This is a genomic window from Paenibacillus sp. Y301 (assembly GCF_059445505.1).
In genome coordinates, this window is the sequence record NZ_JCAIUL010000011.1 from 1 (window position 1) to 57,671 (window position 57,671).

49 protein-coding genes and 2 pseudogenes are annotated in these 57,671 nt (G+C 40.1%); 37 read left to right on the forward strand and 14 right to left on the reverse strand.

The genetic code is table 11. The features are described 5' to 3' along the window. Positions 1 to 227: 227 nt before the first annotated feature. The 3 genes from AC1D69_RS17965 (at position 228) to AC1D69_RS17975 (ending at position 2,828) form a co-directional block, all read left to right on the forward strand. Complete coding sequence (locus AC1D69_RS17965; RefSeq protein ID WP_495457525.1) at positions 228 to 767, forward strand: hypothetical protein; 540 nt, start codon at positions 228 to 230, stop codon at positions 765 to 767. 329 nt (positions 768 to 1,096) lie between these two features. Next, positions 1,097 to 2,167, forward strand: a complete 1,071-nt coding sequence (locus tag AC1D69_RS17970; protein ID WP_495457526.1) for a restriction endonuclease — start codon at positions 1,097 to 1,099, stop codon at positions 2,165 to 2,167. A 109-nt stretch (positions 2,168 to 2,276) separates the two neighbouring features. After that, positions 2,277 to 2,828 carry a hypothetical protein gene (locus tag AC1D69_RS17975; RefSeq protein WP_495457527.1) on the forward strand — a complete coding sequence of 184 codons (552 nt, stop codon included), beginning with the start codon at positions 2,277 to 2,279 and terminating at the stop codon, positions 2,826 to 2,828. Positions 2,829 to 2,958: 130 nt separating this feature from the next. Here AC1D69_RS17975 and AC1D69_RS17980 read toward each other — a convergent pair whose 3' ends face one another. After that, positions 2,959 to 3,375 carry a DUF3888 domain-containing protein gene (locus AC1D69_RS17980; RefSeq protein ID WP_495457528.1) on the reverse strand — a complete coding sequence of 139 codons (417 nt, stop codon included), beginning with the start codon at positions 3,373 to 3,375 and terminating at the stop codon, positions 2,959 to 2,961. A 517-nt stretch (positions 3,376 to 3,892) separates the two neighbouring features. On the opposite strand from AC1D69_RS17980, the gene AC1D69_RS17985 reads away from it, so the two are divergent. From AC1D69_RS17985 to AC1D69_RS18010, 6 genes are all read left to right on the forward strand, one after another. Continuing rightward, entirely contained in the window at positions 3,893 to 6,220 is a 2,328-nt protein-coding gene (locus AC1D69_RS17985) for a cache domain-containing protein (RefSeq protein ID WP_495457529.1), read from the forward strand. A 261-nt stretch (positions 6,221 to 6,481) separates the two neighbouring features. Next, the gene (locus tag AC1D69_RS17990) at positions 6,482 to 7,402 is read left to right on the forward strand and encodes an ABC transporter permease (protein WP_495457530.1); all 921 of its coding nucleotides are present in this window, start codon (positions 6,482 to 6,484) and stop codon (positions 7,400 to 7,402) included. 3 nt (positions 7,403 to 7,405) lie between these two features. After that, positions 7,406 to 8,296 (forward strand): carbohydrate ABC transporter permease, encoded by an 891-nt coding sequence (locus AC1D69_RS17995; RefSeq protein ID WP_495457531.1) that lies wholly within the window; start codon positions 7,406 to 7,408, stop codon positions 8,294 to 8,296. A gap of 63 nt (positions 8,297 to 8,359) precedes the next feature. Next, a complete protein-coding gene (locus tag AC1D69_RS18000) occupies positions 8,360 to 9,964 on the forward strand; it encodes an extracellular solute-binding protein (protein WP_495457532.1) in 1,605 nt (534 codons plus the stop codon). 85 nt (positions 9,965 to 10,049) lie between these two features. Further along, positions 10,050 to 13,355, forward strand: a complete 3,306-nt coding sequence (locus tag AC1D69_RS18005) for a sugar-binding protein (protein ID WP_495457533.1) — start codon at positions 10,050 to 10,052, stop codon at positions 13,353 to 13,355. A 26-nt stretch (positions 13,356 to 13,381) separates the two neighbouring features. Continuing rightward, positions 13,382 to 15,109, forward strand: coding sequence for a DUF8769 domain-containing protein (locus tag AC1D69_RS18010; protein WP_495457534.1), 1,728 nt, complete (start codon positions 13,382 to 13,384; stop codon positions 15,107 to 15,109). Between the two features lie 57 nt (positions 15,110 to 15,166). Here the strand turns inward: AC1D69_RS18010 and AC1D69_RS18015 are convergent, their stop codons facing one another. Continuing rightward, a complete protein-coding gene (locus AC1D69_RS18015; RefSeq protein ID WP_495457535.1) occupies positions 15,167 to 16,216 on the reverse strand; it encodes a glycoside hydrolase family 88/105 protein in 1,050 nt (349 codons plus the stop codon). A 166-nt stretch (positions 16,217 to 16,382) separates the two neighbouring features. On the opposite strand from AC1D69_RS18015, the gene AC1D69_RS18020 reads away from it, so the two are divergent. Both AC1D69_RS18020 and AC1D69_RS18025 read left to right on the forward strand, forming a co-directional pair. Further along, on the forward strand, positions 16,383 to 17,300 hold the full coding sequence (locus AC1D69_RS18020) for a helix-turn-helix domain-containing protein (RefSeq protein WP_495457536.1): 918 nt from the start codon (positions 16,383 to 16,385) through the stop codon (positions 17,298 to 17,300). 637 nt (positions 17,301 to 17,937) lie between these two features. Beyond that, on the forward strand, positions 17,938 to 18,114 hold the full coding sequence (locus AC1D69_RS18025) for a hypothetical protein (RefSeq protein WP_495457537.1): 177 nt from the start codon (positions 17,938 to 17,940) through the stop codon (positions 18,112 to 18,114). Positions 18,115 to 18,349: 235 nt separating this feature from the next. Here AC1D69_RS18025 and AC1D69_RS18030 read toward each other — a convergent pair whose 3' ends face one another. Further along, complete coding sequence (locus tag AC1D69_RS18030) at positions 18,350 to 18,526, reverse strand: hypothetical protein (protein WP_495457538.1); 177 nt, start codon at positions 18,524 to 18,526, stop codon at positions 18,350 to 18,352. A gap of 179 nt (positions 18,527 to 18,705) precedes the next feature. Here AC1D69_RS18030 and AC1D69_RS18035 point away from each other — a divergent pair, with 179 nt between their 5' ends. Continuing rightward, a complete protein-coding gene (locus tag AC1D69_RS18035) occupies positions 18,706 to 19,743 on the forward strand; it encodes an NADH:flavin oxidoreductase/NADH oxidase (RefSeq protein WP_495457539.1) in 1,038 nt (345 codons plus the stop codon). Between the two features lie 86 nt (positions 19,744 to 19,829). After that, positions 19,830 to 20,264 carry a MarR family winged helix-turn-helix transcriptional regulator gene (locus AC1D69_RS18040; protein WP_495457540.1) on the forward strand — a complete coding sequence of 145 codons (435 nt, stop codon included), beginning with the start codon at positions 19,830 to 19,832 and terminating at the stop codon, positions 20,262 to 20,264. A 471-nt stretch (positions 20,265 to 20,735) separates the two neighbouring features. Here the strand turns inward: AC1D69_RS18040 and AC1D69_RS18045 are convergent, their stop codons facing one another. After that, the gene (locus tag AC1D69_RS18045; protein ID WP_495457541.1) at positions 20,736 to 21,314 is read right to left on the reverse strand and encodes an LURP-one-related family protein; all 579 of its coding nucleotides are present in this window, start codon (positions 21,312 to 21,314) and stop codon (positions 20,736 to 20,738) included. 200 nt (positions 21,315 to 21,514) lie between these two features. Between AC1D69_RS18045 and AC1D69_RS18050 the strand changes: the two genes are divergently transcribed. The 8 genes from AC1D69_RS18050 to murB all read left to right on the forward strand — a co-directional run bounded on the left by AC1D69_RS18050 (position 21,515) and on the right by murB (position 32,635). Further along, entirely contained in the window at positions 21,515 to 22,234 is a 720-nt protein-coding gene (locus AC1D69_RS18050) for a response regulator transcription factor (RefSeq protein WP_495457542.1), read from the forward strand. Between the two features lie 14 nt (positions 22,235 to 22,248). After that, on the forward strand, positions 22,249 to 23,706 hold the full coding sequence (locus AC1D69_RS18055) for a sensor histidine kinase (RefSeq protein WP_495457543.1): 1,458 nt from the start codon (positions 22,249 to 22,251) through the stop codon (positions 23,704 to 23,706). A gap of 115 nt (positions 23,707 to 23,821) precedes the next feature. Then, positions 23,822 to 24,580, forward strand: a complete 759-nt coding sequence (locus tag AC1D69_RS18060) for an ABC transporter ATP-binding protein (protein ID WP_495457544.1) — start codon at positions 23,822 to 23,824, stop codon at positions 24,578 to 24,580. 4 nt (positions 24,581 to 24,584) lie between these two features. After that, complete coding sequence (locus AC1D69_RS18065; protein WP_495457545.1) at positions 24,585 to 26,999, forward strand: ABC transporter permease; 2,415 nt, start codon at positions 24,585 to 24,587, stop codon at positions 26,997 to 26,999. 145 nt (positions 27,000 to 27,144) lie between these two features. Then, entirely contained in the window at positions 27,145 to 27,600 is a 456-nt protein-coding gene (locus AC1D69_RS18070) for an acyl-CoA thioesterase (RefSeq protein ID WP_495457546.1), read from the forward strand. Positions 27,601 to 27,889: 289 nt separating this feature from the next. Continuing rightward, complete coding sequence (locus AC1D69_RS18075; protein ID WP_495457547.1) at positions 27,890 to 29,731, forward strand: assimilatory sulfite reductase (NADPH) flavoprotein subunit; 1,842 nt, start codon at positions 27,890 to 27,892, stop codon at positions 29,729 to 29,731. A gap of 34 nt (positions 29,732 to 29,765) precedes the next feature. Continuing rightward, positions 29,766 to 31,490 (forward strand): assimilatory sulfite reductase (NADPH) hemoprotein subunit, encoded by a 1,725-nt coding sequence (gene cysI / locus AC1D69_RS18080; protein ID WP_495457548.1) that lies wholly within the window; start codon positions 29,766 to 29,768, stop codon positions 31,488 to 31,490. Positions 31,491 to 31,723: 233 nt separating this feature from the next. Next, positions 31,724 to 32,635 carry a UDP-N-acetylmuramate dehydrogenase gene (murB, locus tag AC1D69_RS18085; protein ID WP_495457549.1) on the forward strand — a complete coding sequence of 304 codons (912 nt, stop codon included), beginning with the start codon at positions 31,724 to 31,726 and terminating at the stop codon, positions 32,633 to 32,635. Positions 32,636 to 32,822: 187 nt separating this feature from the next. Here murB and AC1D69_RS18090 read toward each other — a convergent pair. Together AC1D69_RS18090 and ymzB are read right to left on the reverse strand one after the other, a co-directional pair. Continuing rightward, positions 32,823 to 32,984 (reverse strand): annotated as a pseudogene (locus AC1D69_RS18090) (transposase family protein); the annotation flags it as partial. 339 nt (positions 32,985 to 33,323) lie between these two features. Further along, entirely contained in the window at positions 33,324 to 33,659 is a 336-nt protein-coding gene (gene ymzB, locus AC1D69_RS18095) for a protein YmzB (RefSeq protein WP_495457550.1), read from the reverse strand. Between the two features lie 291 nt (positions 33,660 to 33,950). Here ymzB and AC1D69_RS18100 point away from each other — a divergent pair, with 291 nt between their 5' ends. The 3 genes from AC1D69_RS18100 (at position 33,951) to AC1D69_RS18110 (ending at position 36,095) form a co-directional block, all read left to right on the forward strand. Then, positions 33,951 to 34,799: an ABC transporter ATP-binding protein gene (locus AC1D69_RS18100; RefSeq protein WP_495457551.1), complete on the forward strand. Its 849-nt coding sequence runs from the start codon at positions 33,951 to 33,953 to the stop codon at positions 34,797 to 34,799. A gap of 5 nt (positions 34,800 to 34,804) precedes the next feature. Then, positions 34,805 to 35,476, forward strand: coding sequence for an ABC transporter permease (locus AC1D69_RS18105; RefSeq protein ID WP_495457663.1), 672 nt, complete (start codon positions 34,805 to 34,807; stop codon positions 35,474 to 35,476). 115 nt (positions 35,477 to 35,591) lie between these two features. Next, the gene (locus AC1D69_RS18110) at positions 35,592 to 36,095 is read left to right on the forward strand and encodes an 8-oxo-dGTP diphosphatase (protein ID WP_495457552.1); all 504 of its coding nucleotides are present in this window, start codon (positions 35,592 to 35,594) and stop codon (positions 36,093 to 36,095) included. A gap of 39 nt (positions 36,096 to 36,134) precedes the next feature. Here the strand turns inward: AC1D69_RS18110 and AC1D69_RS18115 are convergent. Both AC1D69_RS18115 and AC1D69_RS18120 read right to left on the reverse strand, forming a co-directional pair. Beyond that, positions 36,135 to 37,050 (reverse strand): annotated as a pseudogene (locus AC1D69_RS18115) (class I SAM-dependent methyltransferase). A 132-nt stretch (positions 37,051 to 37,182) separates the two neighbouring features. Then, on the reverse strand, positions 37,183 to 37,881 hold the full coding sequence (locus AC1D69_RS18120; protein WP_495457553.1) for a DsbA family oxidoreductase: 699 nt from the start codon (positions 37,879 to 37,881) through the stop codon (positions 37,183 to 37,185). A 156-nt stretch (positions 37,882 to 38,037) separates the two neighbouring features. Here AC1D69_RS18120 and AC1D69_RS18125 point away from each other — a divergent pair, with 156 nt between their 5' ends. After that, on the forward strand, positions 38,038 to 39,351 hold the full coding sequence (locus AC1D69_RS18125; RefSeq protein ID WP_495457554.1) for a voltage-gated chloride channel family protein: 1,314 nt from the start codon (positions 38,038 to 38,040) through the stop codon (positions 39,349 to 39,351). Between the two features lie 20 nt (positions 39,352 to 39,371). On the opposite strand, the gene AC1D69_RS18130 is transcribed toward AC1D69_RS18125, so the two are convergent. The 3 genes from AC1D69_RS18130 to AC1D69_RS18140 are packed head-to-tail and all read right to left on the reverse strand — an operon-like array spanning position 39,372 to position 43,089. After that, entirely contained in the window at positions 39,372 to 40,517 is a 1,146-nt protein-coding gene (locus tag AC1D69_RS18130) for a Ger(x)C family spore germination protein (protein WP_495457555.1), read from the reverse strand. Continuing rightward, positions 40,514 to 41,998 carry a spore germination protein gene (locus AC1D69_RS18135; protein ID WP_495457556.1) on the reverse strand — a complete coding sequence of 495 codons (1,485 nt, stop codon included), beginning with the start codon at positions 41,996 to 41,998 and terminating at the stop codon, positions 40,514 to 40,516. The genes AC1D69_RS18130 and AC1D69_RS18135 overlap by 4 nt, the downstream gene beginning before the upstream one ends. Further along, entirely contained in the window at positions 41,995 to 43,089 is a 1,095-nt protein-coding gene (locus tag AC1D69_RS18140; protein ID WP_495457557.1) for an endospore germination permease, read from the reverse strand. Before AC1D69_RS18140 ends, AC1D69_RS18135 begins: the two co-directional genes overlap by 4 nt. Positions 43,090 to 43,252: 163 nt before the next feature. Between AC1D69_RS18140 and AC1D69_RS18145 the strand changes: the two genes are divergently transcribed. Next, positions 43,253 to 44,041, forward strand: coding sequence for an exodeoxyribonuclease III (locus AC1D69_RS18145; RefSeq protein ID WP_495457558.1), 789 nt, complete (start codon positions 43,253 to 43,255; stop codon positions 44,039 to 44,041). A 21-nt stretch (positions 44,042 to 44,062) separates the two neighbouring features. After that, positions 44,063 to 45,301 carry an aminopeptidase gene (locus AC1D69_RS18150; protein WP_495457559.1) on the forward strand — a complete coding sequence of 413 codons (1,239 nt, stop codon included), beginning with the start codon at positions 44,063 to 44,065 and terminating at the stop codon, positions 45,299 to 45,301. 196 nt (positions 45,302 to 45,497) lie between these two features. Here AC1D69_RS18150 and AC1D69_RS18155 read toward each other — a convergent pair whose 3' ends face one another. After that, positions 45,498 to 46,163, reverse strand: coding sequence for an S-layer homology domain-containing protein (locus tag AC1D69_RS18155; protein ID WP_495457560.1), 666 nt, complete (start codon positions 46,161 to 46,163; stop codon positions 45,498 to 45,500). Positions 46,164 to 46,360: 197 nt separating this feature from the next. Between AC1D69_RS18155 and AC1D69_RS18160 the strand changes: the two genes are divergently transcribed. Continuing rightward, positions 46,361 to 46,693 carry an antibiotic biosynthesis monooxygenase gene (locus AC1D69_RS18160; protein WP_495457561.1) on the forward strand — a complete coding sequence of 111 codons (333 nt, stop codon included), beginning with the start codon at positions 46,361 to 46,363 and terminating at the stop codon, positions 46,691 to 46,693. Between the two features lie 116 nt (positions 46,694 to 46,809). Here the strand turns inward: AC1D69_RS18160 and AC1D69_RS18165 are convergent, their stop codons facing one another. Beyond that, positions 46,810 to 47,307: a DUF2062 domain-containing protein gene (locus AC1D69_RS18165; protein WP_495457562.1), complete on the reverse strand. Its 498-nt coding sequence runs from the start codon at positions 47,305 to 47,307 to the stop codon at positions 46,810 to 46,812. Positions 47,308 to 47,391: 84 nt separating this feature from the next. Further along, positions 47,392 to 48,225, reverse strand: coding sequence for a YihY/virulence factor BrkB family protein (locus AC1D69_RS18170; protein WP_495457563.1), 834 nt, complete (start codon positions 48,223 to 48,225; stop codon positions 47,392 to 47,394). A 427-nt stretch (positions 48,226 to 48,652) separates the two neighbouring features. On the opposite strand from AC1D69_RS18170, the gene AC1D69_RS18175 reads away from it, so the two are divergent. The 9 genes from AC1D69_RS18175 (at position 48,653) to AC1D69_RS18215 (ending at position 57,521) form a co-directional block, all read left to right on the forward strand. Next, entirely contained in the window at positions 48,653 to 49,516 is an 864-nt protein-coding gene (locus tag AC1D69_RS18175; protein WP_495457564.1) for an alpha/beta fold hydrolase, read from the forward strand. A gap of 35 nt (positions 49,517 to 49,551) precedes the next feature. Then, positions 49,552 to 50,325 (forward strand): DUF1684 domain-containing protein, encoded by a 774-nt coding sequence (locus AC1D69_RS18180; RefSeq protein WP_495457565.1) that lies wholly within the window; start codon positions 49,552 to 49,554, stop codon positions 50,323 to 50,325. A 38-nt stretch (positions 50,326 to 50,363) separates the two neighbouring features. Beyond that, the gene (locus AC1D69_RS18185; RefSeq protein WP_495457566.1) at positions 50,364 to 51,980 is read left to right on the forward strand and encodes an ABC transporter substrate-binding protein; all 1,617 of its coding nucleotides are present in this window, start codon (positions 50,364 to 50,366) and stop codon (positions 51,978 to 51,980) included. A 47-nt stretch (positions 51,981 to 52,027) separates the two neighbouring features. Further along, positions 52,028 to 53,029, forward strand: a complete 1,002-nt coding sequence (locus tag AC1D69_RS18190; protein WP_495457567.1) for an ABC transporter ATP-binding protein — start codon at positions 52,028 to 52,030, stop codon at positions 53,027 to 53,029. Beyond that, complete coding sequence (locus AC1D69_RS18195) at positions 53,022 to 54,011, forward strand: ABC transporter ATP-binding protein (RefSeq protein ID WP_495457568.1); 990 nt, start codon at positions 53,022 to 53,024, stop codon at positions 54,009 to 54,011. The genes AC1D69_RS18190 and AC1D69_RS18195 overlap by 8 nt, the downstream gene beginning before the upstream one ends. Positions 54,012 to 54,035: 24 nt before the next feature. Next, positions 54,036 to 54,989: an ABC transporter permease gene (locus AC1D69_RS18200; protein WP_495457569.1), complete on the forward strand. Its 954-nt coding sequence runs from the start codon at positions 54,036 to 54,038 to the stop codon at positions 54,987 to 54,989. Between the two features lie 14 nt (positions 54,990 to 55,003). After that, positions 55,004 to 55,924 carry an oligopeptide ABC transporter permease gene (gene opp4C, locus AC1D69_RS18205; RefSeq protein WP_495457570.1) on the forward strand — a complete coding sequence of 307 codons (921 nt, stop codon included), beginning with the start codon at positions 55,004 to 55,006 and terminating at the stop codon, positions 55,922 to 55,924. Positions 55,925 to 55,984: 60 nt separating this feature from the next. After that, on the forward strand, positions 55,985 to 56,641 hold the full coding sequence (locus AC1D69_RS18210) for an HD domain-containing protein (RefSeq protein ID WP_495457571.1): 657 nt from the start codon (positions 55,985 to 55,987) through the stop codon (positions 56,639 to 56,641). Between the two features lie 202 nt (positions 56,642 to 56,843). Beyond that, a complete protein-coding gene (locus AC1D69_RS18215; RefSeq protein WP_495457572.1) occupies positions 56,844 to 57,521 on the forward strand; it encodes a class I SAM-dependent methyltransferase in 678 nt (225 codons plus the stop codon). The last annotated feature ends 150 nt before the right edge of the window (positions 57,522 to 57,671 follow it).

Here is a 57,671-nt window from a genome sequence, read left to right on the forward strand (position 1 = left end):
GATTAGTACAACGGTGTCTAATGAGCTTACTCTCCGAACAGCAACTGTATTCCAAGGCGACGAAATCCTGCGAATGAGTGAGTATATATGAGATAAACCCTTAAAACCGAGGGACGGGCAGGTTAGTGTAACCTGCTTGTAACTTTTTCTTCATTAAAACGTTTAATACATTACTACCAGATTTGGAGTAGCTTTGTCACGAGTGATCAACCCATAAGCAGTCATAGATGTGTGACTGCTCTTTATTGGAAGTTGTCGATATTTCAGAAGAGATTGGAGAGAATATGAGGAAAATAGACTGGATTAAAGTAATTCTAGTAGTATCGCTATTCGGGAATGTTGCATTATTTATGGATCATAAACAAGCTATCAGAAAACAAGAAATTAAATATGAATTATTGAATGCTTACATTTACCGAGATCTAGCTCAACTTGAAGCAACTATACAGTATCAACTAGATAATAATTGGGAAAATGAAACTCTTGTTACCCAGAAACTAGATGATGCCATCGATTCAATTATTTTACACATTGCAATGGAAAGAGATAATGATAAGGAAGATATCCTTAGGAAATTGAACGATTACATGAATAAGTTCAAGGTTGGTGACGGAACTTTAGATGTTAGCCTAAACGATAAGCAACGTGCCGATTACATCTATTTAGGCGAGAAGCTGCGTTCTAACGGGTGGACGTTTGACGTAGGATATGATACTAGCTGGGATTTTTTTGCATCAAAAGTAAAGGAATTCATAGCGGAGCCATAGAAGTCATAAGTCTGCAAATGGATGTGCATGGATGCGGATTAACTAGTACAAAAAGACCCACATGGACCTATACAAATATTTTCAAACGTAACTTCATTCAACTAACGGGACACGTTAGTTGAATTAAACAAGGAGCAGTTTGCCACGGCAGCTGCTCCTTGTTTTCGTTAAGCTAAAGGGCAGGACTGTTCAGTCAACTCGCGAATAGCTTTAGATGCTGTAATTCTGATAATGAATAATTAAACGAGGCTTTGAATTTTGGAATTTACGTATAAATGGTTCTATGACTAAAATAAATTGACGAGTCTTGCGACAAGGGGAGAACAAAGATGAAAGAACTCCATTCACTATCGGGGCAGGAATTTGAGGTTTTGGTTTGTGATATATTTAATAAACTCGGATTTCGTACTCAGATTACGAAAACGTCTGGAGACGGTGGAGTTGATATCTTTGCGCAGTATGAAGGAATCATTTTTAAGGGTACATACCTTATTCAGTGTAAACGATGGTCTAATACCATTGGAGAGCCTCAATTACGAGATTTATACGGAACAACGATCGCTGAGAATGCATTAAAAGGGATATTAGTGACGACAAGTTCCTTCTCAAGGCAAGCAATAGAATTTGCCAAAGGTAAGAATTTAGAGCTCATCGATGGTGATATGCTTCATTTATTAATTGATCAAATATCGATGTCTCATGGTCCGATTGGCCCTATTCAAACGGCCGCACAAATTGGATTTCAGAATCACCCATTATTCGATAAAGAACATTATGTGTTGTTAGATCAAAAAATCAAAAGAGATCCAAAAAACGAGGGTTTGCATAAGCTTCTCTTTAAGCTTTTGGGTGAAATGATTCTTAAAATGGGGAATGATGCAATTACAAATGGATTAGTAGATGAGTATATAAGCAGAAGCGCATCCTTTCAGGGGTCATTTTATAGAGGTAAAAAGGATACTGATAAAATGGCAAGGTACCAGTTAGAGTATGATCGAGCATTTTTGCATTTTATTAAGGGCGAACTTGTCGCTGCTTACGAGTTATTAATGAGCGACAATCATGCCATATATGATTTTAATCCAAGAGTCAGTATTCTAAAATATGTAATTGCACATTTACTCGATTTCCCATCTGTTCGTCAAAAACATGCGAATCTAATTAGTAGATATATCGATTTTGTTGATGGGGAAGAAATGACAAATGCGCTCAACATAACCCTCTTGCATAATCAGAATAATAATGAAGATGATTATAGGAGCATCCACATCATCTGTTTCTCTGGGAAGTTTTTAACGAGCATTATGTCCATTAAAGATCTGCAGGATCACTTCTCATGTCAGTTCGACCTGAACATCGAGGAACAACAAAGAATCTTTAGAATCTACGAGTTTGTGTAAACTGGCCACTGGCGTTAAGCTAACGGGCAGAATAGTGAAAAGCACCTGGTACACATTGTTAGAATTCATGGGCATACTAATCCCTGAGAAAATGTGGGGTGATACCTAAGTGCAAAAACTAAAAATTACGTTATTACTTTTACTATGGCTGAACATGGTAACGGTAAATTTAGCATTCGCAAGAAATGGATTAGATGAAAACTTAATTACAATTTATATAAACTCAATAAACGAAAAAAAATGGTCTGACATACCTGATTTATGGGTTAAGGGTCAACGTGACAAGCTTATTAACTTTTTTAACAACAAGCAAAATAAACACCAGAAGGTTGGGTTACTCAATATCTATAAAGCCCAAATTGTCGCTTCTAAGCAAATACCCTACGAATACGGAAAAATTTATATACCTACTCGTTATATCGAGACTTTTGTCGAGCCTCATATTTTTTATGCGGCTGTTTACTATGAAGTATTTAGTGAGGACAAATATCACATAAACGGAGTAAATTACTTCTTTATAGTTACCGTATTAGAGGGTGGTAAAAGAAAAATTGTCCTTACCCCATTGGTTCCCGTTAACCAAATTATCAGAGAGGGGTATGGATATGGAACAGCAGACGAAAAGACATTTGACGACAGGAGAATAAAATACGTTCATTAATGCCTAGTCAATTGAACTCCCTCGGTATGATTTGATTATCTCATGCAAGCTTGTCTATTCGGAGGGTTTTATCCCTTTAGAAATGACATTAAAAAACATCATAGCTAACAAACAAAAAGGCATTTTGTAATTATTCTGGAGGATATTTATATGTAGCTAAGTGAGTATGATTAATCAATTTAACTCTAGATTTAGATGAAATCTCATAGGTCATTCGGTCCTTCCCTATTGGGACCCAGTGTCCACCATCGGTAGGTTCGATTTCAAATATAATTTCCAATATAAAACCACGGAAGCCATTTACTCTTCTTGTTTCAATCACTTCAATTTTCCATGGAGCGACAGCAGGTGAGAAATCACTAAAAATCTTCGGATAATAATAGTTATGCAAATCTTGTTCAATATAAGGTGAAAGCAAGTTCATAAGCATATCCTGTAACCGAAGTTCTTCAGAGTCTTGAGTTGGTTTATCAGATGAAAAGGTTGTTGTTTGAAAACAAGTAATAAGAACAAGGGATAGGATAAAAGTGATGGGAATCTTTTTCATTTTTCAATACACCTCTTTACGACTTTATCTAATTAAATGTATTGTTACCTTTTCTGAATAAGGTATGTGCTTATTAACGAAACACGTTAGTTAAAGATCTGTGCTTACGAACCAGATTCCCTTCTATAGTAAAGGGAATCTGGTTTTTTCATGCAGATACCGAATTAACGTATATTCTCTGCATCCCTTGTCATCAGGTTAGCAAAATAGTCCGATTAATATCCGCGTATATCGGTTCTTTTTGGTATTCAGCAGAATCGCCCCAAATCTTATATTTGCAATGATGTTGGAATATGAATGGGGTAGCGAAGGAGACGGAATTGTCTTGAAGAAGCGAAGCGTTCGCCTACATGCTTTCCAAAGGAAAGCTACATCGAAAGCATTGGCTTGTCCTCTAATTTCAATCCCACAAAGGATCACCCTCCTCAGATGAATGAAAGAGGATTACAAGCATATCATTTAAATAAGAACGAGCTTTCTTATTCGGCAAAAAGTCTCATTCGGAGGTATATCATTCATGAAGTTTAGCCTATCAACGAAAGTGATGTTAATCTATGGGACGGTATTGTTAGTGATCATCTCGCTGACCTTCGGGTTATCTTATACGGGAACGGTAGGGAAGTTAGGAAATGATTTAAATGATACGAACCTAGCTTTATTGAAGCAAGTGGATCAAAAAATTGAAGTGGCTTTTCGTCAGACGGAGAAGGATCTACTAACCCTAATGAATGAGCTTGAGTTCGTATATTTCATGTACGACAGTTATATGGATGATGGACAAAGATATAGTAATTTATATGGACTAAACACAAAGATGCGAAATTTCATTAATACGAATCCACAATTCTCATCGATCTATGTATATTCTGAAGTAAGTGATCAGATTGTAACGGACAAGGCCTATATGAAGGAAGTACCTCTAGTTAATAACTGGATCGATGATTATTTGGACATGCCTGAATATTTCAAATGGTTAACGACACATCCGATCTGGGATGGAAATGGGAACCAAGATGTCATTACTTTAGTGCGATCGTACCCAACGATCAGTAGTCCAGGGTATCGCAAGGGAATGGTAGCGGTCAACATAAATGAACAGGTTATCTACGATATGGTTAATGCTGTTTATGAAGATAGTGAAATAGGTCATATGTTTATTATCGATCGAGATGGAAATATCGTGACACATGATGATAAGACTCAGATCTATCGTAATATTAAAGAACTTCCTCATATCAAAAGTGTGCTCACCAAACAAGGAAGTGGGATCTTTATAAGTGAGCTTAATGGAGACCGCCAATCGGTATTTTACCGTGATTCTGGATATACGGGTTGGAAACTAATCAGTATTGTGCCGGAGTCTCAAATCTACGAGCCGATTCGGGTGACGCGTAATCTGCTGACCGCGTTAGCTGTAGGAATGATCCTATTGGCGTTGGTCGTCCTCTTTTACGTGAGTCGTTGGACATTCAAACCACTTCATCAATTAGTTGGCAAGATGTCAGGGGCCTATACATTCGATCCAACAGAAGAACGTAGGGATGTGGGGTTACCCTATTTAGAGAGGGTGTTTGATCAGTTATTACTGGATCGAGAACATCTTCAGCAACACGTTAGGGATTCGAAGCCAGCGCTAAAGTGGCGGATTATGATGGATATGCTCGTAGGCTATCGAACGGATTATTTAGCAATTCTTCACCACTTAGAATTCGTAGGTGTGCATTTATTTCCAGATCGTTTTCTTGTCTGTACGGCGGAGATTAATAAAGAAGGAATAGACTTAAGAGCCCAGGATGAAACACTATACACCTATGCATTCTGTAATGTAGCAGAGGAAATGATTAACGAGGAAAATGCAGGCATTGCAATAGATGTGGGAGGCGGGCGTGCAGCCGTGATCTTAAGTTTTGCAGAAGGTGACACGGAACAGAATCACTTGCGAGCGCTTGCGATTATGGAACTGATCATCGATATGATGAAGAAACAATTCGATCTAGATGTGACGGTTGGAGTAGGTCGAAGTTATAGTGAAATGAAGGATATCCCTAAGTCGTACGATGAATCGCAAAAGGCACTTCATTACAAAATGGTATTCGGTCACCACTCCGTCATCTCCATAGAAGACTTGCAACCCCTGGATAGTCAAGACTATTATCGACTCATTCGTATGGCAGATCGAATAACGGATGCACTGAGACTGACCGATTCCGTGAAGTTGAAGGCATATGTACAAGAGACTTTTCGTGAGGCAATCGATAGAAATCTCCCTCCTGATCTGATACGTCAGCTATCCTTCGATCTGATCATCAAGTCGGTGCAGTCCGTTGGTTCGACCGGGATTGATCTGAAAGAATCCATGAGCCAACTTGAAAGTATGTATGAGTTAATTAATCGGAGCGGGAACTTGAAAGAGATGGAAAGGATCGTATTCCAGTTTCTTGAGGAAATAGCGGCCAAGATCAAAGTCAAACGGAATCACAGGGGAAGTAACGATACCATTGAACGAATTCTGATCTATATAGGAGATCATTTTCATGAAAATGATCTTTCCTTGGACAGGTTAGCACAAGAGTTCCATTTAAGCGCAACCTATATTAGTAAACAGTTTAAGGAATATACGGAAAGTAATTTCATTGATTATTTGATTGGAATACGTATGAATGCTTCTCAGAAGTATTTGGAGGGAAAAGATATGAAAGTGAACGAGATTTCTGAAGCAGTGGGTTATCAGAACACACGCAGCTTTCTTCGAACTTTTAAGAAATACACTGGAATGACTCCATTAGAATATCGGACACGGGCACAGATGAGAAATACGAATGAATCAAGCCCAAATAACGATTGAAATGTGAAGACATGTATCGGAAATAATCTTCTTTCATGTGGAGGATTAACCTATACATGTTTTTGTTTTTCTTAGGATAGAAGACTAATAAACCGTGTCATTATAGGGATATTTACTACATATCACAAGAAAATGAACCCTGTATAAGAATCGTGAATGTACATTTTGCAAGAATAGTCATCCTGTTCAGAACGTGTCTATTTCTAAATATGTGATCACAGGTTACGATCGGTTTGCCCCCACAGAAAGGATGAACCAGAAATGAAAGATAAACGTTCCACTCTTCGTAGTCGATTCATACGAGACAGACATTTGTATCTGATGTTGTTACCTGTAATTGTGTTTTATATCGTATTCAAATATGCTCCGATGCTTGGCGAGATGATCGCATTTAAAGACTATCGCTTAGGGGATGGAATATTCGGAAGCAAATGGGTCGGATATAAACATTTCGAGAGTTTGTTCGGAAGTATTGATTTCTGGCGAGTTCTTCGTAATACATTGGTACTGAACCTATACAGTCTTGTCTTTGGTTTTCCAGTACCCATTATTTTAGCGCTCTTACTGAATGAAGTTCGAAAAGAATGGTATAAGAGGACTGTACAGAATCTGTTGTATTTACCTCACTTTATATCATGGGTCGTCTTAGGAGGAATCTTCATTGCTATTCTTTCTCCGAGTACAGGTGTCGTAAATGCGATCCTCGAGAATGTATTTGGGATTGAACCTATATATTTTATGGCCGATTCTAGATGGTGGCCTGTTGCGTATACATTATCGGGTATATGGAGAGAAGCGGGATGGGGTACAATTCTCTATTTAGCAGCGATGTCTTCCATTGACCCACAGCTCTACGAAGCGGCAAAGATTGATGGCGCGAGTAAGCTACGTCAGATCTGGCATATCACACTTCCGGGGATTCGAAGTACGGTGGCAATACTGCTAGTTCTACGGATGGGTAATATGTTAGATGTAGGACTTGAGCAAACATTAATCTTACAGAATCAGTCTGTGTTGGATGTAGCCGATGTGATTAGTACATACGTCTATCGCGTTGGTCTACAAAATATGAACTACAGTTATACGACAGCATTAGGATTATTCCAATCACTAGTTAGCCTGATTCTGGTTGTAGGTGTTAATAGGTTAACCCGAGTGTTCGGGGAAAGGGGACTCTGGTAACCCATGATCATTCGAAAAGACAATCTATCGCTCTGGTCTCGATTAGGATCGTCGGCTAATTACGTTATACTGGGTGCTTTTTCACTCGCTGCACTATATCCGTTGTGGTATGTCATTGTGTCTTCATTGAGTAGTAGTAGGGCCATAACGGCAGGTGAGGTCTCGCTGTGGCCCGTTGAATTTAATACAGAAGCGTACTTTCGATTATTCGATGACGGTCAACTTTTCGTTGCCATGGGCAATACGATCTTAGTCACCCTTGTAGGGACGCTACTGAATATGGTGTTAACGACATTAGCCGCGTATCCATTATCCAGAAAGAGACTAAAAGGACGGAATCTACTGTTGATGTTTATCATTTTTACAATGATATTTACTACTGGAGTCATTCCGAACTTCATACTTGTGAAGTCATTGGGACTTATGGATACGTATTGGTCATTATGGTTACCGGCACTCGTCAGTACCTATAATATGTTCGTCATGAAATCATTTATGGAAGGATTACCCGAAGAAATTGAGGAATCAGCGGCAATTGATGGTGCTGGTGACTGGCGAATCCTTGTTCAAATTATACTTCCTTTATGCAAACCGATTATGGCTGCGTTGTCCTTGTTCTATGCCGTGAGCTGGTGGAATTCTTACTTCAACGTGTTGCTATATATTACGAAGAGTACCCAACAGACATTAACACTGAAACTCTATCAGATGATTCTCCAAGTAAATCAAAGTCTTTTGAATAATGGTAGTGAAGGCGTCGATCAAGTGATGCTAACCCCAGAAGGAATTAAAGCAGCTGCGATCGTAATTGCGGTTACTCCCATTCTCATTGTGTATCCGTTCTTGCAGAAGCATTTCGTCAAAGGTGTGCTACTTGGTTCCGTTAAAGGATAATATCATCGAACGATAAGTTCTTGATATAGATGTAGGTACTATGATTAGAAAAGGGGATGAAACATGAGAATTTCGAAGCGTATGTGGAAGTCAGTTGTAGCGGCGAGTTTGTGCATGATCATGTTGGTAGCTTGCAGTAATAATGGTGCGTCGGAGAAACCATCAGAACCAACGACTCCAGCTACAACAAACACCGATTCTAATCCAACAGAACCAAAGAAAGAAATCAGTATTTCCGCCTTTGATCGTGGAAGTGTGCCTACAGAGGAAGGAAGCTACGAGGATAACCGTTGGACGAAATGGATCAATGAGAATTCACCTGCTACAGTCAAATGGATTCCCGTTGATCGTGGGCAGGCTCAGCAGAAGTTAAGTACACTCATCGCTTCCGGAAGTGCACCCGATTTGATCTGGGAATACGATCGGAATTATATCGCTCAATTAGCGAATCAAGGAGCTATCCAACCTATTGATGGGTATATCGAACAGTACAGTACAACATTGAAGAAATATTTAGAAGAACATCCTCAATTAAAATCAGCGATGACTATTAACGGAAAAATGTATGCGGTTACAAGTGAACGGAGTATTGAGTCCATTGCCAATAATGGCATGTGGATTCGTCAGGATTGGCTCGATAAGCTACAATTAAAAGCACCGACAACAGTTGAAGAGCTGATTGAAGTGGCTAAAAAGTTCAAAGAAGAAGATCCAGATGGTAACGGTCAAGATGACACTGTACCTATCGTATTTAACGGAAATGCAGTCCAAATTATGCGTGCGTTCTTCTTCACTAATGAGAACCAGTGGTATTTAGAAGATGGACAAATGAAGTATGCAAGAACGTTAGATCGGTTTACCGATTCACTTGCTTTTCAGAAATTATTATTCGACCAAGGCTTAATCGATAAAGAGTATATAACAGATAGTAATTTCCAACGTGCTAGTCAACTATGGACGACAGGTAAGGCAGGGATCTATTTCGCGAATTGGAGTATGGATAATGAAATTCGTGATCTAAAGACAAACGTTCCGGATGCCAAGTTAGCTCCACTAGAATCTGTAGCAAGTAAGTATGGAAAAAATGGTCTCTATCAAGAATTACCCTCCAATGTTCTGGTCGCATTCAATAGTAACATGGATAAGGAGCGCATCGAAACAGCTGTCAAATTCCTAGATTGGATGTTAGAAAAGGGTTGGATGAGTATGAAATTCGGTGAAGAGGATGTCCATTACACGCTGGTAAATGGTGAAGTTCCGCAAAGGCTTGATTCAGATAAATATCGTCAGGAAGTAGCCTATGCGAACGAATATGCTATTCTTAGTCAATGGAATACTAAGGCAGAATGGATCCCAGTCATGGCTGCACAAGATCCGCTTTCCCAAGAAATTGCTCAAGCAAAAGCCAAAGCGTTAGAAGTAGCTCTTAAGAATGAATACCGTAGAGACATCGCATTCAGCCCAGATTTACCCGAAGTTAGCCAATTAATTGCAACCTTTGCCCCTATTGCAACACAAATCGAAGTAAAGGTAGTGACGGGTGGTAAAGCATTAAGTCCTGAAGAGGGAATGGAGCAGGTTCGCAAAGAATGGAAACGCCTTGGTGGTGAGAATGTCGAGAAGCTAGCGCAAGAATGGTACGAAAAGAATAAGGAATTCTTGAAATAAGAAATCCAAGTAGCGCTGGTTCATAAGTGAGAGTACGGATTCTAATGATCATAATCAATAGAATCCGTCAAAGGAGTGATAGTACATGTTCAGATTAAGATATATACTAGCCGGGTGTATTGTATTTATTCTCCTATTTTCCGTATCCATAGTTACATTCTTAGTTAAATCACCAGAAGCAACAACGTATGCAAGCGATAATACTCCCGAACTAACGATCGCTGATTTCGAAAGTGCTGATGAGGCTTGGGATTTCTTAATCGGAAGTGGGGGAGCTCTTGGAAACGGTGAATTCAGTAGAGATTCAACCATGTATAAAACAGGGAGATTTGCTGGCAAACTTCAACTCGATTTCAGTAGCAATTCTACCTATACCAATAGTTATGTTTCATTAGAGAAGTACTTATTTAAACGTATTTTACCTACGAATGCTCTCGAACTTAGTTTTTGGGTAAAGACATCGGATATGGCAAAGTTTGATATCATCTTGGTGGATAACACGAATCAGAACCATCAGCAGACGATTAGCCTGAATCCAACAACAGATTGGCAGAAAGTAACCGTGAACTCTTTTACATCGGGACTAAATTATACGAAGTGGGGCGGGAGTGACGACGGTGTATGGCATGGTCCGCTTAAAAAAATTCATTTCAAACTGACCAAAGCTTCAATGAAGTCAGGTGTAACGAAGGGTTCGATTTGGTTAGATAATATTCAGGTGAAGGTCGAAACACCGGATCTAGCCATTGCACAGGTGCAGGTTGGAAATGTATTTGCAGGTAATCACCAACCAGCATCCTTTAACATTCTAACCACGGGTAATACGATTAAATGGAGTACCCTTAATGCGTGGGGAGAGCCGGTATCTTCTGGAACTGCTCTAGTCAAGAAGGGAAAATATCAGCTTAAACTAAGGATGCCTGAAGAAGGATACTATAAATTGAAGGTTGAAGCATTTCAATTGGGGGTCATTGTAAAGACGACAGAAACGACTTTTGCTATACTTCCTGAGTTCGATCTATCTACTGTAACGGAATCTCCGTTTGGGATTCAAACACATTATGGTATCAATTGGAATAAAGAAATGATTCCACTTCTTAAATATGCGGGCACTAAAAATGTGCGAGAATCCTTCTATTGGTCGGAAATTGAGGTTAATAAAGGACAATACTCGTATAATCCGAAGTTCACCCTCCCGATGCAATCTTTTAAAGAATTCAACATTGACCCTTTCCTCGTTCTCGCGTTTAGCAATAAACATTATGATGGAGGGAAGACACCGTATACAGAAGAAGCTCATACGGCATACGCGAATTATGTGAAGTCCATGCTTGAGAAGTTCGGTAACCAGTTGAAGTCGGTCGAAATATGGAATGAGTTCAATCTACCCTTTTTCGGTGGTAATGGTCCCGCAGACTCTAGAGCAGATGTCTACTTCAATTTATTAAAGAAAGGCTATGAAACTTCCAAATTAGTTCGTCCTGATCTGAATGTTGTTGGAGGAGCTACGGCAGGAATTCCACAAGAATGGCTTGAAGATGTGTTTGAGCTCGGTGGACTTGATTATATGGATACCTTATCCGTTCATCCTTACCGCTATCCGCAAACCCCCGAGGGATTATTAGAAGAAATAGATAGTCTGAATCAGCTTGTGCGCAATCACAATGACGGGGAGACAATCCCACTATGGTTCTCGGAGGTTGGATGGCCAACGCATATGAACCCAACAGGTGTGGATGAGAATACGCAGGCTGCATATTTAATTCGTACTTATGTTCTCAGTATGGCAGCGGGTGTCGAGAAGATCTTCTGGTATAACTTGATGGACACAGGAACGGATAAACTTAACAATGAGCATAATTTCGGAATCATCCATAATACGGGTGACGCTTTAGGTTCTTATACACCTAAACCTTCGTATGTTGCTCTTTCTACACTTACAAGACAGTTAACGAATGCGAATGTGGTAAGCCAGGATATAACGGATGGCCTTTATCATTATAAGTTCGAGAAGAATACTAAAAATATTCACGTATTATGGTCCATGGACAAGAAAGATGTAACTTTGAACACGCATAATCCAGTTATAGTAACAGATATGATGGGACGGAAAACCACATATAAATCAGTGCAAGGGAAAGTATACCTTACCTTGACAGGAGAACCTCTTTTTGTTCAAGGGACTGTAGACAGTATTGTTCAAGGGAGTCCAATCTCTCTTCATAGTGAACCTGCGTATACTAACGATCCGATAGCACTTACGTTACAAGTTAGTGATCTGGGGCAAGTGGGACCTTTCAAGGCCAAGATTAACTTCAATGGGATAACACGAGAAATTTCTGTGAATGCCCCTGGAGATTATTCTGTTGAGTTCCCAGGTATAGATCGGATTGGAACACAAATGGGGTCAGCGTCACTACGTTCTAAGATGGGAGAGTTTGCAGGATTACTCGAGACCGTAGAGATCCATCAAGCAGAACTACTTTTGTCAAAACATGTGGTGAAGAATAGTGCTGACATGATGGAAGTAACCATTGTAAATGAAAGACCAACAGAACGTCGATTAACGAAGATGGATTGGAGTATTGGTTCATCTGTGGGATCAGAAGTTTATGATGTCGTTATTCCAGGGAATACCGTTCAAACAGTCGACTTCCCATTGGTAGGATTGACTAATGGCACGCTACAAGCGTATCAATTTAAGTTGTATATGGAAGATGGGGCGATATTACAAAGTGAAGGCAATGTTACGGTTGTTCCAGCCGAGGCAAGAGTTCCATTAGTATATCGTTCGGTCTATTCCATGGATGATGTAGAAGATTTAGTGGGGATTAATCTTCTTACAGATGTAAATTCAAGAATTGGTTCCCACCAAGGTTCTGAGGATTTCAGTGGTACGTTATGGACTACTTATGATCAAGATAATCTGTATATGACTGCACGAGTCCATGACGATGTCTATTCACAGACGAAGCAAGGCGGAGAAATCTGGTCAGGGGATAGCATCCAGTTTGCCATATCTGCGGGGATGCCGGGCGAGAATTTACAATGGTATGAGTATGGCATGGCCTTAACCCCCCTAGGGCCGGAACTCTATCGATGGATGGCACCACAGGGAATTGAGCCGGGATCCATCCCCAATCCTAACTTGCAAGTTACCAGAGATGAGGTGACAAAGGATACGATATACCAGTTAGCCCTCCCATGGGATCAATTAACACCGATCGTTCCGAGCGATGGAATCCTTAGTCTATCCATAGTCATCAATGAGAATGATGGTAATGGTCGTAAAGGTTATGTAGAGTGGGGCAGTGGTATTGGTTCAAGTAAGCAGTCCTCTTTATTCAAGCCCATTCAATTACAGCTAGCGAACTTCGAAGATCCGGATTGAAAATCTAGAAGGTGAGGGAGTTAAGGATGAGCCTGCAAAGACAATCTTTCGATCACAAAGAGCTGTTATTGGAGAAGGTCATGTCACAGGAAAAGGACTACGACCCACTTGTGAACATGTTACTACGACCATTACACACGCCAGGATATCATACGACACTAACATTCGATAGCTCTCCTTTTGTTCATCCTACACATCCTTCGTTACAATATGCTGTTGGTTTGTTAAATACGGGCGATCATGAATATGTTGAGAGAGCTTGTAAAATCATTCAACGCGTTCTTACTTTGCAAGACCGTGATTCAGAGCGAGATACTTACGGTATATGGCCATGGTTCTATGAGGAGCCCTTAACGCAGATGGCTCCTCCGGATTGGAATTGGGCTGACTTTTGCGGGAAGGAACTTGTGCTTGCGGCACTACTTCATGGTCATCGGCTACCTGAAGAGTTAAAAGAGCAGATTCGCCAAGGGATATGTTGTGCTTGTGATGCGATCATGATCCGCGATATGGGACCTCATTATACGAATATTTCGATTATGGGGGCATTTGTGACATTGAGCGCTGGCGAATTGTATGGTAGACAGGACTATGTGGATTATGCATTGCAGAGACTGGAAAAGTTGAAGCAATATACGGAAGGGTTAAGGACTTTTCAGGAATTTAACAGTCCACATTATACCGTTATTGCCATTGTTGAGTTGTCCAAGATCCATACGTACGCTACCAACCCAAGGGCAAAGGAAATAGTCTCAGAGTTGCTAGAAATAGGTTGGCGCATGGTAGCAGAACATTATCATCCAAGTACTCAGCAATGGGCTGGCCCACATAGTCGCAGTTATAGTACGCTACTAACGAATAAAATAAAATCGTTCTTACAAATAACTACGGATAACAGGTTATCTTTCTTTTCTAAGTCCGAACTCGAATATGATGCAGAATGGTATGGTAGCGGGTGTCAATGCCCAGAAGCTTACTTGGATCTATTCATGAATGCGGATACTAGTGTTCTTGAGCAACCCTACTATCGCAATGAGGATACGGGATTCGTCAAATGGGCGAAGACTACGATGACGCCTCGATATACAATCGGGATGTTTAAAGATGAAATTATGTGGAATCAGACACGAGGGTTGGTCGCTTATTTCGAGAATAATGCTTCAACTACGTACTTGCAGATGCGATGTTTGCATGAGGGGTATGATTATTGCTCAGCGGTACTTAGCGTTACGGAAGAAGCGGGTCATCTCCTACTCGGGGTAAGATTTCTTACGAATGGTGGGGATACGCATCCTGGTCTGGATCGTATTGATGGCAGTATAGAAGCAACAGATCTTCGAATTCGTTTGGAATTCGGTGGTTGTCTTGATGGAGTCAGCGTGACAACGAAAAAGACGAAAGCAGAAGTAGAGATAGATGGAATACCTTTGCATGTGGATAACGTATATGCTGCTTTCGATATGGGCTTGGATAGCGAACAGCAACGAGGGTGGGAAGTGAATATAAAGGAAGAAAGTGTTGGATTGGATCTGGTTATATATACTGGTGAGCGGAGAACAATTGACTTCCATAAGCTGAATAGAGCTGCCTTTCTCTTCTCATTGGCTATTGGAGAGACGGTAGAGAATCTACCAGAAGTACGGGTAGTTGAGGAAGTGAATCATGTAACAGCACAAGTCATAACAAGCCATCTGAATCGCCTTCCATACGAAATTTCCGTATCATTACAGCCAAATGATATCCATCCAGTCTAGATATAATGAAAGCCTCCATGGTGTTAACATGGAGGCTCTCTGTCACCTATGAGGTAGTTATTCATCCAGCTTCTCAGACAATAACATGAGAACCAGTCCCTGACCATACAGTGTAGGATGGCAAGGGATTTCATTATAGGCCTCGATCGAAGGCATGACGGGTGTGCCTCCCGATACGCCGGAGACCTCTCCGTTTGGGAGGACCTTGTAAACAATGGCTTTCAGTGCCCTATGGGCTGAATCCTGATAAGAGATATCTAGAATACCTAGACGAATAGCTTTTAGAATACCGCAGGCAATTCCAGCACTACCCGAAGTTTCTGAATAGAAATCAGGACGATCCAAGACCGTAGACCACAGACCATCGCCTTGCTGAAAGTCTATGAGTCCTTGCATCATATTACGATAGCGTGCCATAGCTTCTTCTGATAGCGTCGCGATCCCTTCTAACTCTTGTATAATCATGGGTGTTCCCACCGCGATCCAAGCATTCGCACGAGTCCATCGAGCCGCAGACATATGGTCTTGGGCTATACAATTCCATCCATGAAACATGACACCTGTGTCTGGGTCTTCAAGTAATTTTAAGTGAATCTCTAACTGTTTAACTGCTTCGATAGCGTATGAACGATCGCCAGTAACACGAGCAAGACGAGCTAAGAAGAGTACAGCCATAAAGATCGTATCGGCCCATACTTGTTCTGGAAAACTAACATTTTCGGTGACGGTATGCTCGAAGGCACCTTCACGTGTTCGCGGGGCTTCTGTAAGCATCCATTGTCCAACACGAAGGGATTCCTCTAGAAAAAGGTTATCATGTGTGTATTCATAGAGTGCGGGAAAGATAGCAAAGGGTGCCATAGCATTGATAACACTTGCTTGTTCCTTTGTTGGTATATTTGTGTGAGCCCATTTGATGAGATCATCGAGAACGTCCTTATGATGTGTATTCTCAAAATATGATAGGATTGCGATGACACCAACGCCGGGAACCCAGTCCCAGTGCTGAATATCCATTCCCCAATTCCCAGTATGATCCATTATCATATAATGATAGACCTGGTCTGCAGTATGTTGTATAACATCGTGAGAAATCGCGTTTGCCATTTGATATCCCTCCAAGACATGTGAAATATACAATTAATATACAATATGAGATGAGAAGAATCTTGGTCGATCGTCCTATTCATTTGGGGTATTGTCTTAATTCTTAATTCTTAATTATTCAGAATTGTGGAAGGGTGATCTATTCGTGAAGATGGAATTGCGGAGCATGGAAAAGAATTGGCTAGACCATCAACGTGCTGTTGTCGATGAATTAACGAATGCAACACTGATGGATTTTCCAGCACATTGTTCGTATCGAACAACTCGTTTAGAGCAACCAACTTTTCATTGCCATAGTGGATATGAGCTCTATTTATGCATACAAGGCAAGGGACAATTTATTGTTGGTGAACGGATACATACGTTAGGGGTGGGGACGTTTACGGTGGTTAAGCCAAAAGCGTTACATGTATCACAACCCCATAACAATGTTCCTTTTCATCGGTTTATCCTAGCCGTAGAGAAAAGTTATATCGAACAATTGTATGGTGAAGACCGATCATGCTTATTGAGCATTGGGCAATGGCTACCTGATCCAGACAGTGATTCAATACATATTCAGCTTAATAGCCAACAGTTATTACGTGTGCAGGAAATACTAACCCAATTAGAATGGGAATTAAAACATAAACAGTCTTGTTATCCTTTGGTTGTCAAAAGTCTGCTTCTGCAATTATTTGCACAGTTGGGTCGATATCACACGACATCATCGGAAATGAATCGGAGTGTGAATGATACACAGAAACATATAGTCGAGGGGATTCTCAGTTATATGATGGAGCATTATCATGAATCTCTTAATGCAGATCTATTGTGTGAACATTTCTATGTGTCACGTTCTACGTTATTTCGGATATTTAAAATGAACACAGGAGTTACCATGAATGAATTTCTGGTCAAGATTCGGATGGCTAAGGCGAAAGATCTATTACAAGGAACAAGTATGCCCATAACTGCAGTAGCTGGGAATGTTGGGGTTCAAGATATCTCCCACTTTTGCCATACTTTTAAACGGTTATTCGGCATGACCCCAAGTGAATATCGTTCCATATATACCCCCTTAAGTCACTCATTCCTCTTATGAAGTTGATTAAGGCAATATGATAGTTCTTAATAGGAAATACTCCTGCCATTATGACCTGTACGCACTTAGTAGATCATTAACGAGATAATTTCCTGGTAAAATAATCTTCACCAGGTATTGAACAACATAATATGTAGATTTAAACGTATCATAGGAAAAGCCGCTGTGGGAAGGACATTTCTTACTATCGTACGGTAACCTTTGAGAAAATTTTTGTCACGAACTAGCTATGCTGTTGAATCAGTATTTTAATGTATAAACTGTTCAAGGAAATATGAACAAGAAGCACTTCATCGAAACGTTGACTAGATCATCGTTATCGAAGAAGGGCATATTGTTGCGGAATAAGGCCTGATGAATTACTTAGTTCTGAGTCGTTAGATAACACAGTAATGAACCGCTACACCTAACTGCAAGGGTAAATCGACGATGTCTAAGCTTGGTTGATGTTTCAGGACGATTCTCGATTCTATAACTCAATCCAAGTTGAGTGTAAGTTCTTTCAGTGGAAATGATGGAGTTATTCGTGATAGTATAGTAACAATGCATCAAACAACGACAGTATAACTTTTAATTCGACAGCAATTGACAATATTCTCTATTTTGTAGTATCATATACCAATGGAGATGGTTAAACATGGATAATGATTTCAAAGTATTTCAAAATATGAGCCATGAAAACGAGATGAGATCAGTGCTTCTCATATGCGGAGTTAAACAGATTCTTAAAGATAAGAAGGAAGAAAGTGTACTAGAAAAGATTTTTAAGAAGAAAAAAAATGTAGAAGCAAAAGGTTGGGAAAAAACGATCTGATATTTTTGTCGACACAATTCAGTTCTTTTTAATTAAATTCTAGTACAGAACTATAGTTGCTCTAGCTAATCGCTAGAGCTTCTATGGCGAGATATTTGTCGATAATTCACGAAATAACAATAAACATGTCACTCGTAAAGTGGGCTAGATATATTCTTACTTACAGTGGATATGTGATGGAAACGCAAAGGGAATAAATACATAGAACATCATAGAGATAGCAAATAAAAGTTGGTCAAAAAGGCAATCCGTTACATAATAATGATAGGTGGAAGAGAATTGTTGCTGTGGTTACAATCGATCTGTGTGGTGCAAGCTCATTGCTAATAATGCGGCGATAGCTAGCTAGTGAATCGTAATCAAGTAGTGCAATATTCATATTGCCTGTCGTCCACAGAAATGTAGATAGCAAACGGTGATTCCAAGTATGGATGCAAAAAGCGACGTCCTTAATGGTTCGTATCAAACATTGACACTCATTTCGATATTCGTTATATTATATGCATGGGCATGCATTTATAAGTGGTTGCTTAAATAGGCTCAAATATGAGCATAGTGAACATAAATACATTATAAAGAGGAGACAAAAATATGAAGGATCTATTTACACCCTATGAAATAAAGGACTTGAAATTAAAAAATCGTGTGGTGATGCCTCCGATGTGTCAATATTCCGTGAGTAACAAGGATGGAATAGCTACGGACTGGCATTATATGCATTATGTGAGTAGAGCGGTTGGTGGAGCTGGACTTATTATTATAGAAATGACAGATGTTGAACCAGATGGTCGAATTACCGATTACGATCTTGGGATCTGGTCCGATGAACATATTCCAGCCTTGGCTAGAATTGTTGAGGCGTGCCATTCTTATGGCGCTAAAGTGGGGATCCAAATTGCTCACGCAGGACGCAAAGCTGAAGATGCACCCGTTCCTGTAGCTCCATCGGCAATTCCTTTTAACGCTGAGTCTAAGACACCAAGAGCACTAACAAATGAAGAAGTAAAAGATATGGTTGAGAAATACCGTAAAGGTGTAGTGCGGGCTGTACAAGCGGGAGTAGATGTCATCGAGCTTCATGGAGCACATGGTTACCTTATCCATCAATTCCAATCGCCACTAACGAACCATAGAACGGATGAATATGGTCAAGATTTAACGCTATTCGGTAAAGAAGTCATTCGTGCAGCCAAAAGTGAAATGCCAGAAGGCATGCCTCTAATCTTGCGTATTTCAGCTCAAGAATATGTAGATGGAGGATATGGAATAACGGAGAGTCTAGTGTTCAGTGAAGCTTATAAAGAAGCAGGAGTCGATATATTCCATGTCAGCGCTGGTGGCGAAGGACCTATTGCAGCTGCTGGGAGACCAGGAACGCATGCAGGGTATCAAGTACCGTTAGCAAGAGCAATCAAAGAGAACCTCAATGTTCCGGTGATTGCTGTTGGAAGATTGGACGAACCGGTCTATGCTAATGCTGTCATTGGGAATGAAGATGCTGATCTTGTTGCGGTAGGTAGAGGAATGTTAAGAAATCCTTACTGGACGTTAGAAGCAGCGGCTCAACTTCACAAAGAGATTGAACTTCCGAAACAGTATGAACAAGGATTTCCTAGAATTAAGAAATAAATGATGTTGAGTAAATCTGCAAGTTATAATGTGATAAGGAAAAATGGATTCATTATTTGTTTTACGCCCGAGAGAGGAATTGTGAGATGAAGAATATCCCTAACAATGACCTTATTACCAGCTGGTTGACATTAACGCATATACAAATAAACGTAGCCAATAGATTGGAAGCGAAATTGCAAGAGAAACACCAGTTATCTTTAAAAGAGTTTTATTTATTGTTATTCTTGTCTGAAGCGTCAGAGCAGAAGTTGAAACTGCAGCAACTGGAATCTATGGTGGGTCTAAGTCAGAGCGCTGTTTCAAGACTTGTTAGTCGATTTGAAGCAAAGGGATGTGGCGCTTTAAAAAGACATGCTTGTGATGATGATCGCAGAAGCATCTATACTTCTTTAACACCCCTAGGACAAGAAAAGATCGAAAGAGCACAAGAAACATTTAAAGAAATGTTAATAGAGGCTTTTCCTGAGAAAGAAGTAGAACAATTACTGCAACAACTGATTCACTTGAAACAAAATTAAGGTGTTCTAACCTTGATAACCTGTCAACTGTACTTTAAGTGGCAGGTTATTTTTATCTGTTATCACTCGAGATAACAATAGTGTTATTGGGGATGCGGGGTTTATCACATCATGAATTTATGGTTAGAAGATTAAGTTGAAACGGATGGTCGTTGAGTGGATTCAAGGACAGCATAGTCGCCATCTAGCGCTTTGAGTCCGGGGAGTAGAAAGGCTACTCCAGCACAGAGTAATGGAATTAGTCCGGCAATCACGAAAAGAACAGGCACACCGTAGTGCTCAGCAATCGCACTGCCAGCAATGGTGATCGCTTATATCGTAACGATTCTTGCTTATAGAATGCTCTCCAGAGCATCAATTGTCGAAAGATTGCGGGAAGCAGAATAGAAGGATGAAGCAGCCGATATGGCTGCTTTTTTACATCTATTTAAGTCAAACATGCGGGTTAAGATCGGATCCTATATTGAATCATTAATCTTGTCTACCTTCGACTGCACTAAGTAAAACACTGGCGGCAATACCGAGCCTGCGATCTAGCAGAAGGTTGTGATCCATGGAGAAGTCCAACTCGATTTTTTGAACGAAGGGATTAAATCTTTGCTTAAAAGTAAAGACGTTATTCTGCCCAATGGTTCCTTCGTAGGTCTGCGGTATAAGATTTGACAATACTCTACGGATTACAGCTAATAACATACTATCTTCTGTTATGAGTCCGATCTCTCGCTCTTGATTGTCAAGAATCACCCATTCATCTTTCAGGATGGATTTCATTCCTTTCCGTCTAAAGCTACCTATTAATTCGTTGGTATAGGAGTCAAATACATCATATGTAGCAGAGAAGTCAATCCTCGAACGTGCTTTAATAACTAGAACTTCCTCACGCATGTCCTCAGAACTGTATATTCGTATATCTTCTTTTAACTTAAATGCCTTTTGCTTCACATAGAATGCTAACCCACCTTGAGGGTCATAGATATGAAAGGCATCACCTAACACTTTAATTACTTTCTTGCGAACTAAGTATTGGGTGTGTTTAAAACGTTCATTCATGTTTACATTCTCCTTTATATTCAAGCTTTTCCTATTATCTCATATATTTGAGAAAGGGGAATCATAGATTTAGTAATTATCCTAACAGACACTTCGGTCATTCATGTACTATTAGAACTATATCCCAGGATCTAGTAGAATAGGAGGGGTATAGAAATAGAAAAGTTGCGATATTGAAGAATATAAGGGGGAGCCAAGCGATGAATCTACCAAGTAAGATCCTCATTATTGAAGATGAGCAAGATATTGCGCGTATATTACGAGATTATATAAGCGTACACGGGTATGAAGTGGATGTGGCTAAGAATGGTGCTGAGGGACTGAAGTTAGTAGATACATGGCACCCGGATTTTATTATTCTAGATCTTACGCTGCCTGATGTGGATGGTATAGACCTATGTCGTCACATTCGAGATAGAAGTACAACACCAATCCTTATTCTAAGTGCTCGTGGAAGCGACACAGATAAAGTGCTTGGCCTTGGTTTTGGAGCAGATGATTATATGACCAAACCGTTCTCCTTAAGTGAATTGGTAGCAAGGATCAACGCACATTTACGAAGAGTGGAAGGAATGGTAAGTAAGAGTACGCAATTAACGCAATTAGACAGTGAAGTCATTTATATAGGAAATCTCAAAATCGATAAGAAAGCATACATATTAACCATCGACAATAGGGAGATTTCGTTATCTGCCAAAGAATTCGAACTCTTGTATTTCTTAGCCACACATACCAATCAAGTGTTCACCAAAAGTCAGTTGCTAGACGCTGTTTGGGGGTACACCTCAATTGGAGATGAGAACACGATTACCGTGTATATTCGCAGATTAAGAGAGAAAGTGGAAGTCGATCCATCCCATCCAATCTATATTCGTACAGTCTGGGGTGTGGGGTATAAATTGACCGTGGATGATATCTAAGGTGGGAGGATGGTATGTATTTACATGATTGGATAAACAGATGGTATGTAGCTGCACTTATTTGTGTGTTGTCGATGGTGGGAAGCGTGACATTTATATGGGTGAATTCAGATGGGAGTGGAAGTGGGCAAGCATCTGATCCTAAATATGTGATTAACCAAGTGCGTATTCAAGTGAGCGATATCATGCTATATCTAGAACAACACCATGGAGATATCAACAAGAACCAGAACCTCTCGATACAAGAGACGCTGCGTAAGATGAGCGATGAGCGTAATATGAGTTTTATTTATGTCCTATTAGACGGAGAGGTAGTGTTGACTGCTCCTCAAGATCCATCGATTCAACATATCGACGTGAAGACGGCACTGCATTATGATTTATATACTTCAAGAGTAGATAAAGATACATTGGACATAGCTTTTCCCGTGATTGACGAAGCGTCACAAGTACAAGTGGGTAATGCAATTTTTACGGTGCCCGAAAGTGAGCTTATGAACCAGCAATCACTTTCTACGTCGTGGTATCCATTCGTTATGACCATTTTTTCTGCTATCCTGCTACTCATTCTGCTGTGTATTCTTCGTCGTAAAATAAAGGACCACATGATCCAACCTATCTATCAACTAAAGGACTTTTCCGAGGCAATCCTCAAAGGGAATTACGAATTACAAGCCACATACGCTAGAATGGACGAAATTGGTGAAGTGTATGCCATGTTCGATCACATGAGAATAGAGATCATGTCTCTACATATCCAAAGAGCAGAACTTGATACAGCACAGAAAGAACTAATCTCAAACATTTCACATGATATCAAAACACCTCTAACAACTTTAAAAGCCTACATTGAAGCTATTCGCGCCGGCGTATGCACAGATATGCCTTCTGTCCTAGAATATATGGAAGTCATGCAGATGAATGCTGATCGAATGACTAGACTCATCGAGGATCTATTAACTCATGCGCTGAGAGAGTTAGGACAAATTTCAGTTGTACTTAAGGAACAATACAGTCGAGATGTCCTTCTCCCAATTTTACAACCTATCGGTCATTATGTTCGAACGACGGGCATTGTATTTATCGAACCGGACCTAGCGGACATTCCTAATGTGTTAGTTCATGTAGATGCCAATCGGTTGGAACAAGTCATTTCGAATCTTATTGGCAATGCGTTGAAACATACATCACCAGGAGATACGATTAGTATTCATATCGAACTTGTACAAGAACAGTTAGTCCTCACCCTATCCGATACTGGAGAAGGAATTCTGCCTCAAGATATGCCCTTTATATTTGAACGCTATTTCCAAGGACAAGTGAGTTCACATGCAGCTATACATAAGAATGAAGGAACTGGACTCGGACTCTCGATTTGTAAACATATTATTGAAGCACATAAAGGTAAGATCTCTTTCAGAAGTATAAAAGGTCAAGGTACGGTCTTTACTTGTACAATCCCTTTAGGCTGAGGAAGGTGAAATGGCTACGTTGTGAATGTAATACTTTATTAATAACTTGATAAGGTTCTCACAAGATCAGCCCCTTACAATGAGTTTTATACGGTAATAAGGAGAGGGCTTATATATGGCGAAGCAAGTGATTATTAAGGGATCCAATCTATGTAAGACGTATTCAACTGGACGAGAACAATATCATGCCATACGTAATGTAGATATAGACATCTACGCAGGCGATTTCACTGTCATCATGGGGAACTCGGGTTCAGGAAAGTCTACACTACTCTATCTACTAAGTGGTCTAGATAGCGTTACTGCAGGAGAGGTTCTGGTTCAGGATCAACCTATTCATAAATATAACGAACGCGAATTGGCAGATTTTAGAGCGAAGAAGATCGGGTATATATACCAGAGCATTAACTTGGTGCCTGATCTTACGATGTTTGAGAATATTGCTTTGCCGGGTTATGTGGCAGGATTCCTCAAGACAGAAGTGAAACGCCAGGTAGACTCCCTTATGAAAGATATGGATATTGAGAACCTGCGTAATCGTCTGCCTTCACAGACTTCAGGTGGACAGCAGCAAAGAGCAGCCATAGCCAGAGCGCTTATTAACTCGCCAGATGTGCTATTTGCGGATGAGCCGACGGGAAGCTTGAATGTTGACCAGGGTGTTGTCGTACTGGATATACTCACAAAAATGAATCGTACAGGTCAGTCTGTCGTGATGGTTACTCATGATATTAAGGCTGCTTGTAGAGCAGATCGATTGATCTTGATCCGTGATGGCAAAATAGGCGGTGTTCTCGAGTTCGACAAATATGATGATGATTCCGTTCATGAGAGAGAAAGTATCATCTTCTCGTACGTGTCGGGGAGGGAATAGGCGTATGTTTGCAGTATGGACACTTTGCCTGGCTTTCTTAAGAAGAAAGAAATTACAAAATGGATTAATTGCCTTACTGATCATGTTATCCACGTTACTACTTGCAACCTCAGTTACAGTTATTCTAAATACAGAGAATGTATTTACAGATGTGCACACGCGAACGAATGGCTCTCATCAGATATTAACAATGGGAGACGAACTGCATGATCCTCATAGGGTACATGAGTGGTGGGATATGCAAGAAGGGGTTACTGCATCTAGGTTGATGCCATATAGAACTTTAGCGGGATTAACCCATCAGGGTAAAGAGATTCCAGAACTATTTTTAATGATGATGGATACACCAGAACAAGTCTTTACAGTGGATAAGCTTATTTTTGCTCAAGGGGTTGAGAGCTTGCAACCCAAGATCGGAACAGTGTGGATTCCAACTTCGGCGGCATATACCCATGATATTTCGATAGGTGATACCCTAGGATTTAATACGGGTGAAAGTGACTTTGAATTAAAAGTATCTGCCATCGTGGTTGATATTCCGGAAGGTGGACCTTTTTCAACGAGTGCACGCATATGGATGAACCATCAAGATTATAAGAGACAGTTAGAGGGTATGCCGGGTAAAGACATGTATATGATGGGGCTTAGATACGATGATTCCAGTCAAAGTTCGAAGTATTGGCAGAAGTTTGAGCAATATTTGGGTACCCCATATCTTGAATCCAGAACTGAGTTCGAGGTAATCGCGGCATTCTATCTTATTCTAAATAAAGTGATTGGGTTTGTGATGATTTTTCTCGGATTGATTATGATGTTAGTAGCCTTATATACGATTGGATATACCATTTCTGACGCTATACTGTCCAATTATAGAACGATGGGTGTTATCAAGTCATTGGGATTATCTTCGAAAAGAATGATAGGAATATATGTTGCTCAATATGGTCTCCTATCTACGATCTCGATTATACCTGGATTAATCGTTAGTATATTTGTATCGAGGATGATTATAGAGAGTTCACTTGCTTATATGAAGACAGAGAATAACCCAATCCATATCCAAGGGATGCTAATCGTGTCCAGTGTAGGACTGCTGGTTTTGATTATTGTCATACTGTGTACTTGGGGTTATGCAGGGAAAGCTCGAACAATTCAACCTGTGCAAGCGATTAAGTATGGCATGTCTGAAATGGACAGTAACAAAATGACAAGACGATTGAATTCAACAGGAACGCATAGAATGGGATTTGAACGGTATCCAGTTATGTTCGTTATTGGTTTTAGGAATGTTGTTAAAAATATGAAGGGCTCTTTTTTAATGATAGTTCTTACTACCGTTACATCCTCGGTTCTTGTATTCGGATTTCTACTGTTGAATAGTATCAGTTCAGTCGATAAGACATCGCCAAAGTGGGGGTATGATTCATCTCATTTAGTAGCTTATGTATATAATGACTCTGCCTTTGATCGTGCTTCATTCGATAAGGAACTTTTGTCAGATCCAAGGGTCAAGAATATCAGTTGGATGGGGACAATCACAGGTGTTTTTCCTTCTGATGAGATGCAAGATGGTGATGACTCTATATCGGAATCGATGAGTATCACTATGGCGGTTGCTAATGGAAGCTTGGATGATATGGGTTATACGACATTAAGCGGAACGAATCCTCATAATAAGAATGAAATCGCTCTTGGTGTCAACTTAGCGAAATCGTTAGGTAAAGATATTGGCGATGTAGTAGCAGTGTATATTGAGGGTCACCGACAAACGCTTACCGTCACAGGAATCTATCAGGCGATTGCGAATATGTCCTATTCCGGTAGAGTTACCATGGATCTCATTAAATCGTACAATCCAGATTATAATGAAATGGATACGTGCTACATTAATCTACATGACAGTACGCAAGCCAACCTTATAGTAGACGGGATTAATAGTAGTCAATACAATAATTCCCTTAAAGCATTAAATCAACAGACGTTACTGGAGGCTACTTACAAAGAGGCTACAACCGTATTTAGTATTCCATTTAGTATTATGGGGCTGTTGTTCATCGTTGTTACGTTCATCATTATACTGAGTACTTGTCGCATGAACATTAAGAAAGAAAGTAAAACATACGGGATTTATAAATCCCTTGGTATGACCTCTAGTAATATTAGATTATCTGTAACGATAGGGATCATAGCCCTGTCAGCGATGGGTGCGTTACTTGGGGGAGTTGCGGGGGTGTATGTACTACCTGACATTCTGGAAAGTATTGTATCAGATTATGGAATTGTTGATTTCCCTCTCGTTATCCAATGGTGGTTCGTTATTGGATTTGCCTTGTTAAGTGTCGTGACAGCAGGTATCGCTTCTTGGATGTCATCCCGAGTCATAAATAAAACATCAGCTAGGATATTGGTTGTTGAGTAGGTAAGAAGAGACACCATCGGTAGAACGAGGATACATCTACTGGTGAGTGTCTTTTTGTTTGTATATAGCAGTTAGTTGCCATTAGATTTGATACGAATTACAATAAGGGCGAGTATGAGAAGCATCCAGCTAAAGGAGATTTGTTATGAAAAAACCTACGTTCATTCAGCCTGATCCGCAGAACTGGTTAGAGAAGTTTCACTTCTCATTGCCTATTAAGATCCGTTATTGTGAGACTGATATGTTAGGACATGTGAATAATGTGAGTTATTTCATGTACTTTGAGCAAGGACGCATCGAATATTTCGAGAATCTTGAATTGACAGAGACACTTTTTGGCGAACAAGCGGTATCCGTTGTGGCTGATTTGGAATGTCAGTACCTCGCACAATTGTATTTGAAAGATCCACTAACCTTACATGTACGAGTAGCCAATATTGGACGTTCCTCGATAGATGTGGAATACGCTATAGTTGTTAATCAACAACTGAAAGCAGCGGGACGAGGGGCGATCGTACTAGTGGATACACAGAGTGGAAAAAGTAAGCCGATTCCGGACTTCGCTCGAGAGAAGATCCTTTCATTTGAGGGGAACAGATAGAGTGAAATCTACAGGGTATCCTTATATAAGAAAAACTTATAACTCTATTCCATTTCTATTATTGGACTTCGTGGCTGATCTGTAACTATAATAAAATCATAAGATATACAACGTATAAAAATGCCATGATTTAAATATCATGGCGTTTTTATTTATGTAACGCATCGACATTTGCTGTTTTATCATTGACCATATTGTCACATTATGGTAGCTTGAAACAATATATAAATTAATTCTATCTATTTACTATGATTTAACACGATTGTATTCCTATGTGAGGTGGATAACATTGCAATTTCAGGTCATGAATAGTCCTTTTAATCAAGAGCAAGTAGAACTCCTCAATCGTCTTATTCCAACCTTAACAGAGGGACAACAAATTTGGTTAAGCGGGTATCTTGCGGCTCTTCAAACGTCTAATGCTACCCAGGTTACTCAGCAACCGGCGCAAGAAGGATCAGCTGTCATCGCGGTTAACAGCCCTGTTGCTATTTCCCGGGAAGTAACCGTTCTATTCGGTTCCCAGACGGGAAACAGTCAAGGACTAGCTAAGGCTCTATCCCTCAAGTTGGAAGAACGCGGATTTCAGGTAGCTCTTTCTTCAATGAGTGATTTCAAGTCCAATACATTGAAAAAGGTTCAGAACTTGCTGATTGTAGCGAGTACACACGGGGAAGGAACGCCACCCGATAATGCAATTCCATTCTATGAATTTCTTCATAGTAAGAGAGCACCGCAGTTAGAAGGGTTACAGTTCTCCGTCTTAGCCTTGGGAGATAGTTCGTATGAATTCTTTTGTCAGACAGGTAAGGATTTCGATAAGCGATTAGAGGAACTGGGTGGAACACGCCTGAGCCCACGCGTTGATTGTGATCTGGATTATGATGAATCAGCAGTGGAGTGGATAGAACAAGTATTATCTAACCTCACTTCATCTAATGAAGCCATTGTTGTTGATGGTGCTGTCTCAGCGAAAGTAAATGGAATGATAGCCAATCCGTCAGATTATTCAAGAACGTCCCCTTTTAAAGCAGAAGTGTTAGAGAACTTGAATCTAAATGGACGTGGATCAGACAGAGAGACTCGGCATCTCGAACTTTCTCTGGAAGGTTCCAATCTTCAATATGAACCAGGCGATTGTGTGGGGATCTACCCCGAGAACTCCCATGAATTAGTGAATTCACTGATTGAGCAGATGGGATGGAACGCTGAGGAACTGGTACCGGTCAATAAGAAGGGGGAAGAACGTTCAGTACGCGAAGCATTGTTAAATAACTTTGAGATTACGGTCTTGACGAAGCCCTTGCTGGAACAAGCTGCGAAGTTATCCTTGAACAACGCGTTGCACGCGTTAGTAGAACCTGGACGTGATGTGGAACTTAGGAATTACTTGGATGGGCGCGATTTGTTGGATTTGGTGCAGGATTTCTCTCCTTGGAAAGTAACTGCACGCGATTTCGTATCCATTCTTCGGAAGATGCCTCCACGCCTCTATTCGATTGCTAGCAGTTCAAAAGCCAGACCAGATGAAGTGCATCTCACCATTCGAACGGTGCAATATGAAGCGCATGGACGGGAACGGTATGGTGTATGCTCAACACAGTGTGCAGAGCGATTGGAACCAGGTGAGCATTTACCAATGTACATCCATCACAATCCAAATTTCAAACTTCCTACGAATTCGGATACACCGATCATTATGATTGGACCGGGTACAGGGGTTGCTCCATTCCGAGCTTTTCTTGAAGAAAGAGAGGAATTAGGAACGGAAGGGAAAGCATGGTTATTCTACGGTGATCAACATCTACTTACAGATTTTCTCTATCAACTTGATTTCCAACGTTGGGTTAAAGATGGCGTACTAACGAAGATGGATGTAGCCTTCTCCCGCGATACAGATAAAAAGGTATATGTGCAGCATCGGATGCTAGAGAAGAGTCGTGAACTTTATCAATGGTTGGAAGAAGGGGCTGCTGTATACATTTGTGGTGATGAGAAGCATATGGCTCATGATGTACACAACACCTTAATTACGATTCTTGAACAAGAAGGTGGAAAGAGTAAGGAAGAAGCTGTAGCTTATCTAACCGCTATGCAACAACAGAAGCGTTACCAACGTGACGTATATTGAGACTTAGAACGATAGTGAAAGGAGCTAGCAACCAATGACGCAAAATAAAAAAGTTGTGGTGCAGGATGGTCCACCGAGCGACGTTGAGGACATCAAGACACGTAGCCGATACTTGCGAGGTGAGCTTGAAGAAGAACTCAAAGATGGAATCACTGGATCGATGTCTGAAGATGAGAATCGATTGATGAAATTTCACGGAAGTTATATGCAAGATAATCGGGACTTGAGAAATGAACGGTATCGTCAAAAGCTGGAACCAGCTTACCAATTCATGGTGCGGATTCGTGCCCCTGGGGGTGTTCTGACATCAGAGCAATGGTTGGAGATGGATCGGCTAGCTCGGGAATATACTACGGGATCCATTCGATTAACCACACGGCAAGCTATTCAGTTCCATGGAATTCTGAAGTGGAACTTAAAGAAGAGCATTCGTACCATTAACGATGCATTGTTGACGACACTAGCCGCTTGCGGGGATGTAAATCGTAATGTGATGTGTAATCCTAATCCCTATCAATCTGAAGTTCATGCAGAGGTGTTTGAATGGTCACAACGACTTGCCAGCCATCTTTCACCTCAGACGAATGCCTATCATGAAATCTGGCTTGATGGTGAGAAGGTTGTAGATAGTAGTGAGAACGAAGCCGAACAGGAACCGATTTATGGAAAGGTCTATTTACCACGTAAATTCAAAATCGGTGTGACCGTTCCACCAACCAACGATGTGGATGTGTTCTCTCAAGACCTTGGCCTGATTGCTATTTATGAAGAAGGACAGCTTAAGGGATTCAATGTTGCCGTCGGTGGGGGTATGGGGATGAGCTATGGTGATACTCAGACCTATCCACAATTGGCAAGGGTGATTGGATTCTGTACACCAGAACAAATCATTGATGTTGCAGAGAAGACTGTTACAATTCAGCGGGATTATGGGAATCGATCAACCCGTAAATATGCCCGTTTCAAATACACAATCGATCGATACGGAATAGAATGGTTTATTGATGAACTACAGAATAGACTTGGGTGGAAACTTGAGGAAGCTCGAGCTTATGAGTTCAAACATAACGGTGATCGGTATGGTTGGATTAAGGGTAGCAACGGCAAATGGCATTTGACGCTCTATATTCCAAGTGGTCGGATCGAAGACCAAGAGGGTTACCCTCTTATGACAGGTCTGCGGGAAATTGCTAAGATAAATACAGGGGATTTCCGACTTACTCCGAATCAGAACCTTGTGATCGGTAACGTGACGGCCCAGAAGAAACGTAAAATAGAAGACTTAATGAAAGAGTATGGCCTTACGGATGGGCTACATTATTCGGCATTACGTAGAAGTTCGATATCTTGTGTAGCATTCCCGACATGTGGGATGGCTATGGCTGAAGCAGAACGTTATCTTCCCACGTTATTAGATCGTATTGAACCCATTCTGGCAGAGGTTGGATTGAGCGACGAAGCCATTAATATACGGATGACGGGTTGTCCAAATGGGTGCGCGCGGCCAGCATTAGGTGAGATTGCATTTATGGGTAAAGCTCCAGGTAAATACAATATGTATCTAGGCGCTGGTTTTGCTGGAGAGCGACTCAATAAATTATACCGAGAAAATATTGGCGAAGATGAAATTATAGATATCATAACACCAATGATTCATAAGTATGCTAATGAACGTCAAGTAAGCGAACATTTCGGCGATTTTGTGGTCCGTGCCGGTTATGTCCAAGCGGTTCAATCTGGGTTGGATTTTCATCATTAGATGTCATACAGTAAGGCTGTTCCTGAAGGTCAGGTTAGTAGACTTTTTTGGAACAGCCTCTTTTTTAGTTTACTGTGCGATACCACTACCTCGTTATCTTCATATTTTCTGTTATCCATGCACGTCTTTTTTTTAAATGAAACCTTTCACAGCTAAACGTCACGACTCATGTTATGTTAAAATAAGATATACCACAGAAGAATGAATTGATAACGTGGAAGAGGAGTGCAGAAATGGACATCAGTCAGGTTTATAAAGAATTACAAACACTATTACCAGAAGCGGTAATCCAGTGCCATGAAACGTTAAAAGGGTATGTATATACTCAAATGGGAGGTAACGCGGATATTCGTGTTGTCCCGTCCAATTATGATGAAGTTCAAAGGATCATCCAATATGCAATTGAACATAATCTTAGAATTACAACACTTGGGAATGGATCAAATGTGGTTATTCGAGATGGAGGAATCCGTGGAATTGTGCTACAGATGACGAATCTACAGGATATTACTGTCTCTGAACATATGTTGTGTGCTCAAAGTGGGGCTTCCATTATACATACGTCACAAGTTGCGTTGCAGCACAATTTAACAGGATTGGAATTCGCTTGTGGCATACCTGGTACTGTAGGTGGGGCGTTATATATGAATGCTGGAGCTTATGGTGGTGAAATTGCCGATGTATTACTGGATGCCCTTGTGGTGGATGATGCTGGACGGTTAATAACCTTACATAAAGAAGATATGCAGTGGGGTTACAGACATAGTGTTTTTGCGGGTGGTAATTATACCATTCTTCAAGCCCGATTCGGCTTAGAGTCTGGTGAACATTCCTCCATCAAGGAGAAAATGGATGAATTGACTCATTTGCGGGAATCGAAACAACCGTTAGAATACCCTTCATGTGGTAGCGTGTTTAAGCGTCCACCTAATCGGTTTGCAGGTCAACTGATTCAGGAAAGTGGTCTTCAAGGCGTACGAATCGGTGGTGCAGAAGTATCTACAAAACATGCTGGATTCATTGTTAACGTAGATAACGCTACAGCAAGCGACTATATTGCTTTAGTGTCTCATGTTAGAGACAAGGTTAGAGAGAAATTTGGTGTTGACTTGGAAACCGAAGTTAAATTCATCGGTGAAGAATAACTTATAGATCGCTGAGAACAGCGACGCGTACTTTACAAATAGGTAAAAGTGCCTAAATAGATAAAGGCGAATTCTCACTCCATTTCGAGTAAGAATTCGCCTTTATTTATGTATATTCTCATGCTTTTTACTTTTGAGATTGACTGAGAATATGGCCATCGCCGCTTGCATTTCCATGCCTATGAGACTCTTCATGCGCCATATCTAAGAAATATTTGAGGGACATGTCATATTTAGAACGTTCCACGACATCCACATCGGATAGGTCAAAGATCGACTTGAGTAATAAATATTTAAATATAGGAATCGGAGGAGCGGTGTTACGACCATTATCGAGGCAATAGTTATTCTAAATGGACTGTGGTTGAGTGATTGTTGGTTTGGAATCATCCGAGTCACCACCTAGAATTCATACAATTATTATACAGCAAAACAGGACACCCTTCCTCGAACGAGGAAAGGTGTTCTGAAATGGAGTTCTCATGGCTTTCTAAAAGACGCCTTTATAAATTAATAAACATTAGAGGAGCGTGGCGAAGGGGGAATTTGAAACTGTAGGAGCGATAGCGACCGCCTTTGTCTCCGGATTTCATCCGCTAACAGCGGAACAATTCAAGAAATATGGAGACAACAGTGGCCTCGTATTGATCGGCAGCTTTTTTGGCGATTCATGATTACAGTGAAGATATTATTCTAAAGAAATAATATATTTAGCTCTTGTTGTACTTAACTCTATTTCTTCGAATTCCAGATCGGTGATCTTCAGATCCGTTGTAACAATATCATACGTATCTTGCGGTAGAGGCACCAAGTCACCATCACTGTTCATCGTGCTACCTGAACCTTTTAGAACTACAGCATTATCCAAGTAACCGTCGATGCCTTCATCACGCTGTCTGACCTCGAATTGAGATAATTTGAAGTGAACCTGATCGATGTCATCCTGTTCTCTTTTTTGTACGATGATGGTTTTATCAAGTTGTGTATTTAGCCAATCTGTTAGTTTTTGTATGTCTTGTTCCATAATATCATTCCTTCTGTAATTGGTTTGTATTTGTTCAGTATCTCCAGAATTTCACCTGTAATTCTATATTATTCAATTACCCGGTTGAGAAAGATAGAAACAAGAGGAAGGATTATCATTTAAATGTTGGGTTATATCGGATTTCATACAGGATTAAGCCATGGCACAGGGAATGTATTAATACATAGTGGATGTGATGTTACCCTAGATTAGGGATCAATCTCTATGCGTAAGAATATACATCTATTAGGGTGATCCTCTATGTGAAATTAATAACAAGGAGGTGATGAGATGATTGAACTCGATCATGTTTCTAAATATTATGGTGAGAAAAAAGTAGTGGATGCATTAACCTTTTCGATTAAACAGGGCGAATTGTTTGGTCTACTAGGACCGAATGGGGCAGGGAAAACAACGACCATTCGCATGATGATCGGCTTAGTGCAACCAAGTGAGGGAGAAATAGTCATTAATAACCTCCATGTTTCGCAGCATAGAAAAGAAATTCATTCGCAGATTGGAGTTGTTTTTGAATTACCCAATTTGTATGTCAGATCTTCTATTCGAGATAATCTAAAGCTATTCGCAGATTTACACGGTATCCCCAATGAACGTGTTCTGGATGTTATGGAAAGTTTACAGTTACTTGAGCAACAACATGTGAAGGTGAGTAGCTTGTCTAAGGGATGGAAACAACGGGTATTGATTGCTAGAGCTTTATTGCACCGACCTAAGGTGTTATTTCTAGATGAGCCTACGAGCGGCTTAGATCCAAATACGGCTTCGCTCATACGTCATTATATTAAACAATGTCAACAAGATGGCACAACCATTGTCCTCACGACGCATGATATGCAAGAGGCAGATGAATTGAGTGATCGTGTAGGAATTATGTACGATGGGAAGCTTGTTGCCTTGGATCATCCCCGATCATTAAAAAGCATGTATGGTTCTAAAGAGCTTCTTATCGAATACGAGGAGGATGGACTACCAGTCTCCAAAAGACTACCAGCAGATCATGAAGATACAGCTAAGGAAATATATCTACGGATGTTGAACAAACAAATCATAAGCATGCATACACAAGAGGCTACTTTGGCGAATGTATTTGCTACACTGACGGGGAGTGAGCTGAGTTGAATCAGGTGAATAAGCTAATCCAACATGAAGTGAAAGACTTAGTGCGGAATCCATCGATGATAATACTCACGATCTTACCTATCGTCATGTCGAAGTTGATTATCGAAGTCATTGATAAAAGCGCCAACAACTTCGTGTTATTATCGACGTGGATTTTGTTTGCTCAAGTGATGGTCGGGATTATGATGATGGGACCCAATCTGATCGAAGAACGGGAAAGTAAGACGATGGATGCATTGCTTATTACACCATTGTCTTTCCGACAGATTATTATTGCCAAAGGATCGGCGGTGTTGTTATTCTCGTTATTGTCTCAAATGCTTGTACTTCTTATTAACTATGGTTTCAAAAATGATCTTGCCCTCAACATGCTGTATATGGTGTTAGGCGGCGTTGTTTTTGTACAAATAGGATTAATTATTGGGCTGAAAGTCAACTCATCAAAAACAGGGTCAGCTATATCATCTGCTCTAATGGTCTTATTCTTCTTGTTGCCAACGCTGTATTTGCCATTGCCGGATTGGAGCTATGCTTTTGTAATACTGATCCCTAGTATTGAGATTGTTGAGAACTTGAATAGTATTCTAAATGGGTCAGGAATGATGTTCATAGAGACGGTTCTATTATGTATGTGGATTGGACTACTCACGTTATGGATCCATAAACTAGGGAAATGAAATATAGCTGGCATTAGAACTGTCTCTATTTGGACAGTTTTTTTGTTGTCCAATAGGAGTTGATGGATGATAGAATAAGGATAGTAATGATTATGAATATATTGGAGCTGAGCGTATGTCTGAAGTCCATCATCAATTGTTGACAATGTGTATGATCGAGCATGGTGATCAAGTATTGCTAATGAATCGACCTGATAAAATGGGATACCCTGGGTATATTGCTCCTGGTGGAAAGGTAGAATTCCCTGAGAGTATCGTGGATGGAGCCATTCGAGAAGTAAGAGAAGAGACAGGTCTGATCGTGAAGGACATGATATATAAAGGATTAGATGAGTTCTGCGATCTGGAAACAGGGTTAAGATATATGGTGTTTAACTATCTCGCCACATCCTTTGAAGGGGAGCTAATAGAAGATCCGCCTGAGGGAGAATTGTTGTGGATAGAGAAGTCGAGAGCCTTACAATTACCGATGCAAGATTGGTTCAAGAGAAGGTTCCCACTCTTCTTTCAGCAAGGAACATTTGAGCGTAGTGTGATTTGGAATAAGCGGAGTGATATTACGATAGGAGAGACGATGAAACATTATGGTACAGGTGAAAAAATAACCTCTCAATCCTAAACGAGAGATTGAGAGGCAAGGCAGTTATAATCTGAACTATTATTTTTTTATCGCATGGATATAATGAATCGTTTCGAATGCAGACAAATCATCCGTCCGGTTACGAAAGAAAAGCTCTTGTATCTCATCTGGGGATAGATGTTCATAAATGAGTAAGCCTGATGTTTCTAGTAGATGTTCAATGTCATTGTAGGTGAAACAGGACTTCATGGGTTCTCCACTTGCTGCGGCCATATTCACCATGTTTTGAACTCGATTTGAGATACCCTTTTCTTCAAAAAGTCTCTCATCTGCATAATCAAAAACGATAGAACTTCCTGATGGGACTTGGGCGAATATATTATTTAGTAAGCTTGAAATTTCCTTTTTAGTTAAATAATAAGTAACACCCAGAAGGCTAAAAGTCGTTTTTTTATTCTCGAAACCTTGCTCTATCCATTTCTCATAAGAAAACGTATGGGTGAAGTCCATAGGAATGAAATGAAGATTACGAGGGATGTCAAAATAGACAGAAGCCAATCGATTCTTTTTAAACTCCTGCGTCGTTGGATAATCAATTTCAAATATTTCTATGCTGTTATGCAATTCAGGGTGTCTGTAACAAAAAGTGTCTAACCCAGCTCCCAGTATGACATACTGCTGCATGCCTAACATTAACTCATGAAGTAAGACTTGTTCGCAATATGCAGCCCTTGCTAAGGGCGTTGGAGAAAGCTGGACTTGTGTAATCCACCTCAATATTTCATCGGGATCATTTTGAATCCTTTGGGCAATATTTTTGTTGAAGAATGAAATGCCTTGAATCATATTCTTACTAATGTCTGAAAAATTCTTTAGAGGAAATTAGATCTTTCGCAATAAAATCATCAAAAATTTGAGGTGTGTCATATTTACTATGATAGGCTCGACTAAAAGCTGAGATTAAGGATGTTAAACTGGACTCCTTTGACTTCATACCATATCCTCCCATATAAACAAAAATAAGAATCCCCCGGCCGGGAGAATCCTATTATATTACAGGAAAAAAATAATATCAATTATAGCACATTAAAATTATTTTGTCAATAACTATCCTAGCGAAAAAGTGTTAAATTATACAATTCCCGTCATCACAGCTGTTACCTGTACCGCCTACAACAGTAATGGGGTGTGCGTCATTCCAAGCTTGACGAAGAGCATCGAGGAACACTTCTGTGGGTTGTGCGCCAGAGATCGCATATTTTTCATTCGCTAATACAAAGGGAACTCCTCCTACATTTAGAGAATGAGCACGGCTTTCATCGGAGCGCACTTCTTCGGAATACTTATCACTTGCTAGGATTTGTCGCGTTTCAGTTTCTTCAAGACCAGCCTTCACAGCGACTTGAAGAAGAGCATCAACATCACCAACGGGTAGCCCTTCAGTAAAATAAGCATGGTAAAGTTGTTCGCTGACTTCTTCCACGAGCCCTTGTGTAGCAGCGTGGTGGATTAGTCGATGGGCATCAAAAGTATTTCCAGATTTCATGAGATCGAATCGATAGTCAAGTCCATCTTTGGCCGCTAAAGTTGTAATTTGTGCCATCATCTGGCTCACTTCTTCATGCGATCTCCCCATCTTTTTAGATAAGGAATCTGTGAAATCGCCAATATGACGTGGTGTTGAAGGATCAAGCTCGAAACTACGCCAGATAACCTCCACCTCATTACCATGTTCGAATGCAGATAAAGCCTTCTCAAATCTTCTTTTTCCTATATAACACCATGGACATGCAATATCAGACCAGAATTCTACTTTCATTGTCATAATCAATTCCCCCTTCGGTACCCCTATCTATCATCATAATGATTACAGATATAAAAATCAACTTTACCCTCCTTATATTTCATTGACAAGATTTTTGTTATGAACTAGAATTTCGACAACAGAGATAATGGACGTGAGAGGGTTGGTCTTAAGAGTATGAGTAGAATATGGAAAATAAGAATGAAGGGTGCAGAACCATTTATTCATGTGTTGCTGTTGCGGTCTTTATTGAAATGGATTGTGTTAGGTGGATTGGTAGGTTTATTATCTGGTAGCGCATCTGCTGTATTTCTAAAAAGTCTTGCGTATGTGACTCAGATTAGATTAGAACATCCATGGGTGTTGTTCTTGTTACCCTTAGGTGGAGCTGGTATTAGTTATCTTTATTATAGATATGGAAAGAATAGCACCAAGGGCAACAATCTGATCATTGAGCAGATTCAAGAGCAGACTTATGAACCTGTACCTTTACGTATGGCTCCACTTGTCTTATTAGGAACACTAGTAACACATCTACTAGGTGGGTCCGCGGGACGAGAAGGAACGGCGGTACAGATGGGAGGCAGTTTAGCAGAACAGATTGGCAAATGGTTGAAGATCGGACCCCTGGATCGGCGAATTCTATTAATGTGTGGTATTAGTGGCGGATTCGGTTCAGTATTTGGGACCCCCATTGCTGGAGCTGTTTTTGCTATTGAAGTGATTGCTATAGGAATGATTCGGTATGATGCGCTAATTCCTTGTTTCGTAGCGAGTTTTGTAGGGAATTTGGTTGCCATGAATGTATGGGGTGTTACCCATATTCATTATCCTATAGGTGAAGTCCCAGTACTATCGCTGATGGTCTTATTAAAAGTAACTTTAGCAGCAGTATGTTTCGGGTTAACTAGCTTATGCTTCAGTGAATTAACACATTTCCTCAAAAAAGTCTTGGCATCGATCCTTCCTAACCCCATGTTAAAAAGTGCTGTCGGGGGTGTCCTTATTATCGTCATGGTATATCTGATTGGATCACGAGATTACTTAGGGTTAGGTATCCCACTCATAACGGATTCCTTCGAAGACAAGGTTCATCCGTTTGCTTTCCTTGGGAAACTACTCTTCACATCCGTTACGTTAGGAGCAGGGTTTCAAGGTGGGGAGGTGACACCGTTATTCGCGATTGGTGCAACGTTAGGGAATTCATTAGCTGGAATCCTTCATTTGTATGCGCCATTTCTTGCTGCATTAGGATTTATTGCCGTTTTTTGCGGTGCAACGAACACACCTCTAGCTTGTTTCTTGATGGGGATTGAATTGTTTGGTTCTGAGGGTGCGATATTTATGTTTGTTGCTTGTTTGATAAGTTACTTATTCTCAGGGCACACAGGGATTTATACCTCCCAAATGATTGGTGTATCCAAAAGCCATCTGATGCAAGTCCCACTCGGATCAAATTTATCTTCGATCAAAAAGCATAAAAAAAGGTAACATCCACCTAAGTGTGGATGTTACCTTGTGGATTTATATTTACCACTGTGAATGATATGGACGATTACTTCGATATCATGAAGAGAATCCTCTGTTAACAGGAAGTTATTCTGCTGATGTAGTTCCTTCCACCTTTTAACATTAGATCGAAACAGTGAATTCTCCAGATTTAACACGTCACTTTGAATAGCTAACCCTTTGTTATAGCTATTCCTTATTTCTGAAGCGATAACCTTTGCTGTGTCTTTTTTTAAAGTTGGATTTGATGTGGGTTCAATTAGCTCATTCAAATAGATATTAGCGCTAACTTTCACGTTGTATTGTACTTCTCCTGCTACAACTTTTGGGATAATAGCATGACGTGGCTTTATGATGACCACATTTGCTACGGGATCTTCTGCCGGAACATTTGTTGGTACTCGATCAATATCTTTTTGTAGCCATCGGACACCCTGTAGGTCTTCTTCTGACATCCATCCGAGTAATTTATCATGTCTTAACATAAATGCGCCATTTGTTTTGAGTAATGACATTTTCTTCTCATCTTCCAACCATGTTTTGTTATCGATAGCAAGAGAAGGTATCATTACAGATCCGCTACCTTCTGAAGAGTCTGCAATCACTTTATATCCATATTCCGGCTTGATAATAGAAAATTGTTCATATACTTGCTGTGGCGTACTCAGAATGGATTCAATGGGTGAGGCATTTAGCAAGGATTTCAATGCGAATATTTTAGCTATGGGTTCCTTCGTGCCATAGATTAGAACGTTATACCGTATTTCACGATAGCGATTGACAGTAGAATAGACTTGCTGGATTTTTCCTTCATGCTTTAATAAATTCTCACTACATACAATAGTCCTAACATGACCCCAGAACACTCTCTCTTGTGCTGTAGAATAGAGCGAACTAGCGGCTTCAGATACAGTCCTGCCTTCACCTTGTCCGATCCACACAGGTACTATTTTCCCCACTTCCACGGATTCGTTTTTCGCTATATTGGCGAAATTAAGAATCTGTGCATAGGCTTTGTACTTGCCATCAACATAATCAAAACCTAGAGCGTTAACATAGGCCATTTTTTCGATTTCTTTAGCGTCCCAGCAACCTGATAATAGGGCTAAGGAAATAACACTGACTAATAGTCTTTTTATGATTGTCATGAAGGATCTTCCTCTTGATGATCAGAGTCGATGGTATTTAAGTCTTGCGGTTTTTGATTCATTTTAGTCCAAGGGAAACGTAATACGGACTGAACAATATCTTTGAAATTGGGAGGTGACAGTGGTGAGAAGTAGGGAATTCCGAATGTTTGCAATCTTGACATATACAAGATCATAAGGACTACTCCCAACAAGAGCCCATATATCCCAAGAACTGAAGACATCAGAAACAGTCCAAGTCTTATAAGACTAACTACCGAACTGAGGGATTGATTAACCAAAGTTACCCCACAGACAGCAGTAACGCCTCCGATAACCACGACGGAAGGTGATACTAGTCCTGCACGAATAGATGCATCTCCTATAATTAACCCTCCGATGACTGTTAATGTCTGTCCAATTGTACTGGGTAATCGGACACCCGCTTCACGAAAGATTTCGAGAAGAATAAGGAGTAAGAACATCTCTACAGGTGATGTGAAGGGAAGACCGATTCGTGCAGTTGATATCGTAGCCATTAAATAGAAGGGTATCTCATCCGGATGAAATGTAGTTAAAGCAACATAAGCTCCAGGTAGTATAATGGACAATACAAAACTTAGTGCACGAATGAGACGAACAAACGAAACGTAAAAAAAACTAAAATGAATATCCTCAGGTGATTTCAATAGCAAAGTAAATGTCCCCGGACCAATAAGTACCATAGGGCTTCCATCAATAACAACCACAAATCTTCCATTCAGTAATGAACTAACTACGTAATCTGGACGACCCGTGAAATCCAATAATGGAAAGAGAGAGTATTTAGAATCAGACAGGATTTCCTCAAGTTGACCAACACCTGAAATTCCATCAACATCAATATTATCCAGTCTTCGTTTTATCTCCTTCAGAATCTTTGGCGAGATGATATCTTCGAAATAAAGTAAGCCAACCTTAGTTTTGGTTCGTGTGCCAAGAATATATCTCTCATAACAAAGTGATTTACTACGAATCCGTTTACGAATTAATGCAACGTTCACGACGACACTTTCTACAAAACCATCCTTCGGTCCTTTAATGGATATTTCAGTACTCGATTCTTCCGGAGTTCTTGAAGGGATCTGACTGATATTTACCGTTAAGAACGTATTCAGTTGCGGAAAAAATACGACAAGATAACCTTCAAATAAAACCTCAAAAAGGATCTCCTTGGATGCCTCCTTCTCAAGCGATACAAGTTGTAAAGACCCATACATCGTTCCTTGGTGAAGAATGAATTCGTTATGTTCTTGATACAATTTCTGCAATTCTGCTAATACGGTACGGTTGATTAGATCAGATTGTATCGTTCCTTCACTATAGATAAGAACTATCTCTGACGACGGGGAGTCATCGTAATGATGAACAAATACGGATATATCTGCAGATTTCTTGAACATGTCCTTCAGTTTCTGTGGAGTCCAAAGTACTTTGTTGTCTTCAACTGAATGATGGCTCAAGTAGAACCCCCCTTAGCAGGTTTGGTGAAAAGTGAGATATAAAGCCACAGTAAAGTGAGTAACACACTTACTATTAATGTAACAGGAACAAATATACGATACGTCCATTGGTAGAAGTCATTCTGGCTAATAGGAAGTAATGACAGTAGAATGAAACTCGTCGATATGAAAAGAAGAAATCGTGTACGTGTGACCTGATTTCTAAAAGGTAACATATCTCCAAGTAAATACTGAACAAGACTGACTCGAATCGTTGCTCCAGCTAACCATTGAAATACAGATAAGAAATCAACATGTTCAATATAGGCTCCGAGCCTCAGAAGCCGCCATTGTTCATAGGGTGACTGAAACTGTTTGGAAGCTTCATGAGGGCCAAATTCAGTAATGGCTCCTATAATTGGACCTATGGATATGTAAATTAAGATAGCTCCTATTAAGATGATCTGCCACACACGAATTTTAGTTTTTAAATGATGTTGCATAATGACAATGATGAGTAACTCCGTAATTCCCCCGCCAACATACACTAACCCATTAAAAACGGGACCCCATCCATTTTCTAACATAGGTTGTAATCGTTCATAATCTTTCTGTGGAATATTCGTTACACTTACAAAAATGCCAAGTACAATAACGATGGGAAGTAGGATTCCAGAGCCGATCGCAATGGATTTCAGCCCCACTTTGGCACAGTAAAAACATACAAGAACTAAGCTAATCACTAACACTATCCTTGGAGTAGAGGGAAGATAGCTTGTAAAAGTCCATGTTACGGTATGGTATATCGTTGTTCCCCCTATTAAATAGAGTTGAATAAACATGGGAATGATGAGTATCCACGCGACAATGGGATGGGTGCGTTGAATAAGCCATGGTAGTAATTTTTGTTGCCCAGATTTCTTCATAAACAGGGCAATAAAGACGAACCAAGGGATGAATATAAAGAAGGAGATAATGATCGAAATCCATGAATCCCTACCTGCTGAATCTAGAAGCATTGGGTTGATAATGACGTGTGTCATCAGTCCGTTGCTTAACATGAGAATCATAATGGTCTGTAAAAAACTTATTTTTCCAATGGATGCACTCATCTTTACCACCTTCATTCTTAGCACGTTAGCGTTCTTTCCCTTTAAGTTTCCCTTGAAAACCAATTTCTATGTAATCAATACGGAATATTAGAGAAGGGTAACATTGAATTTATGATACACTGGAGTAAGAAACGAATGTAAAAGGCAAGGAGATTAGACAATCATGAAGTTAGTATCTTGGAATGTAAATGGTTTGAGAGCTTGTGTTACCAAAGGGTTCAATGCGTATTTCGAAGAATCTGATGCGGATATTTTTTGCGTTCAAGAGACGAAGTTACAGGAAGGGCAGATTAACCTGGAGCAGGATGATGATGGATATACACAATATTGGAATTACGCTCTGAAAAAAGGGTATTCCGGTACTGCTATTTTCACAAAAATAGAGCCTTTGTCTGTTCGATATGGTATAGAAGAGGATCATGAGGACGAAGGTCGTATCATTACGCTAGAATTCGATGCTTTCTATCTTGTGAATGTATATACACCTAATGCAAAACGTGATCTAGCTAGGCTAGAATACAGGCTGGAGTGGGAAGACCGTTTCCGTAACTATGTCCAGCAATTAGATGTCCTTAAGCCTGTCATTATTTGTGGTGATTTAAATGTTGCTCATCAAGAAATTGATCTAAAGAACCCGAAATCGAATTATAATAACTCTGGATTTACACCTGAAGAAAGGGGTAAAATGACGACGTTGTTAGATGCTGGTTTCACGGATTCATTCAGATATCTCTATCCTGATCGGGTTGATGCTTATAGTTGGTGGTCTTATATGGCTAAAGTAAGGGAGCGAAATATTGGATGGAGAATTGATTATTTTCTTGTCTCGTCTAGATTGCAACCTTCGCTGTTAGATGCAGGAATTGATCAACATGTCATGGGTAGCGATCATTGTCCAATTACGTTAGTCCTTGAAGATATAAACAATGAAATGGATGCTATGTCAAAATAAAACTACTGGAGGAATAGAGTAATGAAAGAGTTCGATATGATGTTGGAGAAATATGCTGAGCTGGTCGTTAAAGTTGGAGTGAACATACAACCTGGACAAGTTCTTGTCGTTCAAGCCCCATTGGAAACCGTGGATCTGACACGCTTAATCGTAGCTAAGGCCTATGAAGCTGGAGCTAAATATGTACAGGTTGAGTGGGAAGATGAAGCCATCACACGTATCCGATATGAAAAGGCCAATGACGAATCCTTTAACTATTATCCGAAGTGGCAAGCTGACATGATGGAACAACTTGCAGAAGGCGGAGGAGCTATTTTACATATTAAAGTACCTAATCCGGAATTGTTTCGCGGCATTGATTCATCAAAAGTCTCCAGAGCTGTTAAAGCTGCAGCAGTTGCACGTGAGAAATACCAGGCCTATGTGCGTACGAACAAGTTTAGCTGGTCTTTGATCAAGGCACCAACACGTGCCTGGGCGAATAAAGTATTCGCAGACCTCCCTGAGGAGGAGCGGGTACAAGCGATGTGGGATGCAGTATTCCTTATGAACCGTGTCGAAGCAGATGGATCGCAAGATCCTGTAGCCGCTTGGCGTGAACATATTAAGCAACTTAAAGTAACTCAGGAACGTATGAATGCCAAACGGTATAAGAGCTTGCATTACCGTGCTCCTGGAACCGATTTACGTGTCGAAATGCCACAAGAACATTTATGGCTTGGTGGAGGAGACGAGAATCAGGATGGTGTATACTTTGTAGCGAATATGCCAACGGAAGAAATCTATACGATGCCACTTCGAACGGGTGTGAATGGAAAGGTAACGAGTACACTTCCACTGAATTTAAACGGAAGATTAGTCGAAGGAATGTCATTGACTTTCAAAGAAGGTAAAGTAGTTGAATATGATGCTGAATCAGGTCGTGAACATTTAACTTCACTACTAGAAACTGACGAGGGCGCATCATATCTTGGAGAAATGGCTTTAGTACCTAATGACTCACCCATATCACGCTTGAATCGCGTCTTTTATAATACAGGTATCGATGAGAATGCCTCATGCCACTTTGCACTGGGTAGTGCTTATCCAGTTAATATAGAAGGTGGCACAAAGCTCAGTAAAGAAGAACTACTGTCCAAAGGTGGGAATGTCAGCTTAACCCATGTCGATTTCATGATTGGATCAGATCAGCTTGAGATTGATGGTGAACTGGCTGATGGAACGATCGAACCGGTATTCCGTAACGGGAATTGGGCATGATCTGAATTAAATGCTATCTTTGGAGCGATAGTGGTATTGTTGATATTTTTTGCGATCTCACGAAGTAGTAGGGGACGTTGGTAGTTGGAATAGAATAAGTATTTTCTAGAAAAAAAGGGACGCAATCAGCAATGGAGTCATTGCTGATTGCGTCCCTTTTGTGTTTTTTACACGTATTATACGGTCCTATTTTTTCTTAATAAGTAGTACTTACATGCTGTTTCAAGAACTCTAATGCGTTAAATACCATAATGGCTGCATCAGAACGCGTGATCTCACTTTGAGGATGAAAGGGCTCATCACCATGAAGTGTATTAATGTTCCAAGTTAATGAACGTTGAATCGCACCTTGATACATAGGCGTAATTTCATTCTCATCACTAATGGTGATAGGTACAAGTTTAATCATCGGTAGATTACCTACCTTCTCTACACCTTGAAGCAGATGATACGTAAATTGTTCTTTCGTCATCGGTTTCGTGGGATCGATATCTTTTGGAATATCAATATTGTTGTAAAAGGCATTCACGAACGATTCTGCATACCATGCATCATCTTTAATTTGCGTGAAGTTATCACTAGCTTGAGGCATTTTACTGAATTTCATAGTATCCAAGTTAAGTTGAAGTCCCTTTGAGATAAGCTGAATAGCTTGTGCATTTGTTAAAATTGCCGAAGGTTGGAATTCCGTTACAGTAACGCCTTGAATGATACCTTGCTGTTGTAAAGTAATGATTTTATCTCTTCCTGGAGTGGATCCCAGATCTGTAAATGGCTTGTCAGCTGCATATATCATTCCTCCAAGCGAGAGAGAAAGGATCGATGTGATGGCCATTGTGGAGATTGTCTTCTGTAGTTTCATTGTGTGTTCCTCCTAAGTTTTAATGTAATACATAGGGTGATTCCATTAATTACCTCAATAGACGTGAGATTATTTAAGAATGTTGCAGGTGAATGACATTCATTTTAATTGACTATGATAATCATTATCATTTATAATGAAGTTATCTTCATAGCGTGTGGTTATGAATAATTATTTCGTTGAGGGAGTGTTCGTAATTGCTTATTCAAACAAGAAGTATTGTAGTGGAAAAGGGTAATTCAGATAAAGTTGTTGAGCGTTTCAGTAAAGAAAGTCCAGTAGAAGGCATGGAAGGACTTATAGATATTAGTGTACTCGTAAATAAAAGAAGTAAAGAGAATGAAGAAGTGGTTGTCATGATTCGATGGGAATCAGAAGAGGCATGGAAGAATTGGGAGAAGAGTGATGTTCATATTCAGGGGCATCGAGCGAAAAAAGGGCAGGAAAAACCAGATTATATAATCAGTACAACTGTGAATATGTATGAGAGCAAAATGATCAAAAAGTGTAAAGCTTTTAGCCATCAATAAAATAGTAGCTTCAAACATCAAAACATGGACCACAACATCAAAGGACAACTTCTTCAATAGCAAGAATACGACTTGGCTATTGAATAAGTTGTCCTTTTTCTGTGCACGTGACGAGTCTATGCTGAACGTTTAAGCCTCTTTAGTAAGGGTGCACGATATTTCACTAGAACAAAACGAAGAAGGAAGTATCCGATAATTGAAAATATAATACTGTTCACAACTGAACCTACTACAAAATTCATCCCCATATGACCAAATCTACTGAGATAGTGAGGGGAGATATCAGGTGGGTCTAGATTAGCAATCGATAAGCTGTTCCCTTGAAAGGAAGAGAAGTAGAAAAGACTGAGTAAAAGGAAACCAATCTTATAGTTCAAATAAAACAATCCTGGCCACACAATCGTTCCTAATGAACCTGAAATAACAGCAGCAGCAATATTACCACGTAGTAGTCGAGCAAGACCTAAGGAAAGCAAAATGCCAATCCCAAAGGTTGGAAACCAACAATGGAAAAAACCAGCAATAAAACCAATGGAAATGTAGTGATCGGACTTCTTGATGCGCAATAAACGCAAACTATCATACTTTAATTTCCTGAAGATTCGCAGCTTCATGGTAATTCTTCCTTTACTTGTGAATTCTACAATCTTTACATAGTAGCACTAAATAAAAAGGTTGAAAAGGTAATCTATAGGATATTACCTTCCCCGTTTGTAGACTAGAGTGGCGTTAATTTCTCCCCCGACTAGAATAATAATGGAACTTATATATAGCCACACTAGTAAGATCATTAACCCACCAAGACTTCCATAGGTTCTGGTGAAGTTCCCAAATTGATTGACATAGAGTGAAAATAAGAAGGACGTTGCAATCCAACCAAAGGTTGAAAATATGGCTCCAGGAAGTGCTCCTTTAAAATTAATTTTTCTACTCGGTGCGAACATGTATAGAAAGGTGAACACAACAATCATGACGACTAAAGGGACTACATATTGAAGTAAATTCCACAATCGATGAATACGTTCAGAGAAATGAAATAAAAGAACGATTTGGTCTCCAACCCAACCTCCGAATACCAGTAGAAGGATGCTAAGCAGAATAACAATTCCAAGTACGACAGTTGCCAATAGGGAAATACCCCGCACTTTCCATAATGCTCTATTCTCAATTGTGTCATAAGCCTTGTTAAGTCCCTTTACAACAGCATTGATGCCCCTTGAAGCTGCCCATAATGTAGCTAACATACCGAAAGAGAGTAACGCTTGACTTCTTCCGAGAGAAACATCTTTCACAATATCTTCAATAATGTTTACCGCCTCAATAGGTATGATTTCCCTAAGGCCCGTAATTCTTTCTTCCATAGAAATGTCGGCATAACCAACGAGGGTCATAATAAATATGAGGAATGGAAAGAAAGAAAGAATAAGATAATAGGTTAGTTGTGCACTGATCGCTTGAACATCGTCAGCACGTATTTTTCTGAATAATTGTTTAGAGAAATCAATAAGCCAAGCTACTTTACCTTTATTCATATTACCCCTCACTTGGAAAGTAATCGGATTCTAACCGTGTTCTTCTATAATATCATTCTACACGTTAGTAAAGTAATTAATCCGTTTCAATAAGATTTATCCAAATACAAATACAGGTATGACATAAATATTACGATACATGATAGGTAAAGAGAATGTATGTCTAAAAGGGGTATTAATGTAGCTATATTCATGATATATTATTATTTTTCCAGTTGTGTTAATGAACTGTAGGAGATGTTGAATTATGGTGTTACCCTAGAGCCATATAGTTTCAATTACCATCACGCTATGATATAACTAACATTGACAAAGATAATATAAATATTATTTAATTAAAACATATGAGTTTAGTTGGATATCTAATATATTTCATTCATTAGGACAATTATTTCAAAACATATAAGAGAAAGTTGAGTGTATATCTATGTTTGCATCTTTGAACGATACACGTATTTATTTCGATGTAGAAGGTTCCGGTTACGTACCTGTAGGTGAAAGTATGAAAAAGAAACCCGTCTTATTTGCGGTTCATGGAGGGCCAGGTAGTGATCATTCTGATTTCAAACCATGGTTGACCCCATTGAGTGAACATATGCAGATTGTTTATTTGGATCAACGATCCAATGGTCAATCTGATCGTGTAGATTTAACGACATGTACGCTTGATCAGCTTGCTGATGATATTGAAGCACTCCGACTATACTTGGGTCTTGGACAGATATCCGTTCTTGGTCATTCCTTTGGGGGTATGGTAGCTCAGGTATATGCTACAAGATATCCTGAATCATTAGACAAACTTGTGTTAGTATGTACGGCACCAAGTTGGAATTTCTATGCAGATGCACTTGAGTATGCATCAAAAAATGCTTCTTCTGAACAATTATCCGTTATTCCGGAAATGTTCGAAGGTCGTATTGAGGATGAAGCCCATGCGATTCGTTGGTGGGATGTTTGTTACGGTCTTTATTTCCATGTCCATGATGAAGTAGTAATGAGAGAAACGGGAAATCGTCCTATTGGATCACTTGAGGTGGCTAATTATACATTCAAGAACTTATTGCCTTTATATGATGTTCGTCCTAAATTGACTTCGTTGCCTGTGCAGACTTTAATCATTGGGGCGACATATGATTGGATTACTCCTGTGTCCCAAGCGAAAGAGATGCATCGTTTGATACCGCAATCCAAACTCGCTATATTTGAGCACAGTGGACATATGCCATTCATTGAAGAGCACGAAGCATTCATTGAGTTAGTATCTAGTTTTATTGTACAAGAGGAAGCTTAAGATTAAGACAATAAAAGTAAAAAGAGGTTTTGCATATGACAACTTTAGAGGATTGGAGAACAGCCCGGGAACAATCCGTTGCGGAGTATCAAGGTGATCTCGCTCTCATTGGGCTACATACGATTCAACAATCGATACAGGTTGAAGGGATCCCTGGAATATGGGCACCAACATCAGGCCGTTCAGGCCTAACACTCAGAGCAACGGCTGCTGACCAGATCCTTGTGGACGGGCATCTAGTTGATGGCACGGTCACTTTAGAAAGTGATCATTCTATCGTTCAGTTCTCAGAAACATTGACGGCAGTTGCAACTGCACAACCAGGTTCAGATCATTTATTAGCAGTATATGATACAAATTCGGAAGCCATGAGGTCGTATGAAGGGATCTCTTCATTCCCATTTAATGAGCAATGGATCATTGAAGCTGAATTTGTAATGAATGAGAATCATAGAACAATAGGGTTTGAACATAAGTCCGATGAAGAGGGGAGTCTACGACATCATCAGTCTCCAGGAGATATTCATTTTATCCATGAGGGCGTGTCGTATCTATTAACTCCGTTTGCTTCAGGTAGTTCACTCATTATCGTATTTGGTGATCTAACGAACGGTAAGGAATCTTACGGTATGGGGCGAATGCTCCTTGTATCTCCTGATACGGATAGTAAGGTCATGTTGGATTTTAATAAGTCCTTTTTGCCGCCATGTGCCTTTTCTTATCATTTCAACTGCCCACTTCCGCCTGTACATAATCGCTTACATTTTGAAGTGACTGCAGGAGAGAAGCAAGTGGTTTTTCGTTCGTAATTTAGGCTTGTACAAATAACTTCAGGGAGTTGTATGAAATGTCATTTAAATTTTCCATGAAAAATTCAATTGCTACTTTGCTTGTTGCAGCATTATTCATTCTGCCAGCCTGTGGTAATACAACCAGTACATCAAGTACAGGTGGTGCGAGTTCGAAAAAGGTTGTTAATATTGGAATCTCACACTCGCCAAGTAGTTTAAATCCGTTGTCACCCGTAGGGCTAGCGTCCTCTTATGTAACGGGCCTAATGTTCCTACCCCTTGTTGATATCGATGAAGATCTGACCTTCAAGCCAATGCTTGCAGATTCAATCGAAACGACAGATAATACAACATTTACGATTAAGTTGAATGAGAATGCGAAATGGACAGATGGCACTCCAGTAACTTCTGATGATGTGATATTCACGTTGAAGTTGATGGCTAATCCAAAAGTAGCCTCTGTCTATGCCTATACATTTGGTATATTAGAAGGCCTTGATGATACAGGTTATTTGCCTGAAGGGAAGACGGATATTTCGGGTGTGAAGAAAGTGGACGAGCATACATTAGAATTGAAGACGAAGTCTGCTACAACGTTGAATATTTTCAAAGATACAATCGGTAGATATCTACTGACTGTACCACAGTCTGCATTAAAGGATATTGCACCTGAGAGTATTAATACAAGTGCATTTATGCAAAAGCCAACAGTTACCAATGGACCTTTCAAACTGGTTGAGTATAGTAGAGATCATTATGTTCAGATGGATGCCAATAAAGACTACTTCAAAGGCGCACCTAAACTTGAGCAGTTGAATTTCAAAGTGTTACAGGGAACAGCCATCTCTACACAGCTTCAAAGTGGAGAAATTGACATGAATATTCCTTCTGTTGGTGTTATTCCTATTGACGATTATGATAAGATTAAAGGATTAGAGGGTATAACTACAGTAGATGGTCCTGCTATCGCAAGTCAGTTTATGTATATCAATGAGAAATCTGTTCCAGATGCTAAACAAAGACAGGCTATTTCTTATGCTCTTAATCGCGAACTTATTGTGAATAATCTTCTTAAAGGAAACGGCGAAGTCGTGGATGGATTCTTTACAAGTTACAGTCCATATGTAGATCCAACCATTAAACCAGTTTCATATGATCTAGAGAAGGCAAAGAGTCTATTGAAGGAATCTGGATGGGATACTGGCAAAACACTTAATTTGTCTGTTCTATCTGGAGATAGTACACTAGAGAACGCAGCTAATATTATGGCTGAGAATTTAAAGAGTGCTGGCATTAATGTAAAAATTCAATTGGCTGATCTTGCCACACTAATAGATAAGCTTGTGAAAATGGATTACGATCTAGGTATTCTAACCGTATCTCTAACACCTATAAATCCGTTACCTGACGTAGCGTACTTCTTACAAGAAGGTAATCCTAATGGTTATAGTAATGGAGAAGTAGATAAACTGATCAATGCATTAAAAGCAGAAACGGATGAAGCGAAGATCAAAGAATACTATAGTGAAATCCAAAAGATTGTCGCTCAAGATGTTCCTATGCCTTCCATCTATTCAACTAAAGCATTGGGTGCAATAAATGATAGAGTAATTGTCGCTAAGCCTAAGGACTTTGGTATGTTTATTAATGTAAATGAATGGGACGTTAAGTAAGCATGGAACATCATGGGTTAATCAGATTATAAAAGGTGATGACAGAGATGAATGATTTGATCGAGGTCAGTCATCTGCAAACGGCTTTTGACACGGACCAAGGAATGGTCATAAGTGTAGATGATGTGAGTTTTCGCCTACGGCCAGGGGAAACTCTGGCACTTGTGGGAGAATCGGGCTCTGGGAAGAGTGTTACAGCATTGTCAGTAATGCAACTCCTTGGAAAAGGGAGTCGCATTGTTGGTGGGAAAGTAGTATTTGAGGGTACAAATGTATTAGAGCTAGATGACAAAGAGATGAGAGGGATTCGTGGGAATAAGATATCTATGATCTTTCAGGAACCCATGACTTCTCTCAATCCTGTTCTTACTATTGGATATCAAATGTGCGAATCGATCATGCTGCATTTGAAACAGAGTAAGAAGGAAGCCCGAGTAAGCGCGATTGAAATGTTGAAAAAGGTGGGCTTGCCCAGACCTGATCAGATAATGGATGAATATCCATTATCCTTATCCGGTGGGATGAGACAGCGAGTTATGATTGCAATGGCACTATCTTGCAAACCTAAGGTTCTGATTGCTGATGAACCTACAACAGCACTGGATGTGACAGTACAAGCTCAGATCATGCAACTCATGAGGGATTTATGCAAAGAAGCAGGTACAGCCATTTTACTAATTACTCATGATTTGGGTGTTGTCGCAGAAATGGCGGATCGTGTACTCGTTATGTATGCGGGTCAAGTCGTGGAAGAAACAGATGTGTATACACTGTTTGATGAACCCGAGCATCCCTACACGAAAGGATTATTGAAATCCATTCCTCGTATAGATACTGAAGAGTATGAGGAGCTTGAGTCTATCCCTGGCGTTGTTCCAACGAGATACCAGTATATTACAGGATGCCGATTCTATAATCGGTGTCCTATTGCGACGGAAAAATGTAAAGAGATTCTTCCACCACTCGCCATAACGAAAGAGGATCATTATACTCGTTGCTGGGAAGTTGGTAACATAAAGGATGGGGTGTGGGAGGAAGCATATGAATAGTCAGAATATTATCCAACCCTCACCGCTTCTATCTTTAGAAGATTTGAAAGTTTATTATCCTATTCGTAAAGGGATTATTAAACGCAAAGTTGACAATGTGAAGGCCGTTGACGGGGTAAACTTAAACCTATATTCAGGTGAGACACTTGGATTGGTTGGTGAGTCAGGCTGTGGGAAATCGACCATTGGGAAGGCTATCATAGGTCTGGAGAAACCAACAGAAGGACGTATTCTTTTTGATGGGGATGATATCGCTGGATACTCTTCCAAAGAAATGGTCACACTCAGATCTCAACTACAGATTGTATTTCAGGATCCTTACTCTTCTTTGAATCCTCGGAAGCGGGTAATTGACCTGCTGAGTGAACCTCTAAAGGTTCATGGCATTGTAGCGACTTCAGAGGTATCCAAAGAAGTAGATAGATTGCTGGAACTTGTAGGGCTTCCAAAGAATAGCAAGAACCGTTATCCACATGAATTCTCGGGGGGACAACGTCAGAGAATAGGGATAGCAAGGGCGCTTTCTTTAAGACCAAAGTTAATCGTGTGTGACGAACCTGTCTCTGCACTAGATGTGTCTATACAGGCACAGGTGCTGAATTTGTTGAAAGATTTACAGAAGGAATTAAACCTGACCTATCTCTTTATTGCACATGGTCTGGGTGCAGTGAAATATATAAGTGACAGAATCGCGGTCATGTATCTTGGGAAAATTGTTGAGCTTGGCTCGGCACGAGATATTTTTCAGAATGCCAAACATCCATATACAAGAGCGTTGATGGATGCGTCACCTATACCTAATCCTCATTTAAGGAATAGAGACAGAATTGTGTTACAGGGAGATGTTCCAAGTCCCGTTAATCCTCCCAAGGGATGTCGCTTTCATACTCGTTGTCCTATGGCTCAAGCCATATGCCGTGAACAGGAGCCTGAGTTGTTAGGAGATAGCCTGCACTCATCTGCCTGTTTTTTCTCTCACTGATGAAGATCCGAGGTGTTAATTTCATTGTTTAATTACGTTATAAGACGCATACTTATTGCGATTCCAGTTCTTATTGGTGTAACTATTATTAATTTCATAATCATGAGTATGGCGCCAGGGAGTCCTGTTGACATGCTCATAAGCCCACAGATTCCGGCTGAGGCATTAGCTGCGAAGAGAATAGAACTGGGTCTGGACGCTCCAATCTATGTCCAATATTTCAGTTGGTTCAAACATTTGTTACAGGGTGACTTAGGGTTCTCGATGATAACCTATGAACCTGTTCTAAATATGATCGTATCACGTATGGGACCTACATTATTGCTTATGGGGGTTTCCTTAATCATCGGAGTTGCTATAGCTATACCACTAGGCATATTGAGTGCTCGCAAACAATATTCCAAATTAGATTATGCTGCGGTAACAGGTTCTTTTCTCGGCATATCTGTCCCTAACTTTTTTCTTGGACTCGGCCTCATTTATGTCTTCTCACTATGGTTGAAAATTCTACCCTCTAGTGGAATGACCTCTCTTGGCAGTGGAGGTGGTTTCGGGGATATATTAAGGCATCTGATTATGCCTGTCATTGTACTTACGGCGAATGTTGCAGGACGCAATATTAGGTATGTTCGTTCAAGTATGTTGGAGATTATGGAACAAGATTATTTACGTACAGCCCGTGCCAAGGGACTTAAAGAAACCTTAGTTATCAATAGGCATGCTGTAAGAAATGCTTTGATTCCCATTATCACAGTACTCGGTATGGAAATTCCAATACTATTTGGTGGAGCTGTTGTCATTGAACAGATCTTTGCTTGGCCTGGAATAGGTCAATTAACGATGTCCTCCATTATGAGTCGTGATTATTCTACGATTATGGGGCTTAATCTGACGGCTGCTGTCATTGTCATCGTAGCGAATTTGTTGACAGATATAACGTATGCCCTGGTTGATCCGAGAATCAAATACAGTAAATAGAAAGCGGCGGTTTAATGAATTTATTTGAACGATACATCACAGGGCGTAAAGAACCGCAATTGGACACGGGTATGGGTTGGCCGGAGGGTGATGAAAGTACCATAAAGTTGTTTGCACGCAGGTTTAAGAAACATAAGCTTGCCGTTGCAGGACTTGTTGTGATCTTCATCGTCACGTTGTGTGCGATATTTGCACCCTTAATCGCGCCGTATGATCCTACTACTGTGACAGAAAGTTTCGGTGCTGCGCCATCAGCGGAACATCTAATGGGTACTGATCAGGTCGGACGTGATCAACTAAGTAGGCTTATTTACTCAGCCAGAGTATCTTTGTCTGTTGGGATCGGATCTATACTCATAGCAGTCGTTATTGGGACAGTTCTGGGTCTGATATCGGGATATTTCGGTGGTTGGATTGATAGCCTTATTATGAGAATTACAGATATGTTCATGGCCTTTCCTTATATTATGCTTATTCTTGTTGTTGCAAGTATCGTGGGTCCGGGACTTATGAATATGATCATTATACTCGGAGTTCTGGGTTGGCCAGGTGTCGCACGTTTGGTAAGAGGAAACGTACTAACGATCAAAGAAACAGAGTATGTTAAAGCGAGTGTTGTGTTGGGATATTCAACGCCGAGAATATTATTTTCTCATATTCTCCCTAATACCGTAGCTCCTATTTTGATCTATGCTACCTCAGGAATTGCAGGTGCTATACTTGACGAGGCAGCTTTGAGTTTTCTAGGTCTTGGTGTTCAACCTCCTACGCCAAGTTGGGGGAACATGCTTGCTAGTGCTCAGTCTTTAACCGTACTGACATCACAACCTTGGTTATGGATTCCACCAGGTGTTATGATCATTTTGAGTGTATTATCTATTAACTTTGTGGGTGACGCCCTGCGTGATGCATTAGATCCAAAAAATAAAAAGTAATAAGAACCGGTATTCCTAACATTGGGATACTGGTTTTTTGACGACGAAAGGATATTTTAAATGAACGATACATCAAATGCTTCAATCATACAAAAAACAATGGATTTTGTCCGAACTGAATTAGAACATGAGAGCAGTGGACATGATTGGTTCCATATCTATCGTGTGACTCAATCGGCAAAAGTCATTGCACAAGAAGAGGGAGCAGACCTCTTCGTATGTGAACTTGCATCTCTACTCCATGATATTGCAGATGTTAAGTTAAATATAAGTGAAGAGGCTGGGTTATTTAGAGTGAGAACATGGTTGGAACAAAATAAGGCTCCTATAGGAACGATCGAACATGTTATGGAGATTATCTCAACCATGTCTTACAAGGGAGGTGGAAAACCTCCGATGTCAACGCTTGAAGGCAAGGTTGTTCAAGATGCTGATCGTCTGGATGCCATCGGGGCAATGGGGATTGCACGGGTCTTTGCGTACTCCGGAGCAAAGGGGAGGAAACTTCATGATCCTTCCTTAGATCCTCGTATAGATATGACGGAAGAAGAATACCGTAATGGTGAGGATACAGCTATTAATCATTTTTACGAGAAACTTCTGAAGTTAAAAGACCTGATGAATACGAACTATGGCAGAACCTTGGCTTTGGGCCGCCATCAATTTATGTTAGATTATTTGGAACGTTTCTACAGTGAATGGGATGGGAATAAGTAAGTCGTTATTATCCAAAGAACAAGACAGTGATGAATGTAGTCTTGTTCTTAGGGTTATAACTAGCTGTCAACTTATAGCTATATCCTATTAGTGTGATGCGTTCTATATATTTCTAATCATCCAATAACATCTGTAGTATATAGATAACTCCAAATGACTATGAAGTTTTAACTATTTGTTAAAAAGAAAGGTGATATGTGAGATGAGCGACTTAGTAAAGAAACAATTTGATGCTGTAGCCCAAAGTTATGACCTTCAACGCCGTCAATTAATTCCTTGTTTCGATGATTTCTATGGAACGGCTATTGCTTGGGTTGATGTCCAGATGGCAGCTCCAAGAATCTTAGATTTAGGTGCAGGAACAGGTCTGTTCTCCTCCTATGTTCGACAGAAATACCCAGCAGCACAAATGACATTAGTTGATCTAAGTGAAGAAATGTTGAAAGGAGCACGAATAAGGTTCAATGGAGATCCGAATGTTAAGTATCTCACAGGTGATTTTGTGAACTTTGATTTCGCTGGGCAGAAGTATGATGCTGTCATTTCATCACTAGCCATTCATCATTTATCACATCATGATAAAAGCGCTCTTTTCCATTCCATACATGATCTCTTAACAGAGGGTGGAGTTTTTGTTAATGCGGATCAGACCGCGGGGACTTCTTCTTTTTTCGATAATCGTTATAAAGAGGAGTGGGAGCATACTATTGGCCAGAGTGGACTATCTAATGAAGTGGTTGCATCCGCAATAGAACGTAGGAAGTTAGATAAGAACGCTTCCGTCAAGGATCAGCTTAAGTGGTTGCGCGAAGCTGGATTTACAGAAACGGATTGTATTTATAAATATAATGAATTTGCTGTTTTTTACTCTTTGAAGTAACCCATTGAAGTCGCCATTTGCGGACGAACTTGAAACTTTGAGAGACGTAAGAAGCCAATTAGTGATATCATTAAGGCAGTGCTAGGCATCAACATATTACACTCTATAACATAAATGATTGATTGTGGGGGAGTCCATAGTAGATTTCCT

Coding starts and splice junctions, on each gene's coding strand:
- AC1D69_RS17965 (WP_495457525.1), top strand. CDS start 228: ATGTGTGACTGCTCTTTATTGGAAGTTGTCGATATTTCAGAAGAGATT.
- AC1D69_RS17970 (WP_495457526.1), top strand. CDS start 1,097: ATGAAAGAACTCCATTCACTATCGGGGCAGGAATTTGAGGTTTTGGTT.
- AC1D69_RS17980 (WP_495457528.1), bottom strand. CDS start 3,375: ATGAAAAAGATTCCCATCACTTTTATCCTATCCCTTGTTCTTATTACT.
- AC1D69_RS17985 (WP_495457529.1), top strand. CDS start 3,893: ATGAAGTTTAGCCTATCAACGAAAGTGATGTTAATCTATGGGACGGTA.
- AC1D69_RS17990 (WP_495457530.1), top strand. CDS start 6,482: ATGAAAGATAAACGTTCCACTCTTCGTAGTCGATTCATACGAGACAGA.
- AC1D69_RS17995 (WP_495457531.1), top strand. CDS start 7,406: ATGATCATTCGAAAAGACAATCTATCGCTCTGGTCTCGATTAGGATCG.
- AC1D69_RS18000 (WP_495457532.1), top strand. CDS start 8,360: ATGAGAATTTCGAAGCGTATGTGGAAGTCAGTTGTAGCGGCGAGTTTG.
- AC1D69_RS18005 (WP_495457533.1), top strand. CDS start 10,050: ATGTTCAGATTAAGATATATACTAGCCGGGTGTATTGTATTTATTCTC.
- AC1D69_RS18010 (WP_495457534.1), top strand. CDS start 13,382: ATGAGCCTGCAAAGACAATCTTTCGATCACAAAGAGCTGTTATTGGAG.
- AC1D69_RS18015 (WP_495457535.1), bottom strand. CDS start 16,216: ATGGCAAACGCGATTTCTCACGATGTTATACAACATACTGCAGACCAG.
- AC1D69_RS18020 (WP_495457536.1), top strand. CDS start 16,383: ATGGAAAAGAATTGGCTAGACCATCAACGTGCTGTTGTCGATGAATTA.
- AC1D69_RS18025 (WP_495457537.1), top strand. CDS start 17,938: ATGGATAATGATTTCAAAGTATTTCAAAATATGAGCCATGAAAACGAG.
- AC1D69_RS18035 (WP_495457539.1), top strand. CDS start 18,706: ATGAAGGATCTATTTACACCCTATGAAATAAAGGACTTGAAATTAAAA.
- AC1D69_RS18040 (WP_495457540.1), top strand. CDS start 19,830: ATGAAGAATATCCCTAACAATGACCTTATTACCAGCTGGTTGACATTA.
- AC1D69_RS18045 (WP_495457541.1), bottom strand. CDS start 21,314: ATGAATGAACGTTTTAAACACACCCAATACTTAGTTCGCAAGAAAGTA.
- AC1D69_RS18050 (WP_495457542.1), top strand. CDS start 21,515: ATGAATCTACCAAGTAAGATCCTCATTATTGAAGATGAGCAAGATATT.
- AC1D69_RS18055 (WP_495457543.1), top strand. CDS start 22,249: ATGTATTTACATGATTGGATAAACAGATGGTATGTAGCTGCACTTATT.
- AC1D69_RS18060 (WP_495457544.1), top strand. CDS start 23,822: ATGGCGAAGCAAGTGATTATTAAGGGATCCAATCTATGTAAGACGTAT.
- AC1D69_RS18065 (WP_495457545.1), top strand. CDS start 24,585: ATGTTTGCAGTATGGACACTTTGCCTGGCTTTCTTAAGAAGAAAGAAA.
- AC1D69_RS18070 (WP_495457546.1), top strand. CDS start 27,145: ATGAAAAAACCTACGTTCATTCAGCCTGATCCGCAGAACTGGTTAGAG.
- cysI (WP_495457548.1), top strand. CDS start 29,766: ATGACGCAAAATAAAAAAGTTGTGGTGCAGGATGGTCCACCGAGCGAC.
- murB (WP_495457549.1), top strand. CDS start 31,724: ATGGACATCAGTCAGGTTTATAAAGAATTACAAACACTATTACCAGAA.
- ymzB (WP_495457550.1), bottom strand. CDS start 33,659: ATGGAACAAGACATACAAAAACTAACAGATTGGCTAAATACACAACTT.
- AC1D69_RS18100 (WP_495457551.1), top strand. CDS start 33,951: ATGATTGAACTCGATCATGTTTCTAAATATTATGGTGAGAAAAAAGTA.
- AC1D69_RS18110 (WP_495457552.1), top strand. CDS start 35,592: ATGTCTGAAGTCCATCATCAATTGTTGACAATGTGTATGATCGAGCAT.
- AC1D69_RS18120 (WP_495457553.1), bottom strand. CDS start 37,881: ATGACAATGAAAGTAGAATTCTGGTCTGATATTGCATGTCCATGGTGT.
- AC1D69_RS18125 (WP_495457554.1), top strand. CDS start 38,038: ATGAGTAGAATATGGAAAATAAGAATGAAGGGTGCAGAACCATTTATT.
- AC1D69_RS18130 (WP_495457555.1), bottom strand. CDS start 40,517: ATGACAATCATAAAAAGACTATTAGTCAGTGTTATTTCCTTAGCCCTA.
- AC1D69_RS18140 (WP_495457557.1), bottom strand. CDS start 43,089: ATGAGTGCATCCATTGGAAAAATAAGTTTTTTACAGACCATTATGATT.
- AC1D69_RS18145 (WP_495457558.1), top strand. CDS start 43,253: ATGAAGTTAGTATCTTGGAATGTAAATGGTTTGAGAGCTTGTGTTACC.
- AC1D69_RS18150 (WP_495457559.1), top strand. CDS start 44,063: ATGAAAGAGTTCGATATGATGTTGGAGAAATATGCTGAGCTGGTCGTT.
- AC1D69_RS18155 (WP_495457560.1), bottom strand. CDS start 46,163: ATGAAACTACAGAAGACAATCTCCACAATGGCCATCACATCGATCCTT.
- AC1D69_RS18165 (WP_495457562.1), bottom strand. CDS start 47,307: ATGAAGCTGCGAATCTTCAGGAAATTAAAGTATGATAGTTTGCGTTTA.
- AC1D69_RS18170 (WP_495457563.1), bottom strand. CDS start 48,225: ATGAATAAAGGTAAAGTAGCTTGGCTTATTGATTTCTCTAAACAATTA.
- AC1D69_RS18175 (WP_495457564.1), top strand. CDS start 48,653: ATGTTTGCATCTTTGAACGATACACGTATTTATTTCGATGTAGAAGGT.
- AC1D69_RS18180 (WP_495457565.1), top strand. CDS start 49,552: ATGACAACTTTAGAGGATTGGAGAACAGCCCGGGAACAATCCGTTGCG.
- AC1D69_RS18185 (WP_495457566.1), top strand. CDS start 50,364: ATGTCATTTAAATTTTCCATGAAAAATTCAATTGCTACTTTGCTTGTT.
- AC1D69_RS18190 (WP_495457567.1), top strand. CDS start 52,028: ATGAATGATTTGATCGAGGTCAGTCATCTGCAAACGGCTTTTGACACG.
- AC1D69_RS18195 (WP_495457568.1), top strand. CDS start 53,022: ATGAATAGTCAGAATATTATCCAACCCTCACCGCTTCTATCTTTAGAA.
- opp4C (WP_495457570.1), top strand. CDS start 55,004: ATGAATTTATTTGAACGATACATCACAGGGCGTAAAGAACCGCAATTG.
- AC1D69_RS18210 (WP_495457571.1), top strand. CDS start 55,985: ATGAACGATACATCAAATGCTTCAATCATACAAAAAACAATGGATTTT.
- AC1D69_RS18215 (WP_495457572.1), top strand. CDS start 56,844: ATGAGCGACTTAGTAAAGAAACAATTTGATGCTGTAGCCCAAAGTTAT.